58 protein-coding genes (2 of these 58 running past the window's edge) are annotated in these 56,203 nt (G+C 59.2%); 31 read left to right on the plus strand and 27 right to left on the minus strand.

Features of this window, described 5'->3' with window-relative positions; genetic code table 11:
• The 6 genes from DHN60_RS17660 to lpxK form a co-directional block, all read left to right on the plus strand.
• Positions 1–417, plus strand: a 417-nt coding sequence (locus DHN60_RS17660; protein ID WP_159089279.1) for an integrase core domain-containing protein, incomplete at its 5' end; no start/stop codon positions are given.
• Positions 418–977: 560 nt separating this feature from the next.
• Positions 978–2,327 (plus strand): TldD/PmbA family protein, encoded by a 1,350-nt coding sequence (locus DHN60_RS17665; RefSeq protein WP_108838650.1) that lies wholly within the window; start codon positions 978–980, stop codon positions 2,325–2,327.
• Positions 2,314–3,099: a 3'(2'),5'-bisphosphate nucleotidase CysQ gene (locus DHN60_RS17670; RefSeq protein ID WP_108838651.1), complete on the plus strand. Its 786-nt coding sequence runs from the start codon at positions 2,314–2,316 to the stop codon at positions 3,097–3,099. Before DHN60_RS17665 ends, DHN60_RS17670 begins: the two co-directional genes overlap by 14 nt.
• A gap of 66 nt (positions 3,100–3,165) precedes the next feature.
• Positions 3,166–3,408, plus strand: a complete 243-nt coding sequence (locus DHN60_RS17675; protein WP_108838652.1) for a DUF4170 domain-containing protein — start codon at positions 3,166–3,168, stop codon at positions 3,406–3,408.
• A gap of 8 nt (positions 3,409–3,416) precedes the next feature.
• Complete coding sequence (locus DHN60_RS17680; RefSeq protein WP_108838653.1) at positions 3,417–4,637, plus strand: 3-deoxy-D-manno-octulosonic acid transferase; 1,221 nt, start codon at positions 3,417–3,419, stop codon at positions 4,635–4,637.
• Entirely contained in the window at positions 4,637–5,629 is a 993-nt protein-coding gene (gene lpxK, locus DHN60_RS17685) for a tetraacyldisaccharide 4'-kinase (RefSeq protein WP_108838654.1), read from the plus strand. The genes DHN60_RS17680 and lpxK overlap by 1 nt, the downstream gene beginning before the upstream one ends.
• 41 nt (positions 5,630–5,670) lie before the next feature.
• On the opposite strand, the gene DHN60_RS17690 is transcribed toward lpxK, so the two are convergent.
• The 3 genes from DHN60_RS17690 to DHN60_RS17700 are packed head-to-tail and all read right to left on the minus strand — an operon-like array spanning position 5,671 to position 8,011.
• On the minus strand, positions 5,671–6,795 hold the full coding sequence (locus tag DHN60_RS17690) for a CaiB/BaiF CoA-transferase family protein (protein WP_108838655.1): 1,125 nt from the start codon (positions 6,793–6,795) through the stop codon (positions 5,671–5,673).
• On the minus strand, positions 6,795–7,493 hold the full coding sequence (locus DHN60_RS17695; protein WP_108838656.1) for a DsbA family protein: 699 nt from the start codon (positions 7,491–7,493) through the stop codon (positions 6,795–6,797). Before DHN60_RS17695 ends, DHN60_RS17690 begins: the two co-directional genes overlap by 1 nt.
• Positions 7,490–8,011, minus strand: a complete 522-nt coding sequence (locus DHN60_RS17700) for a DUF721 domain-containing protein (RefSeq protein WP_108838657.1) — start codon at positions 8,009–8,011, stop codon at positions 7,490–7,492. Before DHN60_RS17700 ends, DHN60_RS17695 begins: the two co-directional genes overlap by 4 nt.
• A gap of 84 nt (positions 8,012–8,095) precedes the next feature.
• Here DHN60_RS17700 and mutY point away from each other — a divergent pair, with 84 nt between their 5' ends.
• Together mutY and DHN60_RS17710 are read left to right on the plus strand one after the other, a co-directional pair.
• A complete protein-coding gene (mutY, locus tag DHN60_RS17705) occupies positions 8,096–9,133 on the plus strand; it encodes an A/G-specific adenine glycosylase (protein WP_108838658.1) in 1,038 nt (345 codons plus the stop codon).
• Between the two features lie 77 nt (positions 9,134–9,210).
• On the plus strand, positions 9,211–10,347 hold the full coding sequence (locus tag DHN60_RS17710) for an alkane 1-monooxygenase (protein ID WP_108838710.1): 1,137 nt from the start codon (positions 9,211–9,213) through the stop codon (positions 10,345–10,347).
• Positions 10,348–10,350: 3 nt separating this feature from the next.
• Here the strand turns inward: DHN60_RS17710 and DHN60_RS17715 are convergent, their stop codons facing one another.
• The 8 genes from DHN60_RS17715 to DHN60_RS17750 form a co-directional block, all read right to left on the minus strand.
• The gene (locus DHN60_RS17715; RefSeq protein ID WP_108838659.1) at positions 10,351–10,749 is read right to left on the minus strand and encodes a cytochrome c; all 399 of its coding nucleotides are present in this window, start codon (positions 10,747–10,749) and stop codon (positions 10,351–10,353) included.
• Between the two features lie 100 nt (positions 10,750–10,849).
• Positions 10,850–12,490: a GMC family oxidoreductase gene (locus DHN60_RS17720; protein WP_108838660.1), complete on the minus strand. Its 1,641-nt coding sequence runs from the start codon at positions 12,488–12,490 to the stop codon at positions 10,850–10,852.
• Positions 12,481–12,960, minus strand: coding sequence for a gluconate 2-dehydrogenase subunit 3 family protein (locus DHN60_RS17725; RefSeq protein WP_108838661.1), 480 nt, complete (start codon positions 12,958–12,960; stop codon positions 12,481–12,483). The genes DHN60_RS17720 and DHN60_RS17725 overlap by 10 nt, the downstream gene beginning before the upstream one ends.
• Before the next feature lie 61 nt (positions 12,961–13,021).
• Entirely contained in the window at positions 13,022–13,564 is a 543-nt protein-coding gene (locus DHN60_RS17730; RefSeq protein ID WP_108838662.1) for a hypothetical protein, read from the minus strand.
• A 224-nt stretch (positions 13,565–13,788) separates the two neighbouring features.
• On the minus strand, positions 13,789–15,141 hold the full coding sequence (locus DHN60_RS17735; protein WP_108838663.1) for an adenylate/guanylate cyclase domain-containing protein: 1,353 nt from the start codon (positions 15,139–15,141) through the stop codon (positions 13,789–13,791).
• 149 nt (positions 15,142–15,290) lie between these two features.
• Positions 15,291–16,391: a site-specific DNA-methyltransferase gene (locus DHN60_RS17740; protein ID WP_108838664.1), complete on the minus strand. Its 1,101-nt coding sequence runs from the start codon at positions 16,389–16,391 to the stop codon at positions 15,291–15,293.
• Positions 16,392–16,503: 112 nt separating this feature from the next.
• The gene (locus DHN60_RS17745) at positions 16,504–17,094 is read right to left on the minus strand and encodes a ribonuclease HII (protein ID WP_234423698.1); all 591 of its coding nucleotides are present in this window, start codon (positions 17,092–17,094) and stop codon (positions 16,504–16,506) included.
• Positions 17,095–17,309: 215 nt separating this feature from the next.
• The gene (locus tag DHN60_RS17750) at positions 17,310–17,807 is read right to left on the minus strand and encodes a hypothetical protein (protein ID WP_108838666.1); all 498 of its coding nucleotides are present in this window, start codon (positions 17,805–17,807) and stop codon (positions 17,310–17,312) included.
• A 162-nt stretch (positions 17,808–17,969) separates the two neighbouring features.
• Between DHN60_RS17750 and DHN60_RS17755 the strand changes: the two genes are divergently transcribed.
• From DHN60_RS17755 to DHN60_RS17765, 3 genes are all read left to right on the plus strand, one after another.
• Complete coding sequence (locus DHN60_RS17755) at positions 17,970–18,251, plus strand: hypothetical protein (RefSeq protein ID WP_108838667.1); 282 nt, start codon at positions 17,970–17,972, stop codon at positions 18,249–18,251.
• Between the two features lies 1 nt (position 18,252).
• Positions 18,253–18,927 carry a hypothetical protein gene (locus DHN60_RS17760; RefSeq protein WP_108838668.1) on the plus strand — a complete coding sequence of 225 codons (675 nt, stop codon included), beginning with the start codon at positions 18,253–18,255 and terminating at the stop codon, positions 18,925–18,927.
• A 130-nt stretch (positions 18,928–19,057) separates the two neighbouring features.
• Positions 19,058–19,843 (plus strand): HpcH/HpaI aldolase/citrate lyase family protein, encoded by a 786-nt coding sequence (locus DHN60_RS17765; protein WP_108838669.1) that lies wholly within the window; start codon positions 19,058–19,060, stop codon positions 19,841–19,843.
• Between the two features lie 23 nt (positions 19,844–19,866).
• On the opposite strand, the gene DHN60_RS17770 is transcribed toward DHN60_RS17765, so the two are convergent.
• On the minus strand, positions 19,867–20,997 hold the full coding sequence (locus tag DHN60_RS17770) for a DUF3095 domain-containing protein (RefSeq protein WP_108838670.1): 1,131 nt from the start codon (positions 20,995–20,997) through the stop codon (positions 19,867–19,869).
• A 109-nt stretch (positions 20,998–21,106) separates the two neighbouring features.
• Here DHN60_RS17770 and DHN60_RS17775 point away from each other — a divergent pair, with 109 nt between their 5' ends.
• The 3 genes from DHN60_RS17775 (at position 21,107) to DHN60_RS17785 (ending at position 25,104) form a co-directional block, all read left to right on the plus strand.
• The gene (locus DHN60_RS17775; protein ID WP_108838671.1) at positions 21,107–22,279 is read left to right on the plus strand and encodes an MFS transporter; all 1,173 of its coding nucleotides are present in this window, start codon (positions 21,107–21,109) and stop codon (positions 22,277–22,279) included.
• Positions 22,280–22,346: 67 nt separating this feature from the next.
• Positions 22,347–23,369 carry an aspartate-semialdehyde dehydrogenase gene (locus DHN60_RS17780; protein WP_108838672.1) on the plus strand — a complete coding sequence of 341 codons (1,023 nt, stop codon included), beginning with the start codon at positions 22,347–22,349 and terminating at the stop codon, positions 23,367–23,369.
• 115 nt (positions 23,370–23,484) lie between these two features.
• Positions 23,485–25,104: a DUF4139 domain-containing protein gene (locus tag DHN60_RS17785; protein ID WP_108838673.1), complete on the plus strand. Its 1,620-nt coding sequence runs from the start codon at positions 23,485–23,487 to the stop codon at positions 25,102–25,104.
• 707 nt (positions 25,105–25,811) lie between these two features.
• On the opposite strand, the gene DHN60_RS17795 is transcribed toward DHN60_RS17785, so the two are convergent.
• From DHN60_RS17795 to DHN60_RS17805, 3 genes are read right to left on the minus strand one after another with little or no spacing between them, the layout of a single operon-like run.
• Positions 25,812–26,123 carry a transcriptional regulator gene (locus DHN60_RS17795; RefSeq protein ID WP_108838675.1) on the minus strand — a complete coding sequence of 104 codons (312 nt, stop codon included), beginning with the start codon at positions 26,121–26,123 and terminating at the stop codon, positions 25,812–25,814.
• Positions 26,123–27,106 (minus strand): sodium-dependent bicarbonate transport family permease, encoded by a 984-nt coding sequence (locus tag DHN60_RS17800; protein WP_108838711.1) that lies wholly within the window; start codon positions 27,104–27,106, stop codon positions 26,123–26,125. Before DHN60_RS17800 ends, DHN60_RS17795 begins: the two co-directional genes overlap by 1 nt.
• 25 nt (positions 27,107–27,131) lie before the next feature.
• Entirely contained in the window at positions 27,132–27,782 is a 651-nt protein-coding gene (locus tag DHN60_RS17805; RefSeq protein ID WP_108838676.1) for a carbonic anhydrase, read from the minus strand.
• Positions 27,783–27,953: 171 nt separating this feature from the next.
• On the opposite strand from DHN60_RS17805, the gene DHN60_RS17810 reads away from it, so the two are divergent.
• The 3 genes from DHN60_RS17810 (at position 27,954) to DHN60_RS17820 (ending at position 30,570) form a co-directional block, all read left to right on the plus strand.
• Positions 27,954–28,334 carry a hypothetical protein gene (locus tag DHN60_RS17810; protein WP_108838712.1) on the plus strand — a complete coding sequence of 127 codons (381 nt, stop codon included), beginning with the start codon at positions 27,954–27,956 and terminating at the stop codon, positions 28,332–28,334.
• A 71-nt stretch (positions 28,335–28,405) separates the two neighbouring features.
• Positions 28,406–29,785, plus strand: coding sequence for a M17 family metallopeptidase (locus tag DHN60_RS17815; RefSeq protein WP_108838677.1), 1,380 nt, complete (start codon positions 28,406–28,408; stop codon positions 29,783–29,785).
• Complete coding sequence (locus tag DHN60_RS17820) at positions 29,782–30,570, plus strand: NlpC/P60 family protein (protein ID WP_159089280.1); 789 nt, start codon at positions 29,782–29,784, stop codon at positions 30,568–30,570. Before DHN60_RS17815 ends, DHN60_RS17820 begins: the two co-directional genes overlap by 4 nt.
• 33 nt (positions 30,571–30,603) lie before the next feature.
• On the opposite strand, the gene DHN60_RS17825 is transcribed toward DHN60_RS17820, so the two are convergent.
• Positions 30,604–30,951, minus strand: a complete 348-nt coding sequence (locus DHN60_RS17825; RefSeq protein WP_108838678.1) for a DUF2794 domain-containing protein — start codon at positions 30,949–30,951, stop codon at positions 30,604–30,606.
• A gap of 115 nt (positions 30,952–31,066) precedes the next feature.
• Between DHN60_RS17825 and paaI the strand changes: the two genes are divergently transcribed.
• Positions 31,067–31,501, plus strand: a complete 435-nt coding sequence (paaI, locus tag DHN60_RS17830; protein WP_108838714.1) for a hydroxyphenylacetyl-CoA thioesterase PaaI — start codon at positions 31,067–31,069, stop codon at positions 31,499–31,501.
• The gene (paaK, locus tag DHN60_RS17835) at positions 31,498–32,775 is read left to right on the plus strand and encodes a phenylacetate--CoA ligase PaaK (protein WP_108838679.1); all 1,278 of its coding nucleotides are present in this window, start codon (positions 31,498–31,500) and stop codon (positions 32,773–32,775) included. The genes paaI and paaK overlap by 4 nt, the downstream gene beginning before the upstream one ends.
• A 211-nt stretch (positions 32,776–32,986) precedes the next feature.
• Here the strand turns inward: paaK and DHN60_RS17840 are convergent, their stop codons facing one another.
• The 3 genes from DHN60_RS17840 to DHN60_RS17850 all read right to left on the minus strand — a co-directional run bounded on the left by DHN60_RS17840 (position 32,987) and on the right by DHN60_RS17850 (position 36,119).
• Positions 32,987–33,349, minus strand: a complete 363-nt coding sequence (locus tag DHN60_RS17840; RefSeq protein ID WP_108838680.1) for a hypothetical protein — start codon at positions 33,347–33,349, stop codon at positions 32,987–32,989.
• 396 nt (positions 33,350–33,745) lie between these two features.
• Entirely contained in the window at positions 33,746–35,404 is a 1,659-nt protein-coding gene (locus DHN60_RS17845) for a DNA polymerase Y family protein (RefSeq protein ID WP_108838681.1), read from the minus strand.
• A 64-nt stretch (positions 35,405–35,468) separates the two neighbouring features.
• Positions 35,469–36,119: a TetR/AcrR family transcriptional regulator gene (locus DHN60_RS17850; RefSeq protein ID WP_234423699.1), complete on the minus strand. Its 651-nt coding sequence runs from the start codon at positions 36,117–36,119 to the stop codon at positions 35,469–35,471.
• A gap of 107 nt (positions 36,120–36,226) precedes the next feature.
• Between DHN60_RS17850 and mbfA the strand changes: the two genes are divergently transcribed.
• The 7 genes from mbfA (at position 36,227) to DHN60_RS17885 (ending at position 41,956) form a co-directional block, all read left to right on the plus strand.
• Positions 36,227–37,201: an iron exporter MbfA gene (mbfA, locus tag DHN60_RS17855; protein ID WP_108838682.1), complete on the plus strand. Its 975-nt coding sequence runs from the start codon at positions 36,227–36,229 to the stop codon at positions 37,199–37,201.
• A 28-nt stretch (positions 37,202–37,229) separates the two neighbouring features.
• Positions 37,230–38,153 (plus strand): AEC family transporter, encoded by a 924-nt coding sequence (locus DHN60_RS17860; protein WP_108838683.1) that lies wholly within the window; start codon positions 37,230–37,232, stop codon positions 38,151–38,153.
• 96 nt (positions 38,154–38,249) lie between these two features.
• Positions 38,250–39,080: an S-formylglutathione hydrolase gene (gene fghA / locus DHN60_RS17865; RefSeq protein WP_108838684.1), complete on the plus strand. Its 831-nt coding sequence runs from the start codon at positions 38,250–38,252 to the stop codon at positions 39,078–39,080.
• Positions 39,077–39,526 carry a YaiI/YqxD family protein gene (locus tag DHN60_RS17870; protein ID WP_108838716.1) on the plus strand — a complete coding sequence of 150 codons (450 nt, stop codon included), beginning with the start codon at positions 39,077–39,079 and terminating at the stop codon, positions 39,524–39,526. The genes fghA and DHN60_RS17870 overlap by 4 nt, the downstream gene beginning before the upstream one ends.
• Positions 39,523–40,143, plus strand: coding sequence for an HAD family phosphatase (locus tag DHN60_RS17875; RefSeq protein ID WP_108838685.1), 621 nt, complete (start codon positions 39,523–39,525; stop codon positions 40,141–40,143). The genes DHN60_RS17870 and DHN60_RS17875 overlap by 4 nt, the downstream gene beginning before the upstream one ends.
• The gene (locus DHN60_RS17880; protein ID WP_108838686.1) at positions 40,140–41,045 is read left to right on the plus strand and encodes an ornithine cyclodeaminase family protein; all 906 of its coding nucleotides are present in this window, start codon (positions 40,140–40,142) and stop codon (positions 41,043–41,045) included. Before DHN60_RS17875 ends, DHN60_RS17880 begins: the two co-directional genes overlap by 4 nt.
• Positions 41,045–41,956, plus strand: a complete 912-nt coding sequence (locus DHN60_RS17885; protein WP_234423700.1) for an alpha/beta fold hydrolase — start codon at positions 41,045–41,047, stop codon at positions 41,954–41,956. The genes DHN60_RS17880 and DHN60_RS17885 overlap by 1 nt, the downstream gene beginning before the upstream one ends.
• On the opposite strand, the gene DHN60_RS17890 is transcribed toward DHN60_RS17885, so the two are convergent.
• Positions 41,953–43,194 (minus strand): MFS transporter, encoded by a 1,242-nt coding sequence (locus tag DHN60_RS17890; RefSeq protein ID WP_108838687.1) that lies wholly within the window; start codon positions 43,192–43,194, stop codon positions 41,953–41,955. The genes DHN60_RS17885 and DHN60_RS17890 overlap by 4 nt on opposite strands.
• A gap of 137 nt (positions 43,195–43,331) precedes the next feature.
• Between DHN60_RS17890 and zapE the strand changes: the two genes are divergently transcribed.
• Entirely contained in the window at positions 43,332–44,390 is a 1,059-nt protein-coding gene (zapE, locus tag DHN60_RS17895; RefSeq protein ID WP_108838718.1) for a cell division protein ZapE, read from the plus strand.
• Here the strand turns inward: zapE and DHN60_RS17900 are convergent.
• The 4 genes from DHN60_RS17900 to DHN60_RS17915 are packed head-to-tail and all read right to left on the minus strand — an operon-like array spanning position 44,387 to position 50,636.
• Positions 44,387–45,667: a folylpolyglutamate synthase/dihydrofolate synthase family protein gene (locus tag DHN60_RS17900; protein ID WP_108838688.1), complete on the minus strand. Its 1,281-nt coding sequence runs from the start codon at positions 45,665–45,667 to the stop codon at positions 44,387–44,389. The two genes, zapE and DHN60_RS17900, sit on opposite strands and share 4 nt — an antisense overlap.
• A complete protein-coding gene (accD, locus tag DHN60_RS17905; RefSeq protein WP_108838689.1) occupies positions 45,664–46,593 on the minus strand; it encodes an acetyl-CoA carboxylase, carboxyltransferase subunit beta in 930 nt (309 codons plus the stop codon). The genes DHN60_RS17900 and accD overlap by 4 nt, the downstream gene beginning before the upstream one ends.
• Positions 46,594–46,650: 57 nt before the next feature.
• Complete coding sequence (locus tag DHN60_RS17910) at positions 46,651–47,556, minus strand: CPBP family intramembrane glutamic endopeptidase (protein WP_108838690.1); 906 nt, start codon at positions 47,554–47,556, stop codon at positions 46,651–46,653.
• Positions 47,553–50,636: an ABC transporter transmembrane domain-containing protein gene (locus DHN60_RS17915; RefSeq protein WP_108838691.1), complete on the minus strand. Its 3,084-nt coding sequence runs from the start codon at positions 50,634–50,636 to the stop codon at positions 47,553–47,555. The genes DHN60_RS17910 and DHN60_RS17915 overlap by 4 nt, the downstream gene beginning before the upstream one ends.
• A gap of 168 nt (positions 50,637–50,804) precedes the next feature.
• On the opposite strand from DHN60_RS17915, the gene ilvD reads away from it, so the two are divergent.
• From ilvD to DHN60_RS17935, 4 genes are all read left to right on the plus strand, one after another.
• Complete coding sequence (gene ilvD, locus DHN60_RS17920; protein WP_108838692.1) at positions 50,805–52,568, plus strand: dihydroxy-acid dehydratase; 1,764 nt, start codon at positions 50,805–50,807, stop codon at positions 52,566–52,568.
• Complete coding sequence (locus DHN60_RS17925; protein WP_159089281.1) at positions 52,549–53,139, plus strand: hypothetical protein; 591 nt, start codon at positions 52,549–52,551, stop codon at positions 53,137–53,139. The genes ilvD and DHN60_RS17925 overlap by 20 nt, the downstream gene beginning before the upstream one ends.
• A gap of 87 nt (positions 53,140–53,226) precedes the next feature.
• Positions 53,227–54,000, plus strand: a complete 774-nt coding sequence (locus DHN60_RS17930; RefSeq protein WP_108838694.1) for a DUF6478 family protein — start codon at positions 53,227–53,229, stop codon at positions 53,998–54,000.
• A 13-nt stretch (positions 54,001–54,013) separates the two neighbouring features.
• Positions 54,014–54,385 carry a hypothetical protein gene (locus DHN60_RS17935; RefSeq protein ID WP_108838695.1) on the plus strand — a complete coding sequence of 124 codons (372 nt, stop codon included), beginning with the start codon at positions 54,014–54,016 and terminating at the stop codon, positions 54,383–54,385.
• Here DHN60_RS17935 and DHN60_RS17940 read toward each other — a convergent pair.
• Positions 54,382–54,573 (minus strand): DUF2783 domain-containing protein, encoded by a 192-nt coding sequence (locus DHN60_RS17940; protein ID WP_108838696.1) that lies wholly within the window; start codon positions 54,571–54,573, stop codon positions 54,382–54,384. The two genes, DHN60_RS17935 and DHN60_RS17940, sit on opposite strands and share 4 nt — an antisense overlap.
• Positions 54,570–56,203, minus strand: partial view of an FAD-dependent oxidoreductase gene (locus DHN60_RS17945; RefSeq protein WP_108838697.1) — the 3' portion only. Its footprint extends 1 nt past the window's final position; the window shows 1,634 of its 1,635 coding nt (coding positions 2–1,635); only part of the start codon is in view: it crosses the right edge, with 2 bases visible at positions 56,202–56,203; it ends in the stop codon at positions 54,570–54,572. Before DHN60_RS17945 ends, DHN60_RS17940 begins: the two co-directional genes overlap by 4 nt.
• Positions 56,201–56,203 carry the 3' portion of a nuclear transport factor 2 family protein gene (locus DHN60_RS17950; RefSeq protein ID WP_108838698.1) on the minus strand. It continues 423 nt past the right edge of the window, so 3 of the gene's 426 nt are visible here — the last part of the coding sequence; its start codon lies beyond the right edge, outside the window; its stop codon occupies positions 56,201–56,203. The genes DHN60_RS17945 and DHN60_RS17950 overlap by 4 nt, the downstream gene beginning before the upstream one ends.

Below are 56,203 nucleotides of genomic sequence, written 5' to 3' on the forward strand. Positions count from 1 at the left end.
GAGCACAGCCGGGAATGTTTGGCGATCCGGGTGAAACGGAAGCTGAACTCGACCGAAGTCATCGACGCGCTGACAGACTTGTTTATCCTGCGCGGTGTTCCAGCTTACATACGATCCGACAATGGCCCGGAGTTCATTGCTGAGGCGGTAAGGAACTGGATTGCCGCCGTCGGTGCAAAGACCGCTTACATTGAGCCGGGATCGCCTTGGGAGAACGGATACTGCGAAAGCTTCAATGCCCGTCTCCGCGAGGAGCTGCTCAACGGCGAGGTCTTTTACTCGCTACGCGAAGCCCAAATCATCATCGAAAAATGGAGAAAACACTACAACACCAAACGACCCCACAGTGCACTGGGCTATCGCCCACCGGCACTGGAAACCATCATCCCGATGGAAACCACGCCAATCATGCACTAACATTCAAACTGGACCACTCAGGTGGGGCTGATCAACTGGGTGTGTCCGATAGTGAAATTATCTTGAAGTGGGCTGCTCTAAGCAATGTCACTACGGGACACAGTGGAGATTTTTTGTCCCGAAATGACAATATCAGAAGGAAAGCTAATCGCATGCTTTGCCAATTCCATTGGCAACAATCGCTATTGCACAACCATTCGTGCCGGCCGGATACCGTTAGGCCATAAGCTTCCTAGCTCCCTCTTTCCGTCATCGCGCCTTTGAACAAAGTGAGGATCGGACAACCAGCACGCGCCAATCTGGCAGGCTGGTGGCCCGGTATCAGTCGCGGCCGAATTAGGCGGTTTCGTCCCCGACGTGTCCCACACGGCGACTTCGCCCGATCTTCGCCAAAACACCTCAGAGCCAAGCCCGATTTTCTCTCAGGCATGCTGGTCACGCTTGCCCCGCCTCGCTGCGATAGGCAGCGTATTCGTTGATACGGCCGCTTTGGGGTCGCACGCCCTTGCACCTGAGAGCGTGCAGCGCTACCTGAAAGCGCATCTCATCGGAGCAGCCCAATGACCCCGTCCGACCTGTCCAGCCTGACCGCCCGCTTGATCGAGGCCGCCAAATCGGCTGGCGCAGACGCTTCGGATGCCATCGCGATCCAAGGTACATCCTTGTCCGTAGATGTACGCGAAGGCGCTTTGGAACAGGCCGAGCGGTCCGAAGGGATTGATCTGGGGCTACGTGTGTTTGTCGGCCAGAAGCAGGCCAATGTGTCCTCGTCCGACACCTCGGATCGAATTGTGGAGGAAATGGCTGCGCGGGCAGTGGCCATGGCACAGGAAGCCCCGGATGATCCGCATGCGGGCCTTGCCGCGCCAGACCAACTGGCAAGCGATTGGGATATGGCGGCGCTTGAGCTTTACGATGACACCCCCGAACCCAGTGCCGCCGACCTTCAGCAAGACGCGCTTGAGGCCGAGGCCGCAGCGATGGCTGTTCAGGGCGTCGAGCAGGTACAACAGGCCACCGGTGCCTATGGCGCTCGCGATATCTGGCTCGCAGCCTCTAACGGGTTTTCGGGTGGTTACCGGCGCACCGACCGGGCGCTCAGCTGTGTGGCTATTGCCGGTACCGGTGCCGGGATGGAGCGGGACTATGACGGCGACTCCCGAATATTTCAGTCTGATTTGCGGGCAGCAGCCGATATTGGACAGAATGCTGGCACCCGCGCCGTTGAACGCGTGGGCGCGCGCAAACCTCCGACAGGCGCTTATCCGGTTCTGTTTGATGAACGCATCTCTTCGTCCCTGATCGGGCACTTGTTGGTCGCAGCAAACGGCAGCAGCGTTGCGCGCGGGGCTTCGTGGTTGCGCGATCTGCTGGGCCAACAGGTCCTGCCCGTTGGGCTGAACCTGATCGAAGACCCGCACCGACCACGTACCACAGGCACACGCCCCTTTGACGCCGAAGGCCTGCCCACCCGTCGCCGAGCCATCGTTGAGGATGGCGTGCTAACGGGGTGGACCCTTGATCTGGCCACCGGGCGCAAGCTGGGTATGCCCTCGACCGGGAACGCGGCGCGCGGGACGGCCTCGCCCCCTTCTCCGTCCACATGGAACGTAACGCTGGATTCCGGCACCGTCAGCCGCGCTGACCTGATCCGGGACATGGGCACCGGCTTGCTCGTGACCTCGATGATCGGATCCACCATCAACCCCAACACCGGAGACTATTCACGCGGCGCCGCTGGGATTTGGGTGGAAAACGGTGAACTCACCTATCCGGTGAACGAATGCACCATTGCAGGCAGCTTGCCAGACATGCTGCGAGCTATGGTTCCTGCCAACGACGCCCGCACGCACCTGAGCCGGGTTGTGCCATCACTGCTCGTGTCCGGAATGACCCTTGCCGGCAGCTGATCTGCCCTTATTGGTCGATGCCGCGCGCATGGCGGGGCGGGTCGCCACGTCCTTTGTCGGGCCATCTGCACGGCGCTGGGACAAACCCGGCGATGCAGGGCCAGTGACCGAGGCCGATCTGGCCGTAAACGATATGCTGATGTCGACCTTGCGCACTGCGCGGCCTGACTATGGCTGGCTATCGGAGGAGACCGAGGATTCCGATGCGCGCCTTGGTCAGGATACGGTGTTCATCATCGACCCCATCGACGGCACGCGCAATTTTGTCGAAGGCGGCCGGACGTGGGCGATCTCCATCGCGGTCGCCCATGCGGGTGAAGTGACTGCGGCAGCGATCTTTCTGCCGATGCATGACAAACTCTATGCCGCCGGGCTTGGGGCGGGCGCGACGCTGAACGGGGCACCCATTCGTGCAAGTAGCGCGCCGATGTCCCCCGACAGCACTGTGTTGGCCGCGCGCCCCAGCTTTGATGACAAGAACTGGATCGGTCCAACGCCGGACATGGAACGCCATTATCGTCCGTCGCTGGCCTATCGCCTGGCGCTGGTGGGAGAAGGGCGTTTTGACGGAATGCTGACGCTGCGCCCCACATGGGAATGGGACATCGCCGCAGGCGCGCTGATCGTCGCGCAGGCTGGCGGCAAGATCAGCGACCGCGAAGGGGTGCCACTGCTGTTCAACAACCAGCGCCCGACACTGAACGGAGTTGTAGCTGCAGGCGACGCCCTGCACGGGCCCCTTGTTGGCAGACTTGTACCGCAGTCCGCTTGACCCCTCGCACCAGATGCGCAAACTGTCGCCCATTGGCCCAGACCCCAGACATCAAAGGAAAACCCCATGACCCAGCGCTTGCATCTCGTCTTTGGTGGCGAATTGGTGGACCCCTCGAAAAACGTGTTCAAGGATGTGGACGCGCTGCACGTGGTCGGGATTTTCCCGGACTACGCATCGGCCTTTGACGCTTGGAAATCCGAGGCGCACCGTACGGTCGACAACGCTCACATGCGCTACTACATCGCGCATCTGCACCGCCTGCGGGACGAAGAAAATGCGGCCACTGCAACCGAAGAGCTGGGCTGAGGTCCGCAATGCGCGACTCCCTTGGGTTGGCAGCGTATCGGACATTGTCCGGGCGGCGCGCCGTCCCGGACTACGCTCCGGCACGTGACCGGCCCAGCGGAGAGGTCGTGTGGATCCACTCTTCCGAAGTGGGCAACACGCGCGCTATTGCAGACCTTGCGCTGCAATTGATCCGGGTGCGGCACGGCACCCATGTGGTTTTGACTCTGGCAGACAGTGACTTTGACCTCCCGGATGTCGAGGGCCTGCATGTTGTCGACCTGCCCGATGATCACCCGGCCACAGCGCGCGCCTTCATCGCGCATTGGCGGCCTGATGTGGTCATATGGGCTTGGGGTGACTTACAACCCAACTTGATTCTAGAGGCCGCCGACAACGGCGCGCACATGATGTTGATCGACGCAGCCAGCGACGGATTTGACGGAAGGCGCGACCGCTGGTTGCCCGAAGTGCCCAAGCGTCTTCTGGCCACGTTTGACCATGTGATTGCCCGCAATGAAGACGCGCGAGACCGATTGGTGCAAATGGGTCGCTCAAAACAGCGTATCGAACTGGGCAGCCCCTTGTATCCATCTGGTGAGATGCTGCCAGCCAATGACACCGACATCGCTGACGTCACCGACGCTCTTGCGGGTCGTCCCACATGGCTTTCTGCGCACACCGCGCGGGCAGAGGGGCGTATTCTTGTGGGAGCACACAGGCTGGCCGTTCGCACTTCTCACCGCCTTTTGTTGATCCTGCACGCCACCTCTACCGCTGACAGCGCCCATTTCATGGATCTGACCCGCACGGCAGACATGCGGGCCGTCTATTGGGGCGATGGGCAGTTGCCTGACGACAATTGTCAGGTGTTGGTGGTCGATGCGGACGACGAATTGGGGCTCTGGCTGCGTATTGCTCCGGTCACATTTCTGGGTGGCTCATTGAAACCCGAGCACAGCGTCTTTGACCCCTACATCGCCGCTGCTCACGGCTCTGCTTTAATATACGGACCAAACTTGGGGGCGCATTCCGACGCAATCGCCCGGCTGGTGAGGGCGCGTGCGGCGCGCATGGTCAGTGACAAAGCCGCCCTTGGGCGGGCAATCAGCCAGATCACTGCGCCGGATCAGGCCGCCTTGATGGCAATGGCCGGCTGGGACGTGGTCACCAAGGCCGCGATCAGCCTTGATCGTGTGATTGACCTGACCCAGTCTCATCTGGATGCCATTGACGGCGGGATTGCTTAATGCGTGCGCCTGACTTCTGGACCTCGCAAAAGGGTGCGCAGGACTGGCGCGCACGCTTGTTGTCACCGCTAGGCACGCTTTATGCACAAGCGACCGCTCGGCGTCTGGCCAAGGGCACCCGCTACGATCCTGGCATCCCGGTAATTTGCGTCGGCAACATCAATGCGGGTGGCACGGGCAAGACCCCGACAGTGATGGCGCTGATCGAGCGACTTCAAGGCGCGTTTCACACCCCGCATATCGTCAGCCGTGGCTATGGCGGATCACTGGAAGGCCCGGTCGAAGTTGACCCGGCCAAGCACAACGCGACCCAAGTGGGAGACGAACCACTGTTGCTGTCCGCATTCGCGCGCACCTGGGTCGCGCGCGACCGCGCAGCAGGGGCCAAGGCGGCAAAGGCGGCGGGTGCCAGTGTGATCGTTCTGGATGATGGGTTTCAAAACCCCGCGCTGTCATACGCATTGTCCATTGTCGTGGTCGATGCCCAAACTGGCTTTGGCAACGGGTTGTGTCTGCCTGCCGGGCCGCTCCGCGAACCCGCAGACTTGGGACTAAAGCGCGCCGACCTGTTAGTCTCGATTGGCCCGGACAAGGCGCAGACTCAGTTCGACGCCACGCCCCTGCCCGAGAACCTTCCCCACCTGCGCGCGCACCTTGCCCCCCTGCAAACCGGGATGGACTGGACAGATGCACCGATCATCGCCTTCGCCGGCATCGGGCGACCGCAAAAATTCTTTGATACTTTGCGCGATCTTGGGGCCAACTTGATCCGATCCGAGGCCTTGGGCGATCACCAACCCCTCTCTCAGGCCTTTCTCACACGTTTGGAAGCGGAGGCAAAACTGCGCGGCGCGCAACTGGTCACAACCGAAAAAGACGCTGTGCGCCTGCCGTCCTCATTCCGGGCCAAGGTGATCACGCTACCCGTGCGGCTACAGTTCGACGATGCCACGGCGCTCGATACAGCACTCGACGCCCTTAAAGCCACGTAATCTTATCTGCCTCAAAAAATCCCACCGGATGCAAAATATCGTCAGGCGTCGTCCTCACCCAGTTTCGGTGCGGGCCGGTCGAAGGAAAGTTCTGTGTCCGAAAACCGGATCGGCGTGCGGATGCCCGGCACTCCATCTGTCTCGATCTGCAAGCCGCGAGCCTGCACCTGAGGGTCGGCCATCACCTCGGCCATGTTGTTGATCGGCCCGGCGGGCACTCCGCGCGACTCGCAAGCAGCCAGAAGATCAGCACGGGTGCGCAACAGCGTGGCCGCAGTCAATCGCCGGGTCATCTCGTCCCGGTTCGCCACGCGGTCGGAATTGCGCAGAAATTCCGGTGCGCTCACCATCTCATCCAACCCCAGCAGTTCACACAAGCGCGCATACTGTCCGTCGTTCCCTGTCGCGATGATGATATGCCCGTCCGCACAATCAAAAACCTGATAGGGGGTTAGATTCACATGCGCATTGCCCATTCGCCCGGGGACGATGCCGCTGGTCAGGTAGTTCATCCCCTGATTTGACGTCATGGCCACCGCCACATCCAGCAAAGCCATGTCCACTTGCTGGCCCTTGCCCGTTTGGGCGCGCTCATGAAGGGCGGCCAGAATTCCGGTGGTGGCGTAGACACCGGTGAACAGGTCCGTAATTGCGACACCCGATTTCTGCGGCTGCCCTTCAGGATCACCCGTCACAGACATCAGACCCGACATGCCCTGCACGATGAAATCATAGCCTGCGCGTGGTGCGTAAGGGCCAGTTTGGCCAAAACCCGTGATCGAGCAGTAGATCAGGCCCGGAAACTGATCCTTGAGGCTTGGATAATCCAACCCGTATTTGGCCAGCCCGCCAACCTTGAAATTTTCGATCAGAATGTCGGCGCCGTCCAGCAACTCAAGCAAGCGCGCTTTGCCCGCAGGGTCCTTGAAATCGATGGTAACCGAGGCTTTGCCCCGATTGGTCGAATGAAAGTAGGCCGCCGACACATCGTCGCCGCGCGTCACAAAGGGTGGGCCCCACTGTCGCGTGTCATCGCCACGCGGGGCCTCAACCTTGATGACTTCGGCGCCCAGATCAGCAAGCGTCTGACCGGCCCAAGGACCCGCCAGCACACGCGCCAATTCAATCACGCGCAGCCCGGCGAGAGGGCCAGCCGAGGCAGACATCAGCTGCCAGCCGCTTCGTCGATCAGGCTCATCATTTCTGGATAGGCCATGTTATTGTAGGTCGTCCCGTCAATGACAAAGCTGGGTGTTGACTGGATGCCATCTTCTGCCGCGTTCTCCTGATACCACGCGACAAGCGTGCGCAGGTTGTCAGCGTCTGTCAGGCACGCTTCAAGAGTTTCACCATCAAGTCCGGCCAAACGCCCGATTTTGCGCAATTCATCCGCGATCATCGCAGGATCACCGCCACCGGCACGTGCCCACTCACTTTGTGTCGCATAGAGCATATCGGTGATGCCAAAGAACGCCTCTGGCGTGCCAGCGCAGCGCGCGATGGACGAGGCCCACAGACCAAAGCGGTCAAAGTAGACTTCGCGGTAGATGAAGTTGATCTTTCCGGTGTCGATGTAATCGGCCTTGAGCTGCTTGTAGTTGCCCGTATGGAACGTTGCGCAATGCGGGCAGGTATAGCTGGCGTATTCGATCACGGTGACGGGCGCGTCGGGGTTGCCCAGCTGCATTTCCACCACTGTTGAGGTATCGACATCAGCCTCAGCGGTCTGGGCGTTGGCCGCGCCCAACAGGCGCTCTGCCTGTGCTTGTTGCTGTGGCGTCTGACCACCACTGTTCATGGAGTCATACCAGAAATATCCGGCCAAACCGATGGCTATGGCCAGTCCGGCGATAATGCGATTCATGTGCGTGTTCCTTGTTTTTCTTTTGTGAGTATGTTGGCACCCAGCCGTTCAAGCGCGGCGCGCAGCCCATCATCTGTCACCGGGGCGACCACATGGCTGGCGGCCTTGTGCATTTCAGGCGCGGGATCGGGTGGTGTTGTGTCCTTGGGTTTGTGACCAAAGGCAACGCGCCCTTCGGCAAAACCGGAGGAAGCCGTTTGCGTGATCCGGATGCGGGCGATGGCGTTATAGCCATAAACCGCATTCACCTTTTCACGCAGTTGTTCTTTTTGCATCTCAAGCATCGGGGCCTGCGCACCGGTGGTCAGTAGCGTCAGCGTCGCCCCCATGCCACCGCGTCCATAGCTGACCTCAACCGGGCGAGATACCTCGGCCACATCTGCGCCCGCCACTTCGGCCCAATCGGTCAGCAAGCGGCTTTGCGCAAATCCCCGGCTTTCGCTCGCCGCACGGATTCGTCCCGTCAACAACGTTGACGTGCGTTTGAACCCTTTTGTACTGGCGCGGCGCGGGGCCATGGCTATGTTCCTTTTCACTTGGATGTGAACATAGGCGATCAGGACCTGTGCAACCAGACAAGAGCGCACATGGGGGCATAAATCTTGCGTGACCTGAGCGATGAACTTCTGGGCTGGTATGATGTGCACGCGCGCGCCATGCCGTGGCGCGTGCCGCCCGCTGACAAAAAGGCAGGTGTACGACCCGACCCTTACGCGGTGTGGATGTCGGAGATCATGCTGCAACAGACTACGGTTGCTGCGGTCTCTGCCTATTTCCACAGGTTCATGGCACGCTGGCCCACGGTTGGGGATCTGGCGGCCGCGCAAGACGCCGATGTCATGGGCGAATGGGCCGGCCTTGGATATTACGCCCGCGCGCGTAACCTTTTGAAATGCGCACGTGCCGTGGTGGCGGAACATAACGGCCAGTTCCCGGCCGATCACGCAGCCTTGCTCAAGCTGCCCGGCATTGGGCCCTACACTGCGGCGGCGATCTCCTCCATTGCCTTTGATCTGCGCCACACTGTCGTGGACGGCAACGTCGAACGGGTGATGGCACGGATGTTTGACGAACATACACCACTGCCTGCGGCCAAACCCATCCTGACAACCCATGCCGAGAACCTGACGCCCAACAAGCGCCCCGGCGATTACGCACAAGCGGTCATGGACCTTGGGGCCACGATCTGTTCACCCAAGTCGCCAGCCTGTGGCATCTGTCCGTGGCGCGACCCTTGCGCAGCACGAGCGGCGGGAACGGCTGCCGATCTGCCAAAGAAGACACCCAAAAAGGCTAAACCAGTGCGCCATGGCACCGTCTACCTTGCCCGGCGCAGCGATGGCGCGTGGTTGCTGGAGACTCGGCCCGAAAGCGGATTGCTTGGGGGGATGCTTGGTTGGCCGGGATCAGATTGGATTGATGCGAGCCTGCCGCGCCCTGCGAATGCGCCGCTTAGCGCTGACTGGGCTAAGGTGGACGGAGAGGTACGGCATACCTTCACACACTTCCACCTGATCCTCGATGTGATGGTGGCCACCGTAGAGGACGACACCCAAGGCGCATTCCTGCCCCGCGACAAATTTCGCCCCTCTGACCTGCCCACGGTGATGCGCAAAGCCTACGATCTGGCGCAGAAATGAGGCGTGGCGCTGGGTCAGACTTGGCAGATGCATGCGGCGGGTCGTATAAATCCGAGGCGCGCGAAGAAGGAACATCCATGACCCTGCCCCCCCAGACCGTGGCCAAACTGGCGAATGCCCTGCCCTTTGCCATGTCATTTCTTCTGATTCCGCTGGCCTATCTGGGGGCTGCGTACGGCGGCTGGCTGATCCTGCTTTTGCCGATCGCCACGTGGTACCTGTTTTCCGTCCTTGATCTGGCCGTCGGGCTAAACACTGACAACGCTGACCTGGACACGTCCGAAGAGGACATGTTCTGGTACCGCGCCATCACCCTTGTCTGGGCACCAGCGCAATTTGTGATGCTGTTTTCGTTAATCGCCTATGTGGCCCCGGCGACGCACCTGACGGGGCTGGAAAAGTTCGGCGTTTTCTTTGGCGTTGGCGTGATCAGCGGCACGGTGGGGATCAACTACAGCCACGAGCTAATGCACCAGAAAAACAAGATTGAACGCTGGCTGGCTGACTTCCTGCTGGCAATGGTGCTCTATTCTCATTTCCGGTCCGAACACCTTCTGGTGCATCACCGCTATGTTGGCACGCCGCGTGATCCGGTAACGGCGCGCATGAACGAGAGCTTTTACCGCTTTTATCCGCGCGTTCTGCACCAGTGTTTCTGGTCGGCATGGGGCGCGGAAAAGGCGATGTTGGCGCGCAAAGACCTGCCTGCGACAGACTTTTCCAACCCGTTTTGGAAGTACGGCGCGCTGCAACTGGCCTTTGTGCTGTTGGCCTTTGTGCTTGGGGGCTGGGTCGGTGTTGTCCTTTTCGCGGTGCAGGCGGGCGTGGCCATCTGGCAGCTGGAACTGGTCAACTACATCGAACATTACGGGCTGACGCGTAAACATCTGGGCGATGGGAAATACGAACACACTCAACCCCGCCATTCATGGAATTCAGCGCAAAAGGCATCGAACTGGCTGCTGATCAACCTGCAACGCCACTCCGATCATCACTACAAGCCAGATCGCCGCTTTCCCGTCTTGCAAAACTATACCGAGGCCGACGCCCCGCAATTGCCCTATGGCTATTCAGTGATGACCATCGCGGCGATGATGCCACGCATCTGGCGCCGTGTGATGAACCCACGCGTGCACAAATGGCGGGGCATGTACTACCCCGAAATCACCGACTGGAAAGCCTATAACAAGGCAACCAACCCGCTGCCGCGCTAGACGCTATTCCTGCAGCGTCCTTAAGTAGGCGAGCAGATCCACGACCGGTGAACTTGTCATGATCGGTTGGCCCGTTTCGGCCTTGAGCGGTACGCTGTCGATATCAAAGAACGACCCATAAACCGGCATCATTGATCCATGACTGACCAACGGGTCCCGCCCATCGATGCGCATCACAATGCGAGCAACCGGAAACACCCCCCCATTCTGAGCGGTCAGCTGGCTCAGGTCAGTGGGCTGGACCAGTAGCGCAGGCGCCATGGGACCGTCGCCATAGGCATCCAGACCATGACAGACCGCGCAGTGGGTCTCAAAAACCTGTTTTCCGTTTTTGGCATCTTCGGACCATGCCGCACCGCACAACGCGGATATCGCGGCTACGCACGTGATCAAGAGTTTCATCAACGGTCTCCTCATCTGATTGATACCCTCATAATACCCCGATTGAATCAGGGCTGACCTGATCCGGATCAATTTCACGCAGAAAAACTGTGCAGTGGTTTCAGGCGATCAGTCGATCCGCGAGGCGGACGGCTAGCGCCTGAATGGTCATCGCCGGGGCCTCTCCTCCGCCGCTGCTGGGAAAGACACTGGCGTCAGCAATATATAGATTTTCGACGTCATGCGCGCGTCCGAACGCATCCACCACGGATGTCGTCGGATCATCGCCCATGCGGCAGGTGCCAAAGGCGTGGGTGGCGGTAAAGCTGTCCCATGAACCGTATTCTTCGCGAACTTCCTCAACACCCGCCGCTGCCAACAGGGCACGGCACTGACCGGCCATGAAGCGTAACAGTGCAAGTGAATGGTCGCTCAAAACTGAATTGATCTGGGCGACGGGCACGCCCGCATCGTCCACCTGCTTAGGATCAAGTGCGACAAAGCTGCGGGCATCCGGGATCGTCTCACCCGTTCCAGAGACCGAGATGGCGGAGCCGAAATCGCGCCACATCTGCGCCTTGAACGCCGCCCCATAGCCATCCACCACGCGGCTGGCATAAGCGACGGGTCCCATCAGTCCTACCTCTTGGGTCGAGGCCGTAAAGCGGCACCCCCCTGCAACGCCCGGCACCGAACCGGGACTGTTGTAGGTCCATGATACGGCGTCCGCTGGCAATCCTTTGTGCGAATTCCTAAGCCCTGCGCGCAGCCCCGCACTGGTCCATCCCAGCGTCTCCATGAAATTACGACCGACCTGCCCCGAACTGTTCGCTAGGTCACTTGCCAGAAGCAGGCGCGGGGTTTGTACGGCTCCGGCGGCTAGGATCAGGATTGGTGTGTCCAGTTCGAAAGGCGCCCCGCCCCGCACCCCAGTCACAGAGCGTATGCGCCCGCCCGCTCCGGCGATCAGCCGCGTCACCTGTGCATCAGTCCAGATGGTCAGAAGGCCCGTTGCCTCAGCTTTGCGGATGAAGGTGACATCCGCCGATCCCTTGTCTCCCAGCGGGCAGCCGCGCGAACAGTTGCCGCAATAGTTGCAGTTGGGCCGCCCATCCTTGGGCTCGGACAAGGCCGCGCGGGTGTTGGGTTCCCAGATCACGCCCAATTGCTCGCCCGCCTCTACCAATGCGCGCGCAGAGGTGCTGAGCGGGTGGGCCGGTTGCAAATGCGCATCCGAGGGCCAGCGCGGGCTTGGGGATGGGGCACCTGCCACGCCGATCTCGGCCTCGCATGTCACATAGAGCGGTTCGAGATCATCAAAGCTAAGCGGCCAGTCCGCCCCAACCCCTTGATCCGATGCGAGGTGGAAAGAGGATGGATTCAGTCTGTGCGCTTCGCCAACATAATGCAGCGTGCTGCCACCAACACCCTGAACATGCGAATAGCCTGCGGCACTTGGCACCCGCACCGGGTTGTTAAAAAGCCGGCCCGATACCGTGTTCCATGTGGCCAGGTCCACGTCTTCCGGATCCAGCGTGCCCAGATCGCCGTAGGATACGGCACCCTGTGAATTGGGCTTTGTCGGAAACCCGCGTCGTTCCCAATCTGCATTTGTCAGGGGATAGTCGACAGACGGATCAAATCGCGGTCCAGCCTCAAGGATGAGAACGCGCAGCCCGTGGCCGCACAACCGCCATGCCGCCGCGGCGCCCCCCGCGCCTGCACCGATAATTACAGCATCATATTTCCCATCTACTGCCATGGCGGGGGATATCCGGCAGGTTGGGGGGCGGTGTTCAGGCCAAAGGCACGCGCCACTTCAGGTTTGGAGTAATAGAATTCGACCCCCGTCAGACGCACGAGTAGAAAAAAGCGGCCCGGCAGCGTATCGCGATCCGCCGTGCTCATCCATTCCACGACGCGCTCTTGGTCGGACAGGGACAGCGTGTGGAAAGGCCCGCGACCTGTCTTGTTCAACCACTGTGTTCCGACGGCGAGAAACTGACCGAACTGCGGGGACTCGCTGGCAAAATCGACAAGATCGCCCGCCACATTTAGCGCGCTGGCCGCAGGTGTCAGATCATCTGCGGGCAAGAGTACGTCAAGGTAGGCGCTTAGGGTTTGTTCATCTATCTGGTAAGATGCCCCGGACACCTGCTGTGCTAGCGCATGACCGGAAAGACTAGCCGCAAGCGCACTCAACAAAACGCGCCTGCGAGAGATCGACAGCATTTCACACCCTTTGATGTCTGCGGTCAGAGGCGACGTCGCCTATTGCCAGCAGTCTTCGACCTTAATCGAAAATAGGAGAGTCAATAACATCCCCAACGATTGGGTCATCACTTGCAGCCGGTACGGTTTCTTCATCGAGTGACAGCTTACCGATCGAGTGAAGGGTCAGATAACCCTCATAGGTCTGATCAAAGAAGATATCCGCTCCTACCGCAACGAATTCTCCGTTTACGCCAGCGACTGCAAAGGGCTGATCAATCTTGAAACTGTAGCCAAAGCCAAGTTCCGCTTGCGCATCATCGTCGCCAATTAGGCCGGTCAATTTGATCTTGTCGAATGAGAACCCGTCAGTGAATCCAAAATGCGCCGACAGTTTCGCTCCTGTGACGTCTTCATCCACGTCAATATCGCCATAGGCCACGCCCAGAATGCCTTCGACACCCTGTCCCCGCGACCCAAACGTCCAGGACAAACCGGCAAACAGCGTTGTGTCGCTTTTTCCGACAAGGGTCGTTGTGGGTGGGGCTGCGAGACTACCGGCCAAAGTTGCTGTTGGAACAGCCAACATCAAAGCGATGGCGGCCAAAATACGACTAAGAAACATAGCTCTTTCCCTTTTATCTTTATCAAAAAATATGAGGCGTAATACGCGCTCAAGGATCGTTCTGTACCCTTATGAAGTAGCTGATAAACAAGGAGAAGTCACTTGGTTCCTCGCAGAGTTAACTCAAGTTGCACTATACTTGTCACAAATTTGTGCGCTCAAAGAGCACCGGAGGGCGGCGCTTCGAGAATCCGACGCTGTTCGCTCGGGCAAAGCCCTCGGCGTCATGGCTGCACCCAGATTGGCACCGGCTGCGCCACGCCACGCACGCTCTGATCCGGACCACGCTGCCAGTCCGCTTCGCCGCCCGCAGCAGTCACGATCGCATCACTGGCGACCACCTGCACATTCAGTGCGCGTGTCAGCCCCTCTAACCGGCTGGCAAGGTTCACCGTGTCACCAAGCACCGCAAACTCAAGCCGGTTTGCCCCGATATCCCCCAAAACCACCTGCCCGTAGTGCAGGCCAAAGCGGGCATCGATACCGGGCAGGCCTGCCTTTTGACGGTCCGCATTCAGAGCCTGCATCCGCCGTACCATGGCCCGAACACAAGCCAGCGCCCTTTCCGCATCATCCGGTTTGGGCAAGGGGGTGCCAAAGCTGGCCATCAATCCGTCGCCCAGATACTTGTCCAGCGTTCCACCATGCGCGAACACTTCGCTCTCCATCTCTCGGTGAAAGATGCGCAAGGTGTCGATGACTTCCTGCGGCGAACGGCCATCGGCATAGGTCGTGAACCCGACAATATCGACAAACAGGATGGCCGCATCATGGGTGCGCACCTTGCCCAACGGTTCATCCTTTTGGGACAGTTCATCCACGACCGTCGGTGAAAAATAGCGCGACAGGTTCGCGCGTTCCCGTGCCATCTCGGCACTGTCGAGCACGAGGTTCTGATAGCGGCGCACGGTCACGGCAAGGATGCAGGCAACGATGAAGAAGACGACAACTTCCTGAATGCGAAGATCCCAATGAACAAGGTTGGGATCCAATTGCACGGCAAGATCAGGATATTGGGGGAACATCATTGCGGCGCCCTCGCTCGCTTGCGGATCATGCCGACCAAACCACCAGATACAGGTTGCCCCCAGCAACCACAGTGCCAGCGACCAGTTTCCAATCGCAATAATTGTGCGCCATGAATAGGTCAGCACGCCAGCGGCAAGGATGATGTAGAAATACTGGAAAACATCAAACTGGTAGATCAGCGCTGTTGGTACCTCGCGGTCCAGCAAAGGGTTTGGAACAAGCAACGCCAAAGTCATGACCAACAGGTCCAAAAATAGCAGTACAAGTTCCGCGCCAGACTGACCCACTTGCCCGACGTAGCGCTGGGCCAATCCGATCAACGCCAAGCAAAACAAAAGCCCATGATACCAGATCACATCCCAATTGGGGTTCAGGAAAACCAACAAGACAGCCGTCGCGCCTAACGCAACCAAGCGCGCCTTGACGGCCAGTTCCATGCCTTCGCGCTTGTTGCGTTCCAGTGCCTCCTGCGCGTGACGGTGTATGGGGCGCGATTGCACGTCCGATCCACGCGCATCCACCAAGTTTGCAGTCTTGCCTTGATCCATCTTCGTGCGCCTCGCGACTGTGATCCCACCAATGTAATACGCATTAACAAAAAAGCCCCGCCAAAAGAGGCGGGGCAAGGTGAAGTGCCTATTGTCAGCCCTTTGACAAGGCCGCAGGCACCCGGCGGTGTTCAATTAGTTTTGAGGCTTCAGTCGTGCATTTCAGCCCTGATCTGTTGGCGCAGCACGTCAATGGGGACAACTTTGCCCTCGCGCTTAAAGCACCAGTAGGTCCAGCCATTGCAGCTGGGTGCGCCTTCCAGATGGGCCCCCACCTGATGGATCGACCCTTTGATATCGTCGCCGATCAACGTGCCGTCGGCACGGACCTTGGCCTTATGGCGCTTGTTCATGGAATACAGCTCTTCGCCCGGGCGCAGCATGCCGCGTTCGACCAATTGGCCAAAAGGCACGCGAGGCTCGGCCCGTTTGGAGGCAGAGACGCTCAGCGCCTCACGATCAAACTTGCGGACTTTTGCGATGCGTTTCTCGGCCACCTTGCGATAGGCCACTTCCCGCTCGATTCCGATGAATTCGCGGCCAAGCATCTTGGCGACAGCGCCCGTGGTGCCCGTGCCAAAGAACGGGTCCAACACGACATCGCCCGGATTGGTTGATCCAATCAGCACACGGTGCAACAGGCTTTCGGGTTTTTGGGTCGGATGGGCCTTGTCGCCCTGATCATCCTTGAGACGCTCATGCCCCGTGCAGATCGGCAGCACCCAGTCGCTGCGCATCTGAATGCCCTCATTCAGGGCTTTCAGAGCTTCATAGTTGAAGGTGTATTTGCTGGCTTCGGACTTACCCGCCCAAATCATCGTCTCGTGCGCATTGGTAAAGCGTTTGCCCCGGAAATTCGGCATCGGGTTTGACTTGCGCCAGACCACATCGTTCAAAATCCAGAACCCCTCGTCCTGAAGCGATGCCCCGACACGGAAGATATTGTGATAGCTTCCAATAACCCAGATCGCCCCATTCGGCTTGAGAAGACGTCGGGCGGCTTTCAGCCATGCAGTTGTGAACTCATCATAAGCCCGGAACGAATTGAATTGGTCCCAGTGATCATCCACAGCGTCGACTTTGGAGTTGTCAGGGCGATGAAGATCGCCTTTTAGCTGCAAATTATATGGCGGATCGGCAAAGATCAGATCAACAGAACCCTCAGGCAAACTGTTCATCACATCAATGCAGTCGCCCGCAATAATTTGGTTCAAGGGAAGCGCCTCGGCGCTCTTTACATGTTTCGTCATCTATCTGCCTCTGTCCCCGGTGCTTTTGCACTCGTTGGTTGATGGCAGGATGAGTCATTGGCGATTCGCGGTCAATTTCTTTTTTGAATCAAAGCCTTAAGAAATATACTTGTCACAACATATTGTGGACAGGCTTGAACGTTCGTCTATGACATGCGGTCACCCCAAGATTTTGCAGCGCCAACCTGTGGCTTTTTGATGGGTAGCCCATGTTCGTCTCCCACCCATAGCCCGGATGCTGTTGCGCCAAATCCACCATGATCCTGTCGCGACATATTTTGGCCACAATTGAGGCCGCTGCGACGGAGAGACTTCGCGCATCACCGCGCACAATCGGCGTCGCCGGTAGATTCAGATCGCGGGGCAACATGGTACCATCGACCAACACGTGATCCGGCGGCACCCGCAGACCACCCACCGCACGCACCATCGCCAGATGTGCGGCGCGCAAAATGTTCAGCTCTTCAATCTCGCGCACCGACGCATGGGCCACTGAGACATCCGCCGAGGCGATAATCTCGCCCCAAAGCGCCTCGCGCTTTTTCAGCGACAGCTTCTTGGAATCGTCCAAACCGTCCGGAATGCGCGCCACATCCAATACAACCGCCGCAGCCGTCACCGGCCCGGCCAGCGGTCCGCGGCCAACTTCATCAACGCCGGCCACCCGACCCCCAATCCGCGTCTCAAATGCAAAGTCGGGCACCACACCACCTTCTCTGTTTCAGAACATCCCTGCTCGGTGCGCAAAAACGCACTTTCTGGAAGAAAGTGCAAACATCACGTACCGCCGTTAGGGGCGCTCCTACTTTTTTTTTGTCCGCCGCTTGGCGAAACGAAAAAAGGCCGGTGCCCGAACACCGACCTTTCAGTTTGGCTGCCCCTCGGTAACTGGGGAAAAGGGGCCGCCGGAGCCCGCTCTTAACGACGGGCCAATTGGTACCCCTGTTTGTTCAGGCATCGCGCGCTGTAGGCATAGCCCGCCCCATTGCGCGTCCGAACCCGGCGACCACACTGATTGGGCAGAGAATTTGTGAACTGATAATTGCGGTTCAGACAACGTTGGCCAAAGGCCTGAATGTCGCGCCCATTTTGCGTCTCAACATTGAACAGACAGCGCTGAGGCAGCAGCTTGCGATTCACCTGACGCGGCAAGGGGCGGGTTTGGATATGCCCGCGATGCGGCTGAACGTGACGTGGCTGGACTTTGGGCTTTGGAGCGTACGCCTTCTGCCGTGCCTTTTTGTCGTCTTTGCGCTTGTTGATCGCTGTGCCGACAACGGCCAACCCAAGGATTACAGCCAGCGCTGCTGCCAAATCATCATTTCCCGCGCGGGCCGGAACCGCAGAAAACCCGGTGATGGCAATGGCGATGGCAGCGATTGTCCCAATAAATTGGCGATGGATACGAAGTGTCATGATGGCCGTCCTTTTTGTTGTGCAAACCAGGATTTTGGTGATGCACCGAACTTGGGGGCCACCTCTTCAGACAGGCAATAACGGTGCCAAGTTATCCAATATCAACGGCTCCAGCCCCCTGATGTTATTGAATATCCGGTGCAATAAGCGCAGTTTGGCGCCATGAAACAGATCACGCTCTCTTTCGCCCTGATCCTCGGACTGGCGGGCGCGGCGCAGGCGCAATGCTATGCCGATTACAAGGCCAAGCAGGACAACCCGCTCCGGCTGCACTACGGTGTGGCGCAAGTCTCCGGCGCATGCAGCGCCGGAAACGCCGCTCAGCAAATCAGGCCCCGCCTTGCGGCACAAGGATGGACCCTGCTGCAAATCCAATCCGTTTTCGGCCCCGAAGGGCTAGATCAAAGGAAAGCCAGTGCAGGACAATTCTACCTCCGCTTCTGATATGCGGCGCACCGGTGGTCGACTGGTCACTTTCGGCATCGTCGGGATCGTCGCACTCCTGATAGTCGCCGCCTTGCTTTTGTTTCTGGCCCTGCCGGATGCGGGCGCATTTGATGCGCGCGTCGAACAGATATTTATCGAAAACGAAGACCTGACCAGCCCAGCAGAAATCAAACTGCTGGAAATCCTCGCACAGTCGGGCACTGCGTTCTCAGACACCCTCGCCAGCTACCGCGTGGTGATCTTCGTTCTGCTCGTCTTCGCCACCGCTATGATGATCGCCGCTTTGATCTTTCTTGTCCTACTGGTTGGCTTCAACAGGCGTATGGCGCAGATTGAACGGGTCGGAATTCAGGTCAACTCGCTCCTGATCAGCCGCGAAGAAAACACGGTCTACCTCAACAACCTCGGGTTCAAACTGACAGACGCGGCGATGGAAACCATGTCTGTTCTGGCTGAGGCACGCATGGACGACGATGTTATGTCCGGCTCGGAAATCGAAGGGGTGATCTCTGGGCGCAGCCCCGCAGACTGTGACGAGGCTGCCGGGGCCACCCGGATCAAACGGCTGCGCGACACATTGGGCAACCAAATCGTGAGCGAACTGCTGGTCAAGAACATCGCGCGGCGCGGCTACATGCTGGCTGTCGAAAAAGATGTGATCAAAGTCCTCTAGTTTTCTTCTCAGCATAGATACCGTGGCGCAGGGCCCAAAACATCTCGCGGCGCTCATGCGCGTCATTTCGACGGTGGCCATCCGGACGTAACCAAGTCTAGGGTGCGCCAAAGCAAAAAGGAGTCGCCACATGCCCGCCCCCCACAACCCGTTCAAAGCCGCCCTCAAGGCAGGCGAAACCACCATCGGCTGCTGGCTCTCTTTGGGCGATCCGCTTTCTACTGAAATCGCTGGTACCGCCGGTTTCGAATGGCTGCTGATCGACAGCGAACACACACCTTACGACATCACCCGCATCCGCCTGCAACTGATGGCGCTACAGGCATCCGACAGCCACGCCGCCGTGCGTGTTCCCACTGGCGAGACGTGGATCCTCAAACAGGTTCTTGATGCAGGCGCACAGACCGTTCTGGTGCCCATGGTGGAAACCGCAGAACAGGCGGCGCAACTTGTGCATGACGTGCGCTACCCGCCCACCGGAGGACGTGGGGTGGGTTATTCCGGGGCGCGCTGCTCACGTTTTGGGGCAATCACCGACTACGGACCAACGGCAGATGACCAGATCTGCCTGCTCATTCAGGTCGAAAACCGGGCCGGAATCGCAAACCTCGACGAAATCCTTGCGGTTGACGGGATCGACGGCGTGTTCATCGGTCCCGCAGACCTGTCGGCCGACATGGGTCACATGGGCCAGCTGACCCACCCCGAAGTGCAAGCCACAATCAAAGATGCGTTTGAGCGGATTGAGGCCGCAGGCAAAGCCCCCGGTGTGCTGACCACCACACCCGAATTTACGCAGGACTGCCTGGATTGGGGCGCGCGCTTCGTCGCCACCGGACTTGATCTGCTGATCCTTGCAAATTCCCTGCGCACTCTGGCCGCGACATGGGTGCCCAAAGGGTCCAAAGGCGGATAATCGAGGGCCGAAGGTCAAGCGCCTTATGCTCCGGCCTTGATGCCCAGCGCCGCCTGCGTGTAACCGCCGGATGCCCCGTCAATGAAGTGCACGTGCGTGTCGTCCATGATGGACGGCACAATGCAGGTCATCATCGCTTCACTTTGGATATGCATCCCGTAGCTTACGATGCCAGAAACTTGCGCGGCCTCAAGCAACGCTTTCAACCGCACGACCGTCTCAGCGTCACAATCCAGCGTCATCTTCAGCCCATCGTCGAACTTGCGGTAGTCGGCGTTGGCCCCAACGGTGCGTTGATAATGTGCCGGATCAAAACCACCCAACTTGATCTTGGTCTTCAGCACCAGCCACGCAATCGCAGTTTCGATCAAGATTTGCCGTTTGCGTTTGGCTAGCGGCATCGACCCGCGACTGGCATGGGCCTCCAGCGTTGCACCGGGCGGAGGCCAGCCAGTCCCCGGCCCCTGTGGGGGCGACGGGTGCCCGTCGCGCTCCAGGTGGCTGACAGCCTCCAGCACCGACCGTGTCACTTCGGCAAAGTCTTCATCCGTCACTCCCGGACGAGGTTGAACAAGCAGGGACAGGATCGCACCGTTTCGCGCCTCCATATGGCTCCAGCGGCAACTCAAGCCCGTCAGATCGGGCTGAGTGCCGGGGGACGCAGCGGGGACCGTCTCAACCCCTGCTTTCATCTGGCTCTCGGCCCACACCACACCGCCGCCTGAAAACATCGCGTAATCCACACCATCCGACACCTGATAACGTGCAACCGCCACTTCATGCCCGGCTGCGCGGATGTCTTTGACGTTAAACAGACCAACCCGCAGGCCCATATCGAACTCCTCGCGCGCCCAGACCTGCACCGCCGCCAGCGCCGCGCGCGCTTCATCCGCAAACTCCGCAGGATGGGCAAAGGCGGCCCCGTCCCCGCCAAACACAAAGGGAAAGGCGCGGCCTCCCGCGCCATTCATCTGGGCCGAGATCACAGCCGCCCCGATCATGTTCACGACCTTGTACTTTCCGTCCGCAATGGCGGCCGTGGAGCCGGTGATGTCGGAGGTCCCCACAACCCAGTCATCCGGAAGTGGCGTATAGTGAGCAGGCAGCGCCATGTCCGAAAAGGCGCTTCTCCGTTCCAAATCGTCATAAAACATCAAGCACCCCCAAAATACTGAGCAGAACCTAGCACAGCCAGTCCGCGCAACAATCACACTTGCGCGTGCATGTCCGCCATGTCACGCAGCCAACAGGGATGGAGGACCCATGCAGACCGGATTGTTTATGCTGGCTTTGGCCTATGTGCTAAGCCAGTTCTTTCGTGCGTTTCTGGCAGTGTTGACCGCGCCGCTTGAGGCTGATCTAGGCATTGGAGCGGACGTATTGGCCACGGCGTCAGGGCTGTGGTTTCTCTCCTTTGCATGCATGCAAATCCCAGTTGGCTGGGCGCTTGACACAGTGGGTCCACGCCGCACTGCGGGATGGCTTTTGCTGATCGGTGGCGGCGGAGGGGCGGCACTTTTCGCTGTGGCTCAGGGGCCGCTTTACATCCACGGAGCGATGCTGTTGATCGGTTTGGGGTGCTCGCCGGTGCTCATGGCCAGCTTCTATATCTTTGCCCGCAGCTTTCCCCCGGCCCGCTTTGCCACACTGGCGGCGCTGATGATCGGGGTTGGCACCGTCGGCAATCTGATCTCGTCCTACCCGATGGCATTGGCCGCAGACACGATAGGCTGGCGGGCTTCGTTGTGGGTGCTTGCGGCGGCGTGCACGGGCGTTGCCCTTGGGATCCTTGCCAGCGTGCAGGACCCCGAGCAACCCGAGGGTGACGCGCGCGGATCGCTGCTGGACCTGCTCAAAATGCCTGCACTGTGGCTGATGTTGCCCATCATGTTTGTGAACTATGCGCCAATCGGGGCGATACGCGGCCTCTGGATCGGGCCTTACCTTACTGACGTCTTTGCGCTTAGCGTTGCGCAAGTCGGCATCGGCACACTTGCGATGAGCCTTGCGATGATCGCCGGCACACTGACCTACGGCCCACTCGATCGCCTCCTTGGCACCCGCAAATGGGTGGCATTCGGCGGCAATGCGATCACCGCGTTGCTGCTGGTTGCCCTGATCACGGTCAGCGCACGCGACCCTTGGCTGTCGGTCGCCCTGATGGCCGCCATCGGCTTTTTCGGGGCCAGCTTTCCAGTCATCATCGCCCATGCCCGCGCCCTGTTTCCACCACACCTCACCGGGCGGGGTGTGACGCTGATGAACCTCTTTGGCATTGGCGGTGTGGGACTGGTGCAGTTCGCCTCGGGGCGCATCCACACCGCATGGTCAGGCGGCACACCCGAAGCGCCTTACGTCGCGATCTTTGCATTCATTGCGATGGCGTTAGCGGCGGGCCTGCTCTTCTATGTCTGGAGCCGCGACACGCGCGACTGAGACGCCCCTTTCCCCCAGCATCCTTTGGGTATAAAGGCCACGCACCTACCCGAAAAAGGAGACTATTATGGGGTATCGTGTCGTCGTCGCGGGCGCCACCGGTAACGTGGGCCGCGAAATGTTGAACATCCTTGGGGAACGCGGGTTCCCTGTGGACGAGCTTGCCGTGCTGGCCAGCCGTCGCAGCCTCGGCACGGAAGTGTCGTTCGGGGATAAGACGCTGAAGACGAAGGACCTTGATACGTTTGACTTCACGGGCTGGGACATGGCGCTGTTCGCCGTCGGTTCGGAAGCGACCAAGAAATACGCCCCCATCGCGGCCAAAGCCGGATGCGTTGTGATCGATAACTCTTCGCTTTACCGCTATGACCCCGACATCCCGCTGATCGTGCCCGAGGTGAACCCGGACGCCATCGAGGGCTATGCAAACAAAAACATCATCGCCAACCCCAACTGCTCCACCGCGCAGATGGTTGTGGCCCTGAAACCCTTGCACGACCGCGCCACGATCAAACGCGTCGTGGTCAGCACCTACCAATCCGTATCTGGTGCCGGCAAGGAAGGCGCGGACGAGTTGTGGGATCAGACCAAGTCGATCTACAACCCCGTCACCGACGTGCCGCCCAAGAAATTCCAAAAGCAGATCGCCTTCAACGTGATCCCGCAGATCGACGTGTTCATGGAAGACGGCACGACCAAGGAAGAGTGGAAGATGGTTGTGGAGACGAAAAAGATCGTCGATCCATCCATCAAGGTCACGGCCACCTGCGTGCGGGTGCCGGTGTTTGTCGGCCACTCCGAGGCGGTCAATGTCGAGTTCGAAGAGTTTCTGGACGAAGACGAAGCCCGCGATATCCTGCGTGAAGCGCCGGGAATAATGGTGATCGATAAGCGTGAGGACGGTGGCTATGTCTCTCCGGTCGAGTGCGTCGGTGATTACGCAACATTCATCAGCCGCATCCGGCAGGATTCGACAATCGAAAACGGCCTGAACTTCTGGTGCGTGTCCGACAACCTGCGCAAAGGCGCGGCTCTGAACGCAGTGCAGATCGCGGAATTGCTGGGCAACCGTGTGCTGAAAAAGGGCTGAGGCCCGCGCGGAGGAAACCTCCGCCTCACAAGAAACGGGGAACAAGGGGCCAATTGGCCCCTTTTCTTTTAGGCTGTCGGGTGCACACTGGACCTATATCAAAAAAGGTCTCCCCATGCGCGCTCTCGCCCTATTTGCCCTGTTCCTGCCTCTGCCCAGCCTTGCCGACACAATCATGCTGACGGCGCCGCCCGTCGCTGTGACCGCCTATTCTCAAGGGGCAATTGTGACCCGCACCGTGACGTTCGATATGCCTGCAGGCCAACACGATTTGCGCATTGCGGACATGGACAGCAACCTCGACCCCAGCGTGATCGACATCACGCTCATCGGCGCGACACTGACGTCGCGCAGTTGGGACGAGGATGGCAGCGGCCCTTACCGCGCACCGCGCACGCCCGAATGGCTGGCCGCACGCGACGCGTTTGAGGCCGCGACAGAGGCACTTGCCCAGCGCGATGACACCATTGCCGTTGCGCTGGCCAAAGCGCAGGCCGCCGAGGACCAGATTAAATTCCTGAACGGGATCACCCTGCCCAGCGACGCAGTCACAGACGTGGACACCCTGCGCACCATCGGGCAGTTGATCGCAAGCGATGGCACCGCCGCACGGTCAGCCATGCGTGCAGCCGAGGCCGAGGCCCGCGCCTTGCGTCAGGGTCGCGATGATCTGGCCTTTGCAGTACAAACGGCGGCCGCAGCATTTGAGGCCGTGACTCCGCCCAATACAGACCCCGCGAGCCTGACCCTCAGCGTCACAGCGGCACAGCCGGGTCCGGCTACGCTCACGATGCGTTATCCCACGTTTGAGGCCGAGTGGGCACCGGTCTACACCCTCCATCTTGATGATGACGACACATTGCGCGTCGCGCGCGCGGTGGTTGTCGCGCAATATTCGGCTGAGGATTGGGTGGGCGTCGATCTGACCCTGTCCACCGTTTCGCCGTTTGCGGGCTCCGAACCCGGGACCCTTTGGCCTCTCCTCCGCCGGATCGAGAAAGAGCAGCAGACTGAAGTCGCAAAAACACTGATGCGGTCTTCTGCTGCTGCGGATTTCGCGTCACCACCCATGGAATCGCCCGTCGTCCTCGAAGAATCATTCGCAACGGCTGATTTTTCCTTGATTGGGGTCACCTACGCGCTGCCCGGTAAGGTCACCGTGCGCACCGGCGAAGATGTGGTGCGCATCGCGCTGGACACGATCACCTTTGACGCCACTTTGTCCGCACGCGCGATACCAGTGCGCAACGACACGGCATTCCGTCTTGTGGAATTCGACAACACTTCACCCGAAATCCTGCTGCCCGGACAAGCTGTCCTTTACGTCGATGACCAGTTGATCGGTGAGACAGCGCTGCAAACCCTCCCCCCAAATGCCGAGGCTGACATCTTCTTTGGCCCCATCGAAGGGCTGCGCCTGACCCGTGTTGTTCTGGATCGCAACGAAGGTGATCGCGGGATCATCAACCGTTCCAACGAAGAAACGGAGGCCGTGCGGATCGATATCGAGAACCTCACAAACCGCGCATGGGATATTACCGTGCAAGACGCCGTGCCGTACTCCGAGCAAGAAGACCTCGTGATTGACTGGACTGCCACGCCTGCCCCGGATGTCAGCGCAGTAGATGACCGGCGCGGCATTCTGGAATGGCAGATCGCCTTACCCGCTGGCGAAACCGAGACGATTTCTCTGGAAACCAACCTGCGTTGGCCCGAGGGCATGGTTCTGCGCTAAGGTTTTCCGACCGGATCGAGTTACCAACGCCAGTGCAGAGAGTGGCCAAATCCGTTCAATCGGCGCTATTTTGGCAGCTACAGACAGTTTTATCCAAGTCGTGTGGCCAGCTAGTGGCTTAATTTAAATACAAAAATCTAAGTCTCGACCCACCTAGGAAAATGACCCGACACCGTTGCAACGAACTGGTAACTTCTGAACTTCATACCCGACCACATCAACCGATCGGGGGATCGGGCGATGACCGCCAGCCGGGGGGCTGGCCGGATTTTATGAGGTGAATGGGATGTTGAGTTGGATAAGGACGCGGGTCTGTGGACCTGCGCAGAGCCAGCTTATGGACACCGCTTTGGAGAAGCCAAAGCTGTCACGGCAAGAACTGACCGATCTATTTGCAAAAGAGTTGGGGCGGCCAATGCTGTCAAAGCAAATCCATCTGGCGTGCAATAAGCCGCGCCACTTTGGGGCAAATCGATCTTTTCAGGTCTTCATGGCGCAGTGGTTTGGCCTGCACGCGCATCAGCGTGGTGGCTCAGCTCCTACGCAAGCGTATCGCACTGCCCTTTACGAGCGTCGTTTGTAAATTGGCACAAGACACCAAGTGTGTGAGTGGAAATGGGTGACGGGGTGGCTGGCCAAGAAAGGCACGCCGCCCCTTTCCCGTTTTCACAGGGCGAGAGAGACACCAAGGGCGTTTGTAACTGCCTCTAAAACCGCTCTGCCCGAAGAACTTCGCAGTCTCCAATCGTGACGATACCGATATGCCGTTCAACCACAGCGAAGGCCGCTTCCAGCAGCGCATCAATTCTGTCCGGACGCACCACGCAGATCACCTGCACCATGCCTGCACCGCGCGTGACCTGGCCTTCGCGGCTCCATTCTCCGGAACTGCCCGATCCGCCCAGAACTGGCAGAACAGACCACCCGGTTACCCCGGCCTGTGACATCGCATCCGTGAGGCGCGATTGCATGACCTGTTCAATGATGATGGCCACGCGTTTGGCTTTGTGGGTCTCCATCAGGGCGATCCTCCGGTAAGGGCGCTGGCGATGGCCACATAAATGGGGATGCCCAGCGTCAGGTTAAACGGAAAGGTAACCCCAAGGGACAGGGTCAGGTAGATTGACGGGTTAGCCTCGGGCAAGGCGACACGCATGGCCGCAGGTACCGCGATGTAACTCGCACTCGCTGACAGAACCATAAACAGCGCCACACCGCCCGTACTGACGCCCAACAGCAAACCGGCGGCCAGCCCGCAGGTCGCTCCTACCACCGGCATCACGACGCCAAAGGCCAGCACGCCGGGGGTCAGCACGCCCGAACTGCTGCGCAATCCGCGCCCCGCAACCAGACCCATATCCAGCAGGAAAAGGCACAACACACCTTGGAACGGAGAGACGATAAACGCCTCGATTTTGGTCATCCCATCCACGCCTGTGATCCAACCAATGAAAAAGCTGCCCACCAGCAATACGATCGAGCCATTGAGCATGATCTCGCGCAGCAACTCATCGTCCATCCGGCGCGAATCCCCACCTCGTGAAATCAGCCAAAGGGCCGACAGAATAGCAGGGGCCTCCATCGCTGCGGCCACGGCAACCATATATCCCTCGGACGAAAGTCCGCTGGCTTCAAGCACCGAAGTCGCCGCCACAAAGGTCACAATAGAGATCGAGCCATAGTGCGCCGCGACCGCCGCCGCATCCAACCGGGACAAGTTGCCCATCACCTGCAGCAGAGCAAACGCAACAAGTGGCAAGGCGGCAGACAAAACGATGCCTGCCAACAGTGACAAAGCCAGCGTACCGTCGATCCCGTGATCTGCGACACTCACTCCGCCTTTGAATCCGATGGCAAACAGCAGGTAGATCGACATGCCCTTGGCCACAGCCTCCGGGATGTTCAGATCAGACCGGGCAAGAGCTGCGGCCACGCCCAAGGCAAAGCTGAGAATGATGGGCGAGAGCAGATTCGTCGCCGCAAGGCTCAGGATTTGATCCATCATGTGTTCCTAAATGGGTGCGTTCTCACACCGGCTGAAAATCGAGCGTTTTTCCGACGAACTGGCTCATGCTGCCTTCGGCAATATCCGTCCACAGCCCATGCAGACTGAGGGATCCGTCATTCACACGGGATTCGACAAAGGGAAAGGTCATCAGGTTTTCTATTGAGGTGACGACGGCGAGCTGTTCCAGCCGCTGCGCCTTGTCTTCCTCTTCCCCAATTCCTGCGACCTGATCGTATTTGGGGCGCAGGATGTCCATCCAACGGCCGACAAAGCTGGTCTTTTCTTCCAGCTCCGGCGCACGGCCTTCGCACATATCGATGCACCCTTGCACACCGCCGCAGCGGGAGTGGCCAAGCACAACAATATGGGCGACCTGCAGCACAGTGACCGCATATTCTACCGCCGCAGAGGTGCCATGGTGATCCCCGTCCGGCTCGAACGGAGGAACAAGGTTGGCGATGTTACGATGGATGAAGAATTCACCCTGATCCGCCCCAAAGATCGAGGTCACATGCACCCGGCTGTCACAGCAGGAAATGACCATCGCACGTGGCCGCTGCCCTTCATTCGCAAGACGGCGATACCATGCACTGTTTTCGGCATAGGTGGTCGCCTTCCAGCCCTGATAGCGTTGCAATAGAAAGGTCGGAAGAGGTTTGATCCTGTGCATGGCGCTGTTCTGCCTGTCCGCTGTTTGGTCCTAAGGGCCGTGGTTACCCGGAATTGTCAGCAAATTCGAGGGAAAAGACAGCAGGCGCATAACGATTTGGGAAGGTCTGATGTGCGAACAGTACAGCGACCGTGGGGGTCCACCAAACCAGGTGAGTAAAGGGTGAGTAAAGTGACGAATATTACCCAGCTTCGGCTGTCTGAAAACGTGAAGGTCGATCACGACCGTCTCGACGCGCTCTATTCCGAAATGGAACAAGCCGCTGCCGAGGACATGGTGTGCCGCGCGATGGAAGAGCTGGCACTGCGCATGGCACAGTGCGATCGGTTCTATCGCGCTTCCGACTTTGACGGGTTATGCAAGGCCAGCCGGTCTTTGATCGCGATTGCAGACCAGATCGGCATGACCGTCATGGCGCGAGTGGCCCGCGACGTGTCCGATTGCGCGAAATCTCAAAACCCGGTGCCGCTTGCGGCCACGCTCGCCCGCCTCATGCGCACGGGCGAGGAATCGCTAACCGCCATCTGGGATCTGCAAGACGTCACCATCTGATCACCTCACTCTTGCGGCGACGGGCAAAGCAGGTAGGGTCGCATCGCGTGTCCATAAACAGGGGACTGACGATGACGCTTGCCTTTGCCGCACATGATCCCGACGCCATCCCGGTCTACCTTTTGGCCGAAGAGGACGTGGCGTCCTGGCTGGAGACTCAGGACAGCGCAACACAGGCATGGGCCAAGGCACACGCATTTACAGGTGCGATCGGTCAGGCTCTGACCATTCCCGGCGACGCCGGGATCGCGATGGCCGTTGTGGGCTATGGCAATGCCGACCGACGGCGCAGAGCGCGTTTTCATCTGGCCGCCGGAGCAGCGCGGCTCCCCGCTGGAACTTATGCGCTGCACAGCACCCTCGATGTCCCCGACCTTGAGGTCGAAGCGCTTGGCTGGCTTCTCGCCGGGTACCGCTATGACCGGTACAAGGCGCAGTCAGCCATGGGCGCACAGTTGGTCGCACCTCCGGGCATCGATACTGCCCGCGTCGAGGCGATGGCGCAGGGCGAGGCGCTGACGCGGACGCTTATCAACACACCGGCCTCAGATATGGGCCCGCCCGACCTTGAAACGGCGGCGCGGACCCTCGCAGACCAGTTCGGTGCCGACATTGACGTGACCACCGGCGATGATCTGCTGACGGCCAACTTTCCGATGATCCACACGGTGGGTCGCGCCGCCGACCGCGCACCCCGCCTGATCGATATGCGCTGGGGCACGCGCGGCCCGCAACTGACCCTCGTTGGTAAAGGCGTGTGCTTTGACACCGGCGGGCTCAACCTCAAACCCGGCGCTTCGATGGGTTTGATGAAAAAGGATATGGGCGGGTCAGCCGCCGTTTTAGGCCTCGCGCATATGATTATGGCGACCGGGTTACCGATCCGGCTGCGGGTACTGATCCCAGCCGTCGAAAACAGTGTCTCTGGCAACGCTTTCCGCCCACAGGATATCCTGACCTCGCGCAAAGGGCTGACCGTCGAAATCAACAACACTGACGCCGAAGGGCGGCTGGTGCTGGCCGACGCCCTTGCCCTCGCGGACGAAGACAAACCAGACCTGATTATCTCTATGGCCACGCTCACCGGCGCAGCACGAGTTGCGGTTGGGCCTGATCTGGCGCCTTACTTTGCCGATGACGCACACCTTGTGACTTCGCTCGAAGAGGCGGCACAAACTCAGGCAGACCCGGTATGGCGCCTGCCCTTTCATGCCCCATACGAGACGATGATCGAACCGGGTATTGCGGACCTCGACAACGCACCCAAGGGCGGATTTGCGGGCACAATTACCGCAGCGCTATTCCTACGCCGCTTTGTGGAAAAATCGCCATACATGCATTTTGATATCTACGGCTGGCAACCGGGGGACGCGCCAGCACGGGCCAAAGGCGGGGTGGGGCAAGCCACCCGCGCGCTGCTTGCCGCTCTGCCTCGCGCGCTTGGGCTGTGAGCGATCCGCGCCTGACACCCAATCCCGACTACCTCGGCGTCGATCGCCCGGGGCGGATCGTCTGGCCTCATGTGGATCTGTGCCGCTCCCCGTCAGGCGCGCGCGACCGCCAATTGCTGGCCGGGGCGGACGTCACAGTAATGGGTGAAGACGACACACACGCTTATGTCCGGGCCGCCTTTGATGGCTACATTGGCTTTGTCCCTGCCCGCAGCGTCGGCGGCCCCCAGACAGCAACACATATTGTGGCGCGGCCAGCCGCACATGCCTACAGACAAGCATCGATCAAAGCCCCCGAAACCGCCAGCCTCAGCTTCGGGGCACGGCTTACTGCGCGGCGAGAGAGCGAAGACTTTGTCGAGACCGAACTGGGTCACGTACCTATAGCGGCGTTGACGCCCCTGCCTGCCCCAAATGGCAACCCAATCGACATAGCCCGGTTGTTCCTCGGCACGCCCTACCTTTGGGGCGGCAATACTCGTGCAGGCATCGACTGCTCCGGACTGATCCAGATCGCGTTGTCCAGCGCAGGCCAACCCTGCCCCGGCGACAGCGATATGCAGGAAACGGACGTCGGACAGACTTTGCCCGATGGCAGCGACTACGCCCCCGGCGACCTTCTGTTCTGGAAAGGACACGTCGCGCTGGTAACCAGCCCAACCACGATGATCCACGCAAACGCGCACCACATGTCCGTCGTCGAAGAAGACATCACCGCCGCCCTAGCCCGCATCGCAGCAACGAACACCGGCGCTGTCACCAGCCACAAACGGCTCGAAATTTGAAAACGCAGGCCTGTGCGCCTGCAGACGTTCAGATCACTCGACGGCGCGGATCAGCTTGCGCTCCAGCACCCGCAACACGGTCTTGAGATCATGGCCTCGACGCAGGATCTGGCCATCTATGCCGATCACCGCATACATGCCTTGCCGGCCCCGAAGCTTGGGGCGCTTCTCGATCCGGTAGAGCGGGTTTTCGGCCGTGTGACGAAACACAGAGAACACCGCGACTTCGCGCAAACAGGAAATACCGTAGTCGCGCCACTCACCCGCCGCAACCATGCGCCCGTAGAGCGACAGGATCACAGACAACTCTGTGCGGTGAAAGGCAACCTGAGGATTGGGCAACAGGGGCGAATTGGATGGTGGAGGCGTGTGCAACGTCATTGTCCCAACAGTTGCGCGATGCCTGCCCAATTTCAAGGCCCGCGTACGAGCAATGGTTGATGCGGCCTCAATTCCGCGCAACAGTGCGCGAAATGAATACAAAAATGAGCCACTCATGACGCCCGAACAAAGGGCCCGCACCTGCGCCGACCTAATGTGGTCCGCTGATCGTGCCAGTCAGGCGCTGGGTATGGCGATCACCGCGATTGGTCCGGGCACTGCGACACTGACCATGGCTGTACGCGATGACATGCTCAACGGGCACGGAATCTGTCACGGCGGCATGATCTTTACTCTTGCCGACAGTGCATTCGCATTTGCCTGTAACACCCACAATCAACGAACCGTCGCACAATCCAACCAAATCACCTACCTCGCTCCGGGGCGGGCAGGCGACACACTGACCGCACAGGCGACCGAAGTGTCGCGGATCGGGCGCTCCGGCACCTATGACGTGGTCGTACAAGACAGCGACGGTCAGGATATCGCCCTGTTCCGCGGACTTTCCCGCACTATTCAAGGCCAGCATTTCGACGAGGATGCATCATGAAAGATCTCACACCGCCGCGCGACACACTCGACCCTATCGAGATCGCCAGCAGGGACGAAATCGCAGCTTTGCAGCTGGAACGGATGAGCTGGTCTCTGAACCACGCCTATGCAAACGTGCCCCACTACAAGCGAGCCTTCGATGCCGCAGGCGTGCATCCGGACGACCTCGCATCGCTCAGTGATCTGGCCAAATTCCCGTTCACCGTCAAACAAGACCTGCGTGACAGCTACCCCTTTGGCATGTTCGCCGTGCCGCGCGATCAGGTCGCGCGCATCCACGCCTCGTCCGGAACAACGGGCCAACCGACAGTGGTGGGCTACACAGAAAATGACCTCAAAAACTGGGGCAGCGTCGTCGGGCGCTCCTTACGCGCGGCTGGTCTCGCTCCGGGCGACCTGCTGCACAACGCATATGGCTATGGGTTGTTCACAGGGGGCTTGGGCATCCACCTTGGGGCCGACGCTCTGGGGCTGACAACCGTGCCCATCTCCGGCGGCATGACCCCGCGCCAGGTCCGGCTAATACAAGATTTTGAACCTAAAGGGATCACGGTCACCCCGTCTTATGCCCTTTCGGTCCTTGATGAATTCAACGCCCAAGGGATCGACCCGCGGGCCACCTCCCTTCAGGTCGGCATATTCGGCGCCGAACCCTGGACCAACGCCATGCGGCAAGAGATCGAAGACGCCTTCGATATGCACGCCGTCGACATCTATGGGCTAAGCGAAGTCATGGGCCCCGGCGTTTCGATGGAGTGCGTCGAAACCAAGGACGGTCTGCACATCTGGGAGGACCACTTTTTCCCCGAAATCATTGACCCTGAAACTGGCATCCCGGTCGCGGACGGCGAACTGGGTGAGTTGGTCTTCACCTCGCTCACCAAAGAGGCATTTCCCATCATCCGCTACCGCACCCGCGATCTGACGCGGCTGTTGCCGGGTACCGCGCGGTCCATGCGACGCATGGAGAAAGTGACCGGGCGCAGCGACGACATGATCATCCTGCGCGGCGTCAACGTCTTCCCCACGCAAATCGAAGAGGCGATCATGGCCACACCCGGCCTCGCCCCACATTTCCAGATCGAACTTTCCAAACCCGACCGTATGGATGTGATGGAGGTGGTCTGCGAAGGGCCGGATGCACAGGCCGGTGCAGCGCTTGCCCAAAAGATCAAGGAAACCGTTGGGATCAGTGTTTTGGTAAAAGTCGGCGCCCCCGGCTCCGTTGCGCGATCACAGGGCAAAGCTGTTCGGATTGTGGACAAGCGGTAAGCCCATCTTTTTAATGACAGTTGCCGGGGTGCAATGCGCTTGGGCGGGCAACTGTGCTTTGATATGCGTTACTGTCTGTATGATCGCAGCGAAGTTCAGTTTTGAGCCCAAAGCGCCGGATGCTGCAGTGCGCACCAATTTCGCATACCTATGTTTTGCTGTTATTTCTTAACGACCCAATTCCCGCTAAAACTACGAGATCCGCTTGCAATCAGAGCCAAAAAACGGCAACGGCCACGAGGAACATGACCGTCATGATCGGGCCCCAAAGTCTACGTTCTTCTTTTGAGGGTGTAATCCAGTTCAGCACCATACTCAAAGCGTTCACCGAGAGAGCAATCCATATCGCCCAAGACGGCCAACCCGGCCAGCCACCGTCGGCAGATAGCACTGCTAGCGCCATACCAACCAAGACAAAAATGGAAGCAGCCGCAACCAACCGACCTGATGTTGGAAGTGACCCTTCGGTCTGACCGCCCTGTGTGAGCCTGCCCCACGGAGCACCGAAGATCAGAGCAATCTGAAAACAAATCACTCCCAGGACCATCACGCAATAAGCAAGTGGCAAGCTCATTTGGCCCCCTCCAAACACGCGCAAAATCAAATGGTAAATTAGGGACCTGAGGGAAATTAAGCAAGTCTTCGCGGTTGTGAAAGTGCGCTCAGCACAGACCTGAGAACCTTGCACATGAACGGCGGCAAGGTCCGCAAACCAGTCCTTGCCGAGCCGATCTTTGGGACTTTGTTCGAGCGACAAAAGTGAGGTCAGGATTATCCAGCAAGCCGCCCTTCACCTTTACTTAACGCTTCCAACCGCGCGCCCTGTTAACTAGGCAAACAGTGCACAGCTGGTGTACAGGCTGTGCACGTGTTGTGCACCCCCATTTGGCCATAAAAAGCTGACGTTAACGCTTGCTTCGCGGCTCTTGCCGCTCAGCGTCCAGTCGCCGTTGCGCGTACGCTTCTCAGATCACGCAAAAGAGCCCTGACAAAACCAGCCCGGCGACATCGCCCCGCCGTGCCCGTAAAACAGCCACAGCCGCTGACCGCACTCCGTATCCGTCACCCAGTAGTCCCGTGTACCACTGCGCCAGTTCGGATCGTCCAGCCACCATTCCGGCGCCAGCCGTTCTGGGCCCAGCGCGCGCAGCCGGGTCAGGTCCTGACCACGCCAGCGGAAGGTCTGCGGCATGTGGGGGGTGGCAGGGGCGTGTACTGGCTCAGGCTGCCAGAGCAGCAATGGGCGCGGATTGCTTGGTGCCGGCCATGCGCCCTCATGCGGTTTGGACCACGCGGCCGCCAGTATTTTATGTGCTTTTTCAGGGATATGACTGTCCGCCGGATGCACTCGGCGGATCGCCTCCAACCCCACACGCGCGCCCAGTCGGCCGATCAGATCATCCAGCGCGTCAGCCTTGTTCAACCGCGCCTGCACCGCCTCACCCGCCTGAAGATGACCCACCACAGCAGCGTCATGCAGCGGTTCGACCTGCACGGCCACAAGGCGCAGCATGTCGATACCAAAGCCTGCGTCGATCTCATCCAGCTTCAGCTCTAACAGCGGACGGATGCGCGCAGGATCAAAGCTGGAGCGGGCCAGACCGATCTCGATCACCTCGACCCCGTGGTCGCTGCGATAGGCCTGCAACGCCACACGCCGCACGCCTTTCCCCTTGTCTTCCAATACCTTGCACAGACGCGGCAGCAACCGGTCAATCCCTGCCATCACGTCCTCAGCCAGCCCAATAGGGTCTGGCAAGGTCATCCTCACTGCAAAATGGTCAGGGGCCTTCGCGGGCGACACAGGCTCGGGCGCGCTGCCCATCGCCTGATCCAGACGCATCACAAGGCCCCGCCCAAACCGGCGCGCGAGCCCCGCGCGTGGCTGACCCAGAAGGTCCCCCACCCGACGCAGGCCAAGGCGGCCCAGCTGTGCCGTCACCTCAGGCTCAAGGCGCAGGGCGGCAATGGGCAGGGGGCTAAGCGCGCCATAGGTCTGGCCCGGCGCGGCAATGCGTTGGGTGTTGCCGGTGCGGGTGCGAATGGCCGGGGCCGCACCCCCTTTGGTCCAGTGCCGCCGCTTGCCTGCGCGCGACCGGGTGGCCCGCGCCTCTTGGTCAATGGCATCGCCTGTGCGGTCCGACCCCGCCGCACGGCCCGCATAGCGGGCCAGGGCCCATGCCGCCCCCCGCGTGTCCGCCAGACCCATCAGCACGCTTAACCCCAGATCAGTGCAATCGTCCTCAACCACCTGCATCAACTGCGCCTCACCCCCAAACAGATGCGCACAGCCCGTCAGATCCACAACCAGCGCGTCGCCCTCCTCGGGCGCAACCCAAGGGGAAAACTTGCCCGCCCAGCGCTGCAAGGCCTCCAAAAACCGGGTCTCACCCACCACACTGCGTGGATGCGTGAGCAGACCGGGGCACATCGCATGAGCATCCCGCACAGGTTGGCCGACCTGCAAACCGCTGCTTTGCGCAACACCGTTCAAGGCGGTGATAACTTGCGCATTCTGCTGCTCTTGCACCACTGCCAGCGGCTGATCACCCAGCACCGGTTGGCGCCGGATCAGACGTTCGGCCCCCAGACGCGGGAACCACAGGGAAAGGATGCGACGGTCGGACATAAATTAATGTTCATATTTTGTTCTCGACCTGAATACGATGAGTCGGACGTCCGAGTCGAGCGGATCAGGTGCCGTAGCGCGCCATAAACGTCTCCACCGCGCCATCAACCACCCGGTCAATGTCGGCAGGCGTCACATGGTCGATCACCCCAAACATCAGGCGCGGCCAGATATCAGCCTTGCACAGCTCGCCAAATTGGTCCGACGCAAGGGTCAGGTCGTCCATGTGCAACTCGCCCCGCGCCATGGCTTCGGCAAAATACTCGGTCATCACCGCGCGCATCCGCGCCGGTCCCGACTGGTAAAAAGCGCGCCCGATCTCGGGAAACCGATCCGATTCCGCCACGCAGATGCGAAACACCTGCTGACCGAACTTCGAGGTGATAAAGCGCACAAAATGCCGACCAGTCTGAGCCAGCACCGCGCGCGGCTTGGCCGTCATGTCTAAATTATCAATAGCAGACTGACTTTGCCGGGCACATTCCTGATTGGCCACCTCCATGAACAACAACCGTTTATCCGGGAAGTAGCTGTAAAGGGTCGCCTTGCTGACCCCGGCCTCACGCGCGATGTCGTCTACACTCGCGCCCTCAAACCCGTCCGCCATGAAAATAATACGCGCACCTTCAAGGACCTGATCAAACTTGCGGCCCTTCCGGACCATCGGTGTCGCGTCATTCATAGAGATTCCCGTGTCATAGACTGTCAGTAACATAAACTGTTCCGTTTAGTTTCGACAGAAAAAAACCGAGAAAACCCTGTTGCAAGTTCGGCCAGACACGCCATCATAGTTTGGAACGGTTCTAAACTAACGGCAGACACATGCGATTTACCACCTACCGCAAACGGTTCGACGACCTTAGTGAACAAGAGATTCTGGCGCTCGCCATTTCCTCGGAAGAAGACGATGCGCGCATCTATCGTGGTTATGGCGAACACCTGCGCGCCGATTTTCCGGGCAGCGCTGCCATCTTTGACGATATGGCTGCCGAAGAAGATACGCACCGCAAGCGCCTGATCGAGTTGCACCGCGCCCGCTTTGGTGAGGTGATCCCATTGATCCGGCGCGAGCATGTGTCGGGGTATTATGCCCGCCGCCCTACTTGGCTGGTTGAAAACCTCAGCCTGGATCGCATCCGCTCCGAAGCCGAAGCGATGGAGCGTGATGCCGCGAGGTTCTACACCGCCGCGGCCGGGCGCACATCTGATGCAGCCACGCGCAAACTGCTCGGTGATCTGGCCGCCGCCGAAGCTGGGCACGAGCGCAAAGCCAATGCGCTGGAAGGCAAGCATCTTGATGACGGAACCCGTGAAACAGAAGACGATAAGGACCGCCGCCAATTCATCCTGACTTACGTCCAGCCCGGTCTTGCGGGCCTTATGGACGGTTCCGTCTCTACCCTCGCACCCATCTTTGCAGTCGCTTTCGCCACGCAGGACACATGGACCACGTTCCTTGTCGGGTTGGCCGCGTCTGTGGGTGCAGGGATTTCCATGGGATTTACCGAAGCCGCCTCGGACGACGGTCAACTTTCGGGGCGCGGTTCGCCCATCAAGCGGGGCTTTGCGTCCGGGATCATGACCACCGTGGGCGGATTGGGGCACGCCCTACCCTACCTAATAACTGATTTCTGGACAGCCACGGTCACCGCCATCGCCGTGGTGTTTGTCGAGCTTTGGGCCATCGCGTGGATTCAGAACAAATATATGGACACGCCTTTTTGGCGGGCAACTTTGCAGGTCGTTGTAGGCGGTGCGCTGGTTTTTGCAGCCGGGGTGCTGATCGGCAGTGGTTAGCAGGCGCAGGTCGCGCTAAGGGTGGCGCATGCTGGCGATCCTTTTCAAAACCCTGCCCTTTTTCGCCCTGATCGCTTTGGGTTACTGGGCAGGCCGCACTCGGTTTTTCACCGAAGAGGCGACGGCCTATCTCACCAAATTCGTGTTCTACTTTGCGCTGTCAGCCATGATATTCCGGTTCTCGGCCAATCTGGAACTGGCCGAGGTTTGGGACGGCAAGCTGGTTGCGGCATACCTGTGTGGCACGCTTGCTGTCTACTTGATCGCCACAGCCGTCGCGCGCATCCGTGGCCTTGATCTGCAAACAGGGGCAATAGAGGCCCAGTGCGCTGTGATCGGCAACGCAGGCTTTCTCGGCCTGCCGATGCTCGCGCTGCTGTTCGGCCCACAGGCCATCGGCCCGGTCATGCTGGTGCTGGCAACCGACCTTATCGTGTTCTCCAGCCTGATCGTAATCCTGATAACCATTGGGCGGGACGGGCGGATGTCACTGTCGATCCTTAGGACCATTGGCATAGGCCTGATCAAAAACCCGATGATCGTAGCGATGACGCTGGGCCTGACTTGTGCGGGGTTGGATATTCCGATCCCAGCCCCGATGAACGATTTCCTTGGAATCCTGGGGGGAGCTGCAACGCCCGGCGCGCTCTTTGCCATCGGCGCGTCTCTGGCCTCCAAATCAACCGAGCGGATAGAGATCGCAGCGTGGCTTAGCTTCTGCAAGCTGGTGCTGCACCCGCTCGCGGTGACCATCTACGCCCTCTACATTTTTGATGTTGAACCCTTTGGTGCTGCCATGATCATTGTCTGTGCGGCCATGCCGGTAGCAGGCAACATCTACATGCTGGCGCAGCACTATGGCGTTGCGCCGCAGCGGGTGTCAGCGGCCATTCTGGTTTCAACCGCCCTCAGCGTCGGCAGTCTCACCGCAGTCATTGCCTGGATCAGCTGAAATTCTTCTGACGAAAAATACCACCGCCGGAGGCATCCGAAACTTGCCGCACGCGCGCCCGCCCGGTAGCGATGAACAAACGAAAGGAACACGGCCATGAAAACCCAGTCCGAAAATGCATGCTTTGGTGGCGCCCAAGGGGTGTACACCCATGCCTCCACATCCTGCGCCTGCGATATGACCTTTGGCCTCTTCCTGCCCGCCGAAGCCGCCGAGGCCCCCGTGCCGCTCTTGTGGTTTCTGTCCGGGCTGACCTGCACCCACGAAAACGCGATGACCAAAGCGGGCGCACAGGCTTGGGCAGCAGAACATGGGATTGCACTGGTCTTTCCGGACACCTCCCCGCGCGGTGACGATGTAGCGGACGATGATGGCTACGATCTGGGCAAGGGGGCTGGTTTCTACGTCAACGCCACCCAAGACCCATGGGCCGCGCATTATCGCATGTGGGACTATGTGACTGAAGAATTGCCCACTTTGCTTGAACGCAATTTCGCCCTCGACATGGACCGTCAAGGCATCACCGGCCACTCAATGGGTGGGCACGGCGCACTGACGATGGCCATGTCTTTGCCCGAGCGGTTCAAGTCTGTCTCAGCTTTTGCACCGATCGCCAACCCCTGTGCTAGCGACTGGGGGCGCAAGCAATTGACTGCCTATCTGGGCAATGACGAGGCAGCATGGTCGCCCCACGATGCAACTCTACTGATGCGTGCCAATGGCTTTGACGGGCCAATGCTGATTGACACGGGCACCAACGACCAGTTCCTCGACCTGTTGAAACCCGAAGCACTTGCCGAAGCCGCCGCAGCGCGCCGCCAGCAGATGACGTTCCGGATGCAGCCCGGTTATGATCACTCTTACTTCTTCATCTCGACCTTCATGGAAGATCACGTGGCCTTTCATGCAGAGAACCTGTGGGCGTGACCACACTCTACATTGATGCGGATGCCTGCCCTGTAAAGGCAGAAGCAGAGCGGGTCGCAACGCGGCACAAAGTGGCGATGAAGGTGGTGAGCAATGGCGGCCTGCGCCCCTCGCAAAACCCGCTGGTCGAAAACGTGATCGTCGATGCGGGCCCGGACGTGGCCGACATGTGGATTGCCGAACGTGCGGGCCCCGGAGACGTTGTGATCACCGGAGACATCCCGCTGGCTGCCAAGTGCGTCGAAGCGGGCGCGCGGGTCCTCAAACACAATGGTGAGGCGTTGACAGCGGCCAACATCGGCAACGTTCTGGCCACCCGCGATCTCATGGCAGATCTGCGCGCCGCTGACCCCTTTCGGCAGGGTGGCGGCAAAGGGTTTACCAAAGCAGACAGATCGCGTTTTCTTGACGCACTGGAACGAGAACTGAGGGCGGCACAGCGATGAGTATCAAGGCAGTGGTTTTCGACATCGGCAACGTGCTGATCGAATGGCAGCCCGAGCGGTTTTACGACAGCGTGATCGGAGAGGCGCGGAGACGCGAAATGTTCGAGTCCGTGGATTTGCATGCCATGAATGACAAGGTCGACCTCGGCCACCACTTTACCGATACTATCTATGCCGCTGCCGAAGAATACCCCGACTGGCGTGCCGAAATCCGTATGTGGCACGACCGTTGGATCGAGATGGCCAGCCCGGTGATCGACCACTCTGTCCGCCTGATGGGCGCGTTACAGGCCAAGGGTACACCGGTCTTTTCCCTCACAAACTTCGGCATCCAAAGCTACGATTTCGCGGCGACACACTACCCGTTCATGCGCCAGTTTGATCGTGATTTTATTTCCGGCCATATGGCCGTCATCAAGCCGGATGCACAGATTTACCAAATGCTTGAGGACGCAAGCGGTTTAAGCGGGGCCGACCTGATTTTTACCGACGACCGGGAGGACAATATCGAAGCGGCCAAAGCAAGGGGCTGGAACACTCATCTGTTTGAAGGGCCACAAGGCTGGGCTGACCGGCTGGTTGCCGAAGGGCTCCTGCACAAGGACGAGGCCGCATGAACCCACCCGTCATCCCCTTTGATCAGGGCGACACTCTGCTCGACTGGCTTGGCCTGACGGATGCACTGGCCGCAGGCCACTCACTGCCAAAGGCAGAGATTGGCGACACGTTCCTATACCGCAACCCTGATACCCTGCTAAGCCGCGCCGCGTGGATTGACGGGCTGGGCATGGCCGTCAAAACGGCAACTATTTTTCCCCAGAATACAGAAAAGCCGACCATAAACGGCGGCGTTTCCCTATACTCTGACAGTGACGGTACGCTTGACGCGATCATCGACTTCCACCTCGTCACCAAGTGGAAAACCGCCGGAGACAGCCTGCTTGCGGCCCTGCACCTCGCCCCGGCAAAGCCGCAGCGCATTCTGATCGTGGGCGCAGGCACTGTGGCAGCATCGGTGCACGCAGCCTTTGGCGCAGGTTTTCCCGACGCTGCTTTTGGCCTGTGGAACCGTTCACCGCAGCGTGCCGCTGAGTTTTCGAAGGCGCACCCTGATGTCACGGTCGAACCCGACCTAGAAACCGCCGTGCGCAACGCTGACATCGTCATCGGGTGCACCATGGCTACCACTCCGTGGCTGTGCGGCGACTGGCTGCGCCCGGGTCAGCACGTCAATTTGATCGGTGCCTACCGCCCAGATATGCGCGAAGTGGACGACACCACTCTGCTTCAGTCCCGCGTCTATGTGGACAGCTTTGACACCACCGTCGGACATATTGGCGAGGTGAAGATCCCGCTTGAGACAGGCACGATTGCCCGCGAACATCTTCTTGCAGACTACTACGATCTGCCGTCTTTCAAACCCGCAACAGACGACATCACCCTATTCAAAAACGGAGGCGGCGCGCATCTGGACTTGATGACCAGCCGCTATATTCTGGACCGGTGGAGGGCACGCTGATGTGGGCATTGATCATCTTTCTCAGCATTTTGGCGATCCCGTTTACTGTTGAGTGGACACGCAGCCCTCTGTCAAAAACGCAGCGCCAGGAGGCACCCGGCAAGTTCGCACTCTTGTCCCAGGGCACCACACACTACTACTGGCTCGGCCCAGAGCGGGGGCCAGTTGCCGTGTGCATTCACGGGCTCAGCACCTCGTCCTATGTCTGGCGCGGGGTGGCCAAGGGGCTGGCGTTGATGGGCTTTCGGGTGCTGGTCTATGACCATTTTGGCCGGGGATTTTCAGATACGGTGCGGGGTTTACAGGACGGTCCATTCTTCGTCCGACAGCTGACCGATCTTTTGGAACATGAGAAGGTGGACGAACCACTGACGGTGCTGGGCTACTCCATGGGCGGAGCGGTCGCGACGCACTTTGCGGCCACCTACCCAAGCCGGATCAAACAACTGATCCTGCTGGCGCCGGCGGGCATGCAAAATATCAATTCCCTCAAAATGCGCGTCGTACTCAACGTGCCGTTCATCGGCGATTGGCTATTTCTGCTGGGTTACCCGCGGATTCTGCGCAAAGGCCTTGATGCAGAGGTCGATCTGCCCAGCAGTGTCGAAGGGATCAACGATTTACAACGCGCCGAGACGGACAGGCGGGGCTACTTCCCTGCCATGTTATCTTCTCTGCGCGGCGTTTTGCGTCGCGTCGCCAAAGACCAGCACAAAGCGATTGCAAAGGCCGGAATCCCGGTACTTTGCGTTTGGGCCAAAGAAGACGACGTCATCGTATTGGCCGGGAAGGACAAGCTGGCCAAATGGAACCCCAAAGCAAAACAGGTGGTGGTGCCGGGGGCGGGTCACGGGATCACATACACACATACTGGTCAGGTGATCGAAGCCATCCGCGCCTCACTGGACTAAGCGGGCGCGGCTTGTCCTAACGGGCGTTCGCGGATGGGCAGATGCACAATCGCACTGAACGCCCCAACCGCAACGCCGACCCACCAGACCTGCGTGTAGGTGCCATAAAGGTCGTAAAGACGCCCACCCAGCCAGACCCCAAGGAATGACCCCAACTGGTGGGAAAAGAACACGATGCCATAAAGCGTACCCATGTAACGCACCCCGTAAATCTGCGCGACAAGACCAGAGGTAAGCGGGATTGTCGCCAGCCACAGCGAACCCATTGCCACCGAAAACAGGATCACCGTTTCCGGCGTGATGGGGAACAGGATGAACAGCGAGGCCACTATTGTACGCCCGGCGTAAATCCCAGCAAGCAAGTACTTCTTTGAATACCGTTTGCCCGCCCAACCCGCGGCCAGCGTCCCGCAAATATTGGCAAGACCGATCAGCGAAATAGCAACCGCGCCGAGGGCGGACGTGGTCGAAACGCCCATGCTATCAAGCATACCACCAGGCATGATTGGTCCGCATAACTCAGTTACGAAGGCTGGAAAGTGCGCCGTGATAAACGCCACCTGATACCCACAAGAGAAAAAGCCGATGAAGATCAGAAAATACGACGGGTCGCGAAACGCCTTCATCAGAATTTCGCCCATGGTTTCTTCTACCGCTGCCTTCGAAGCCGGGACAGGCACCCGCATCATCGGCAAGGTCAAAAGAGTGGCCATGATGGCCGCCGCAAAGATCATAAAGACGCTGGGCCACGCCATCATCCCCAACAACCATTCCGCCACGGGCGGGCCAAAAATCTGACCGCCCGACCCGGCAGCAGCAGCGATGGCAAGGCTCATCGATCGATTTTCATCGCTTGACGCACGGCCGACTACCGCCAGTATGACGCCAAAGCCTGTTCCCGCGATCCCAAAGCCTACGAGCCAAGCATAAATCTGGTGTTCAAGCGGCGTCACTGAATAGGCCGACAGGACAAGACCCACCGCATAGAGCACTGCCCCAATAATGATCGCTTTGCGGTCCCCGATCTTTTCTGCAATCGCGCCAAAGATCGGCTGGCCGACCCCCCAAGCGAGATTCTGGATCGCAATGGCCGTCGAAAACTCTGCCCGCGCCCAGCCAAACTGGTCCGCGATTGGGATCTGGAACACGCCAAATGATGCGCGCACCGCAAAACTCACGACAACGATGACACAGCCGACAATCAGGACCGGAGTGAAAAGAGGTGTGCGGCTTTGCATAGGCGTGTCTCCGAAGCGTCAGAGCAGAGTTAACGTATCGATCCACACCGTCAAATCAGGAAATATTGCCTCGGCATCACATTCTCTGAACTGTGCTGGCTTTTCAGGCGGGCGATGGCACGCTACCACAGGCGGCAATGACCGATTTGATGACAGAATATCAGGCCCTTGTGGCGGCAGGCGCGCTGAAACGGGACGACGCGCAAGAGGCAGTGTTGCCCGAGTTTGAACGCATCCGCGCGGCCTTGGCTGAACCCGTCAAGCGCGGGTTCTTCCGCAAGGCACCTGAGCCACCAAAGGGGCTTTACCTCTGGGGCGGCGTTGGGCGCGGAAAATCCATGCTGATGGATTTCTTTGTGAGCCATGTGGAGGTCCCGGCCCGCCGGGTCCATTTCCACGCGTTCATGCAGGAAATTCACGCCGCCATGCACGAAGCCCGCAAGACAGGTGTCGATGACGCCATTGCGCCAGTGGCTGCGGACGTGGCCGCCTCGGTACGTTTGCTTGCCTTTGACGAAATGCAGATCAGTGACATCACCGATGCAATGATCGTGGGGCGACTGTTTGAGGCGTTGTTTGCAGCCGGGGTTGTGGTTGTCACGACGTCAAACCGCATTCCCGATGACCTTTACAAGGACGGGTTGAACCGACAACTTTTTGTGCCGTTCATCGACTTGCTCAAGGAAAAGATGGTGGTGTGGGAACTGGCCTCGCCCACTGACTACCGGCAGGATCGGCTGACCGGCAGTCCGACATACTTCACGCCACTGGGAACTGCAGCACATCGCGAGATGGATGACATCTGGAACGATTTGGCCGGGGGCGATGACCATGTGCTGGATATCACGGTGACGGGCCGCATCGTCACGATCCCGCGTTTCCGCAATGGCGTAGGGCGTGCCAGCTTTTATGATCTGTGTGCCAAGCCGTTGGGGCCGGGCGATTTTCTGGCCATCGCGGAGGCCTGCAAAGTGCTGATGATCGACGACATCCCCACCTTGTCACGTAGCAACTTCAACGAAGCCAAACGGTTTGTGACGTTGATTGACGCCCTTTACGAGGCGCAAGTACGCCTGATTTGTTCGGCCGCCGCGGTGCCTGAAATGCTGTATCTGGAAGGCGAAGGCACATTTGAATTCGAACGCACCGCCTCGCGTTTGCGCGAAATGCAGAGCGAAGGATGGGCGACAGCCTAGCCGTTTTCGCGCAAAACCGCCCCGGCAAGGTAAAGCGAGCCACAGATCAAAACCCGCGCATGAGGGGTGTGGGCAAGGATCTCATCCAACGCAGCGCCTACATTTTCAGCCTCTGACGCGTTCAGCCCAACATCCTGCGCCGCCTTTGCGGTTTCAGAAGCCGGAAGAGTCGCCGCCTCGCCCGGTATTGACAGTGCGGTCAAGCTGTCAGCCACCTCTGCCAAAGGGGCCAGATACCCGCGTGCGTCTTTGGTGTTAAGCATCCCACAGATCATATGCGTCGGTCGCGCGGGCAGACTGCGCAACACAGACGCCAGAGCGTGTCCTGCCGCCGGATTGTGTCCCCCGTCCAACCAAAGTTCAGCGCCCGAAACCGCCGCCGTCTCGGCGAGAGGACCGCTGCGCAGACGTTGCATCCGGGCCGGCCAGGACGCTTGAGTAACAGCAGCAAGGCACGCCGCCTCGTCACACCCCAAATGCCGGAGTGCCGCGAGCGCCATACCTGCGTTCTGGATCTGATGATCGCCGGGCAGCACAGGGCGGGGCAGATCGAGCAGCCCAACTTCATCCTGATAAATCATCCCATCACGTTCAGGGCTGGCATGCCAGTGTTGGCCGTAGGCGAGAACCGGTGCACCCAGCCGCGCAGAGCGCGCCTCAATCACCTCCAGCCCAGCCTCATCCTGCGGACCAACGATGCAGGGCACACGGCGCTTGATGATGCCTGCCTTTTCCCCGGCAATGGCCTCGATCGTGTTTCCAAGAAACGCCTCGTGATCCATAGACACCGGAGTGATGATGGTCAGCGCTGGAGTGTCGAGCACGTTGGTCGCATCCAACCGCCCGCCAAGGCCAACCTCAAGCAACGTATAATCCGCAGGGGTCCGGGCAAAAGCGAGGATCGCAGCGCAGGTCGTGATCTCGAAATAGGTGATATCGTCGCCGCCGTTTGCGGCGTAGCATTCATCCAGCAGCGCCGTCAGATCGGGTTCTGAGATTAGAGTTCCTGCCAGCCTGATCCGTTCATGAAAGCGGGCCAGATGGGGCGATGTGTAGGCGTGTACGCGCTTGCCTGCGGCCTCAAGCCCAGCGCGGATCATAGCCTGTGTCGATCCCTTGCCGTTGGTGCCTGCGATGTGGATCACCGGAGGCAGGTCGTTCTGCGGATTGCCAAGGGCCGCCAGCAATCGCCAGACGCGATCCAAAGTCAGATCAATGATCTTGGGGTGCAACGCCATCATCCGGGCAAGGATCGCGTCGGATGTGGGCGTGCTCATTTTTTCGGTGCGGTGTCGTCGGCCTCAGCCGGTGACGCTGGCGGTACTGGTGCGGGCAAATCGCCCATCACAGCAGGTGGCTGGTTCATCAACATACGGGTGATGGTGATCAACTCAGCCCGCATTTCGGTGCGCTTGGTCACCCGGTCCAGCATCCCGTGGTCCAGCAGATACTCGGCGCGTTGGAAACCTTCGGGCAGCTTTTCGCGGATGGTCTGTTCGATCACGCGCGGCCCGGCAAAGCAGATGAGTGCGTTTGGTTCCGCGATATGCACGTCACCGAGCATCGCATAAGAGGCCGTCACACCGCCCGTTGTCGGGTGCGTCAGCACGACGATATAGGGCAGTCCCGCCTCTTTCAGCATCTGGACCGCGACAGTGCTGCGCGGCATTTGCATGAGGCTCAGGATTCCCTCCTGCATCCGCGCTCCGCCAGCGGCAGAAAACAGGATCAGCGGGCGGCGGAGTTTTACCGCCTCTTGGGCAGCAGCGATAATCGCGTTGCCCACATACATGCCCATAGACCCGCCCATAAAGGAAAAGTCCTGCGCGGCGGCAATGATCGGGGTGCGTCCAATTTCGCCTGCGGCGACCAGCATCGCCTCTGACTCTCCGGTCGATTTTTGGGCCGTGCGCATACGGTCAGGATATTTTTTCTGGTCCCGGAACTGCAGCGGGTCCGCGATCGGTGTGGGGACCGCGACTTCGGAAAAGATACCGCCATCGAACAGGGCCCCAAAGCGATCCCGCGGCGTGATCGCCATATGATGGTTGCAGTTGGTGCAGACGTTCAGATTGTCGCTGAGTTCGCGGTGAAACAGCATCGTGCCGCACTCATCGCACTTGGTCCACAGATTGTCCGGTGTCTCGCGGCGCGAAAAGATCGAGTTGATCCGGGGCCGGACGTAGTTGCTGATCCAGTTCATGAGGTCTTCCTGCTGCGACGTTAGGTTTCAGATAATCCGGGGCGGGCTCAAATGCAATCAGGCCCTGATTGCCAGACGGGCGACAAGCCAGCTTACAAACATAATGCCGAAGTCTACAGGCAGCCAAGCGGCCATTTGCGCCTCGTCCGCCAGACCAAAGGGGAGGACGAACAGCGCAAGGCCAGACATCTCATCCGGAACACTGGTGATCACCATGGCAGAGAGGTTGTTTACAAAGTGCACAGCGATGGCTGGGCCCAAAGTGCCGGAACGAGCAGTGAGGTCAGCCATCAGGATGCCGAAGAGGGTTGCCCATGCCACAATAGTCCAGGCATTGCTGCCAGCGCTGTCGGGTAGGTAGTGGGCCATCCCAAACAGAGTGGCCGGCACGATCATCCAAATGAACGGAGATCGAAAACGCACGGCCAGTTGCTGCTGAATGTAGCCGCGAAAGAACACTTCTTCGGCGCCCGACTGGATCAAAACGGCCACAACAGCAACCGGCAGCAACAATAACCAGCGGCCCACCGCCATATTGCGCTCAAGCGGTCCGCCCATGTCATAAGGCGGCAAAACCCAAATGGCGGCCATCAGGATCAACATTGCGGTGGCAACCACAATGAACTGGCGCAAGGCCAGCCTTGGTTCCCCGATCAGTGTCAGGGGCCGACGTTTGTGCACCATGATGACGACAAGGGCCGCCGACACACCCAGCAATCCCAACTGAAACAACAAGACGAACATGCCGGTCGCCGTCTGCCCCGTCTGGCCATTCTCCATGATGGCATCCACGGCACCGGGTTCCATAACTTGAAACAGAGTGCCAAACAGCACTTGCGTCAGGGCAAGAAACAGACCTGCGGCCAGCACCAGCCCAAAGCAAAAGCGCCACAGCTGCGCCGCCCCTTGAGCCGGAGCGATAAAGCGGGCGTGGGGGTAATAATCAAAGGTCCACACACTCATGTGTCGGTTTTCTCTAACGGAGGCGGAGGTGGGCCTTCTCCCTGCGGGATCGCGATATTGGCCTGACGGAGCAGTTCCGCAGCACCGGTCAGATAGCCGGACACAGTGCGCAACAGGCTGAACAAAACGGTTGTGTCGCTTTCCACCACGGACCGGAATTCAGATGCGCCAATGCGCAGGAATAGGGCATCAGACGTCGCCGTCAGGTTCAGGTTCCGGACTTCATCCGACAAGATCGCAAGGTCACCAATCAACCGACCGGGTTCGATCGTGGTAACAGGGCGTTCGCCTTCGCTGATGTCATAGCTCAGAACCGCAGACCCCGAGATACACAAATAGGCGGCGTCAGGCTTTTCGTTCATGGAAAAGATGCGCTGCCCTTTCTTTGCCTCGTACCACTGAGCCGCGAATGCCAGCAGACGCTGGTTCCGGTTGCTCAGCCCCTCAAACAATTCGGTTCGGGCAATAACCCGCAACTTGCGATTCAAGTCGTCGCTGTCATCTTCTTCCAGGTTTTGCACACCATCAATACGCCCATCCTTGATCTCGACAAACAGGTCATAGGCGTCCGGGTTTTCGAACTTTTCTTCCAGAAAGATCAACGTGGCATCTGGCAACAAACCGCGAAGCGCCGTGCGGGTCTTGCGCCGTTCTTCGGCGCTGTGTGAGGCAAGCGCCCGGTCAAGCACAAGGATATCAGGCCGTTTGATCCCGGCACGCGAAAATGCAACGCGCTCGTGGAAGATGGTGGGCAGTTTTGTTCCACCCAGTCCTGTAGGAATATCAAACGCTGTTTCTGCAACCAACCGGCGCAGCCCGGCATCCCTTATCAGATCGGCCACCACATCTTCGATCAGCTCGCCCTTCAGGCCTGCGACCATAGAGATCCGACCGTAGAGGGCGTTCTCTAACAGCGTCAGGCGCGGCAAATAGTTCTCCGGAGCAATCGGAACAAAGAAGTCACTCGTTTGCGTCCGCAAGGCCACGCCACTGGCTTTGCGGATTTCAACGATTTCTTTTTTGAAACTGTCAGGAAAGGCTGGGCCGATCTGTTCAGCGGTGAAGGCAAAAGGTACAGTCAGCAACAGCGCAAATTCGTCATCTGTCAGCGCAATATCCCCGCGTTCGCGGCGACGCTGTGCGATATCGACGAGACGTTCGTACATGCTTTCATCGATATTGAGGGCCGTAAACAGCGGATGGTTCGTCCCGTCCATGCCAAAGGTCTGGTGCAGCGTCTCAATGAGGGTTTGGGAAATGGCGATTCCCTGTTCGGCCAGACCCTGTTCAAAGATCAGGTTGATGAACACCGCATTGGCCGCCAGCCCTTCCTGACTGATTTCACGCTTGGGTGAAGCAAAAAGCAGGTTGCCACCGAGCGGAACGGCCGGATTAAAGCTGTCTGGGTCAAATCGGTAGACTTCGTCAATCAGACCCTTTTCCTGCAGGCACTTCTCAACCACCGGACGTATTTCGACCATGGCTTTGGCCAGCTCGGGATGCATATCAGGGTCAATCCGACCGGTCAGCATCCGCCGGAACATGAAATCATCGACGCCCATCGCCTGGATCAGCTCAAACCACCACTGGCGAATGTCATCCCCATCAGTAAGACCCGCCAAGGCAGGGTCCACCCAATCGACATCCACTCGATCTTGGCTGTTGCCAGATCGGATGGCCTCGTTCTGGATCCTGTCACGCTTGTTGGACTCCCAATCGACGGTGCGCGGGCTGGTCATCAAGGGCATCAACAGGTTTGAGCCAAGTGTACCGTCAAAGAGATAGGGGCGCGAATGCGCATAACCGATGCGCGCCGCGATCACAGACTGATGCAGTTCTGACAGGTCATACCCCGCCATCTCAACTGTCCCACGCGCAGGCATAACCTCCCGCGTCAACAGTTCGGCCAACGCGGTCCGCTCCGTCTGGTTGCGGGCCTGAATGGCGACCCGTGCGCCTTTGGGGATTGTCAGGTTGATGTTTTCGAGGATCGGGTTGTTGTCCACCGTGCGAACGGTCACATCCTTCAGTTCGATATCACCGCGCAGATGTGGCACCTCATCCGGCTCGCCCTCAAACAGATCCTCATCAATCATACCGTTGGGACCAAACCGCTCGGTTACGACCTCCCACCGCACAGCCATATCCTGCGTCTGGTTGTAATAGGTCAGCAGTTCCTTCCACGGGCTCGACAAGTCCTTGTAAGCCGCAAGAGCGGCAACAAGCGCACCGACAGTGATTTCACCTTGGATAACCAGATACCCGCCGACCAAATAGAAAAAGAACGGGGTCAGTTGCGTGATGAAGTTGTTGAGGAACTTCATAAAGAACTTTTGCTGGTAGATCTTGAAGCGGATCCCAAACAACCGCCCCAAACGGTCCGTAAACTGCGCCAGCCGGTACCGCAGCCCACCATTGGTGCGCAGATCAGTAATGCCTGCCGCACTCTCCCCGATTTCAGAGGAAAAGGCGCGCATTTCTTTGATCCGCGCCTTGTTCAGCAGGTTGATGCGCCGTTGCAGCATCGGGATGAGCCACGCCTGCAACGGTATCAGCGCGATCCCGGCAATGCCAAACCAGACAGACTGGATAAACAGAAAGATCAGGATGATCAGCATTTGTCCGGCCTGAAACACCGGCTGGGCCACCATGTCACCCATCAGGCCGCCCATCGGTTCAGCCTCGGACGTGACCATGCTCACCAACTCGCCCTGGCTGGTCGAACGGAAATAGGTGCGCGGAAAGCGTAACATCCGACTGATCAATTGGAACCGGAAACGGCGCAAAAGCCGTTCGGCCGTGACGCCCTTCATCGTGTTCAGCCGCATTTTGAGGAGGCCATGCGCGATCACAGCGGCCAGATAACCGAAACACAGCGTCAACAGGAATTGGATCTGGCTGAGCTCAAAGCCAAAGACTTGTACCGCATCAGACGTCGCCCCGATGGCATCGTTAATCACGCGTTTAGGAAGTTCCAGCGTCGCATAAAGGAATGGAAACGTGACAACGGTCAGCGCCAGCAACATCAACTGGTCTCTTTTGGAGTGCTTCCAGATGAAAGCGAAAAGGCTGGAATCCATGCAATCGTCCCGATCGGCTGTGCCCGGTGGTCTGGCAGATACCTCCCCCTGCCTGAACCGTTCGGTTTACCTAGTGGCACCCTGTCCGCAATGCAACCGCGCCAGACGCTTGCAGGTACCCCGACCAATGGCTATTCCGGTGCAAATGTTCTTCGAGGGAGAGACCCGATGCTAGACGGCAAATTCGACAAATCCAAATTGCCCAGCCGCCATGTAACCGAAGGACCCGCGCGCGCGCCGCACCGGTCCTACTACTATGCAATGGGTATGACCGAGGAGGAAATCCACCAACCCCTCGTCGGCGTGGCCACCTGCTGGAACGAAGCAGCGCCCTGCAACATCGCGCTGAACCGTCAGGCGCAATCGGTCAAGGTCGGGGTCAAGGGTGCGGCAGGTACACCGCGCGAATTCACCACCATCACGGTCACGGACGGCATCGCGATGGGGCACGAAGGGATGCGTTCGTCTCTGGCCTCCCGCGAGGCGATTGCCGACACTGTCGAATTGACCATGCGCGGGCATTGCTATGACGCGATTGTGGGTCTTGCGGGTTGTGACAAATCCCTGCCGGGTATGATGATGGCGATGATCCGTCTGAACGTGCCATCCGTGTTCCTTTATGGTGGGTCGATCCTGCCAGGCCGTGTTGCTGAAAACGCTCCAGTGCCTGCCGAATACCTCGACCGCGACCTGACGGTTCAGGACATGTTCGAGGCCGTGGGCCACCAGCAGAACGGCACCATGAGCGAGGCCGAGTTGGACGTGCTTGAGCGCGTCGCCTGCCCCTCTGCCGGGGCGTGCGGTGGCCAATTCACCGCCAACACCATGGCGTGCGTGTCAGAGGCCATCGGCCTTGCCTTGCCCAACTCCTCTGGCGCACCCGCGCCGTATGAGTCCCGTGATGAATACGCCAAAGCGTCCGGCGCAGCGGTCATGAACCTGATCGAAAAGAACATCCGCGCCCGCGATATCTGTACCCGCGAAGCGTTCGAGAACGCGGCTCGCATCGTCGCCTGCACCGGCGGATCCACCAATGCGGGCCTGCACTTGCCTGCCATGGCGCACGAGGCGGGCATCGACTTCTTCCTCGAAGACGTGTGCGAGATTTTCCGCGACACGCCGTACTTCGTCGACCTGAAGCCAGGTGGTCAGTACGTTGCCAAGGACCTTTACGAAGTTGGCGGCGTGCCCGTAGTGATGAAGGAACTGCGCAAAGCCGGTCTGATCCACGACGATTGCATGACCGCCACGGGCTATTCCATCGGCGAAGAGCTGGACAAGAACAGCCTCGAGGCCGACGGTAAGGTGATCTATCCCGTGGAAACCCCGATCACCAAGACTGGTGGCGTTGTTGGTCTGAAGGGCAATGTCGCCCCCGAAGGCGCTATCGTGAAAGTCGCCGGGATCGAGCCACAGCACCAGATTTTCACCGGCCCCGCGCGCATCTTTGAATGCGAACAGGACGCGTTTGAGTCCGTACAGAACCGCACCTATGAAGAAGGCGACGTGTTCGTCATCCGCAACGAAGGACCATCCGGTGGTCCCGGCATGCGCGAGATGCTGGCGACAACCGCCGCCCTGTCCGGGCAAGGCATGGGCAAGAAGGTGGCGCTGATCACCGACGGCCGTTTTTCCGGCGCGACGCGTGGTTTCTGCGTTGGGCATGTTGGCCCAGAGGCGGCACACGGTGGTCCAATCGCGCTGTTGAAAGACGGCGATGTCATCACCATCAACGCCATCGAAGGGTCGATCAATGTCGACTTGACCGACGAAGAGCTGGAAGAGCGTAAGGCTGCCTGGAGCGGTCCGCGCGAGACCCTGTACGGCTCCGGAGCTCTGTGGAAATATGCCAAGCTGGTCGGCCCGACATATCTGGGGGCGGTGACGCACCCCGGGGCCAAGGCCGAGCGCCATGATTACATGGAACTCTAAGGCCTTTCTGGCCGGAGCCACCTGTGTGGCTCTGGCAGGATGCGATGAACTGGCCGGGTTCGGTGGAGCGCAAAACAACGGATTGCCCTACGCCTCACTGGCAGGTGGGTCCGTCAGCCTTGTCCCGCCCGTCGGCTACTGCGTCGACAAACGCAGCGTGCGCGCGCGCTTTGCCGTGATGGCACGCTGCGACACTCTGGGTGGTGACGCGTCGTTTGGCGCACCCCTTGCCGTCATCACAGCGGCCACTGTGGATCAGGGGGCGGGTGCGAGCGCAAGTTCAGGCAGCGAAACTGTCCTGTCGCGCCGTACATCAGGAACGCTAACTTTACTGCAAGTCAGCGGCAGCCCTCCCAGTCCCGAGATGCGCGACGTGTATTGGCGTGCTGTGGGGCCGGTTGGCAATCAGGTTATCGGCCTCGCCATTTATGAGGGCGAAAACGGAGAGCCTCTGGGTGAAAGCGCTCCAAGCCTACTCACCGAGACGATGCAGCGGACTCGTGCGCGAACCGCCGCAGTGGCGAGCGCAGCGAAAGACAATTCTGCAACGACGCTGGTAAAACCCGAGTGAGGCGCACAATTGCCCGGTTCATTTCAACGAAACCTTTGGCATAGATAAAAGGCGCGCAACAGAAGCGGCCAGAACGGCGTTTGGTACATGGCAGGCAAAACGATACGGTACATCGAAAAGCTGTCGCACAAGGGTGCGATGCGCCGTTGGGCGCGTGCCGCGCGCAATGCCAAGACGGCGGAACTGGGCGAGTTGCGCGGCCTGCGTGCCTCGGCCCGCCTGCTCCGCAGTCATCTTGATCGTCTGATCCATACCGCCGACGAACGACTGGCTTTACCCGCCATCGGCTCCACTAATTTTGCACGCCCACACAACTCTGACTGGGCATGGCGCCCGGAATTGTGGCGCGGTTCGCTGCACAATGCGGGCGCATCTTCGGTACAGTCCAAGACCATGATGGGCAGAGAGGTCACTCTGTTTCACGACTGCAATTTGAGCGAATTAACCCTGCGCCAAATCCGCAACCAGCGCGAACGCGATCTCGCTCCTTATGGTCTGCGCATGGATGTCTTTAAATTCGACGGCTCATTCCTGTCGCTTGTGATCGACCTGCCGCAAGACGCAGTTCAAGGTCTGACAAAGACGCACCTTCTTGGCATGAACACGATTGTCGAGATGGAGTATCCCCTTGAAATCTTTGGGCGTCTCAACATCCGTCATGGTCCCAACACCGAACAGATCGTGCGGGAATTGCCACTGAACGAACAAGACGTGACAGTCGAATTCGACCTCGCCTACTCCAAGCTGAACGAAAAGAGAGTGGAAAAGGCGTGGATCGACCTGATCTTTGAAGGGCCGGAGATGAACCAGATTACTCTGCGGGATCTGACTTTCTCGCGCCGCCCGCGCGCCGCATTGTGAGGAAGGGAGCAGTATGAGCACTCTGACACTGACACCGACCAGAATGCGGCAGGGCATTTGGGAAGGGATGGTTAAACAGTCCGGCAGCGGCGTGCCGCAGATACGTGTCACGCACCTCGATATTACCGTGCCAGATGTAGAGGTGAAGGAAGCCGAGACCGAAGGCTATTGGCAGGTGCAGGTCCCCGTGCCCGCGGCGGCGATTTCGGATGGCGTACAGGTCTTTGTCATCGCGGATGCCACGGACGATACAACCTTGGGCCAGTTCACACTGATCGCAGGTGAAGCATTGGCGGAAGATCTGCGGGCAGAGGTTGAATTGCTGCGCGCCGAGTTGGACATGCTAAAACGCGCGTTTCGCCGTCACTGCACAGAAACGTCCTAGGACCGCTTGGCTGCGGCCAATGCAGCGCGCAGCACGTCCCGGTCTCCGATGTGATTGGCAAGGACAAGGATCAGGCGCGCATTTAGCGCGTCGCTGGCCTCTTTCGTTAGCCCTTGGTGAGCATCCAGCAACTCGTCATAAAACCCGTCTGGGTCTGGGATGTTTGGGTCTAGGTTTAACTGGGTCATGTAATGCCCTTTCCCAAAGCGATGCGCATGGCGTCTGATATGTCCTGCACAGTGGCTGACGGCCAACGCGCGACCACGTGTTGATCTGGGCGCAGCAGGTAAATGGCCTGCGCATTGCTGCCCAAGTACCTGTCTTTCAACATTCCCTTTGGATCATCCGCCATGGACAGGGTCACATGATGCACTGGCACTCCGTCGACTTTATCCACATTCGGGGCGTCAGTGCAGATGCTAAGGACAGTGAAGGCGCCCGCCAGCCGCTCTAGCAAAAATCCATCCGCCAGCTCTGCATCCACGCATGGCGCACTCACCCGGGTTCGATCGGGACCTGCGAGGTTATCTGGCCCGTTCAACACCTGCCCGTCATAGATACAAGGTACCGACAACCGCCCAGAGTTCACGAGCGGCCGTGCAAAGGCATGATCCGAGGCCAGTTCCAGCACTGCATTGCGGAAAATGCCGCTTATCTCGCTTTTGGGTGTCAGGAAGTCAGTCGCACGGGTGGAATTTAGGATATTTTCATCCGCCGCAAAGGATCGTTCAGTCGAATAGCTGTCGAGCAAGGCATCAGGCGCAAGGCCGCGCAACACAAGATCCAGTTTCCAAGCAAGGTTCTCGGCATCCTGAATGCCAGAGTTCGCACCTCGCGCACCAAACGGAGACACCTGATGGGCGCTGTCTCCGGCAAACAGAACGTGCCCATGACGAAACGTCTCCATCCGCCGACATTGGAACGTGTAGATTGATGTCCATTCCAATTCGTACTCTGCCCCTTCACCCAACATCGCATCCACGCGGGCGCGTATGCGATCCGGGTCCAGCTCGGCGGCGCGGTCAATGTCCCAGCCCAGTTGGAAATCGATGCGCCAGATGTCGTCAGGCTGCTTGTGCAACAGTGCGGATTGACCGGAGTTCTTGAACGGAGGCTCAAACCAAAACCAGCGTTCGGTCGGGAAATCGGCCGTCATGTGAACATCAGCGATCAGGAAATTATCCTCGAACACACGGCCATCAAAGCTGAGGCCCATCATGTCGCGGATTGGCGAGCGTGCGCCATCACAAGCGATCAGCCAGTCTGCCTCGATCTGGTAGGGGCCGTCGGGCGTATCGATGTCAAGCAAGACGTGATCGTTTTTTGTCGTCATCCCGCTTAACGCATTGCGGCCACGAATTTCGATTGGCGCACCTTCAGCCTGGGACGCGCGAATTTCTTCAACGAGGAACTTTTCAAAATAGGGTTGCTGAAGGTTGATGAACGCCGGGTTTTTGTGCCCGTCTTCAGGTTGCAGGTTGAATTCAAACACTTTTTCAGGGCCGTGGAATACCTTGCCGATATTCCAGACAACTCCTTTTTCACGCATCCGCCGGCCTGCCCCCAAACGGTCAGCAATCTCGAGCGTGCGTTTGGCAAAGCAGATCGCGCGGCTCCCCTGCCCAACGCCCTCATGATCGTCGAGGACCAGTACCGGCGTGCCTTTGCGACCCAAATCAAGTGCTGTGGCCATACCGATAGGACCACCCCCGACGATGACGACTGGGTGGCGTTGCGGAGGTTGTGATTGTGCGGGAACGCGCGCGTATGGGTAGAGGCGAAAAGCGAGGGCATATCGATCGCGGCAGGGGGCATTCA

The sequence above is a fragment of the Tateyamaria sp. Alg231-49 genome, assembly GCF_900143535.1.
In the GTDB taxonomy this organism is placed as follows: domain Bacteria; phylum Pseudomonadota; class Alphaproteobacteria; order Rhodobacterales; family Rhodobacteraceae; genus Tateyamaria.

Bases quoted from the DNA above. Each gene is read 5' to 3' on its own strand.
- DHN60_RS17665 (WP_108838650.1), top strand. From the start codon at position 978: ATGACCCCGTCCGACCTGTCCAGCCTGACCGCCCGCTTGATCGAGGCC.
- DHN60_RS17675 (WP_108838652.1), top strand. From the start codon at position 3,166: ATGACCCAGCGCTTGCATCTCGTCTTTGGTGGCGAATTGGTGGACCCC.
- DHN60_RS17680 (WP_108838653.1), top strand. From the start codon at position 3,417: ATGCGCGACTCCCTTGGGTTGGCAGCGTATCGGACATTGTCCGGGCGG.
- lpxK (WP_108838654.1), top strand. From the start codon at position 4,637: ATGCGTGCGCCTGACTTCTGGACCTCGCAAAAGGGTGCGCAGGACTGG.
- DHN60_RS17690 (WP_108838655.1), bottom strand. From the start codon at position 6,795: ATGTCTGCCTCGGCTGGCCCTCTCGCCGGGCTGCGCGTGATTGAATTG.
- DHN60_RS17695 (WP_108838656.1), bottom strand. From the start codon at position 7,493: ATGAATCGCATTATCGCCGGACTGGCCATAGCCATCGGTTTGGCCGGA.
- DHN60_RS17700 (WP_108838657.1), bottom strand. From the start codon at position 8,011: ATGGCCCCGCGCCGCGCCAGTACAAAAGGGTTCAAACGCACGTCAACG.
- DHN60_RS17710 (WP_108838710.1), top strand. From the start codon at position 9,211: ATGACCCTGCCCCCCCAGACCGTGGCCAAACTGGCGAATGCCCTGCCC.
- DHN60_RS17715 (WP_108838659.1), bottom strand. From the start codon at position 10,749: ATGAAACTCTTGATCACGTGCGTAGCCGCGATATCCGCGTTGTGCGGT.
- DHN60_RS17720 (WP_108838660.1), bottom strand. From the start codon at position 12,490: ATGGCAGTAGATGGGAAATATGATGCTGTAATTATCGGTGCAGGCGCG.
- DHN60_RS17725 (WP_108838661.1), bottom strand. From the start codon at position 12,960: ATGCTGTCGATCTCTCGCAGGCGCGTTTTGTTGAGTGCGCTTGCGGCT.
- DHN60_RS17730 (WP_108838662.1), bottom strand. From the start codon at position 13,564: ATGTTTCTTAGTCGTATTTTGGCCGCCATCGCTTTGATGTTGGCTGTT.
- DHN60_RS17735 (WP_108838663.1), bottom strand. From the start codon at position 15,141: ATGGATCAAGGCAAGACTGCAAACTTGGTGGATGCGCGTGGATCGGAC.
- DHN60_RS17740 (WP_108838664.1), bottom strand. From the start codon at position 16,391: ATGACGAAACATGTAAAGAGCGCCGAGGCGCTTCCCTTGAACCAAATT.
- DHN60_RS17750 (WP_108838666.1), bottom strand. From the start codon at position 17,807: ATGACACTTCGTATCCATCGCCAATTTATTGGGACAATCGCTGCCATC.
- DHN60_RS17755 (WP_108838667.1), top strand. From the start codon at position 17,970: ATGAAACAGATCACGCTCTCTTTCGCCCTGATCCTCGGACTGGCGGGC.
- DHN60_RS17760 (WP_108838668.1), top strand. From the start codon at position 18,253: ATGCGGCGCACCGGTGGTCGACTGGTCACTTTCGGCATCGTCGGGATC.
- DHN60_RS17765 (WP_108838669.1), top strand. From the start codon at position 19,058: ATGCCCGCCCCCCACAACCCGTTCAAAGCCGCCCTCAAGGCAGGCGAA.
- DHN60_RS17770 (WP_108838670.1), bottom strand. From the start codon at position 20,997: ATGTTTTATGACGATTTGGAACGGAGAAGCGCCTTTTCGGACATGGCG.
- DHN60_RS17775 (WP_108838671.1), top strand. From the start codon at position 21,107: ATGCAGACCGGATTGTTTATGCTGGCTTTGGCCTATGTGCTAAGCCAG.
- DHN60_RS17780 (WP_108838672.1), top strand. From the start codon at position 22,347: ATGGGGTATCGTGTCGTCGTCGCGGGCGCCACCGGTAACGTGGGCCGC.
- DHN60_RS17785 (WP_108838673.1), top strand. From the start codon at position 23,485: ATGCGCGCTCTCGCCCTATTTGCCCTGTTCCTGCCTCTGCCCAGCCTT.
- DHN60_RS17795 (WP_108838675.1), bottom strand. From the start codon at position 26,123: ATGGAGACCCACAAAGCCAAACGCGTGGCCATCATCATTGAACAGGTC.
- DHN60_RS17800 (WP_108838711.1), bottom strand. From the start codon at position 27,106: ATGGATCAAATCCTGAGCCTTGCGGCGACGAATCTGCTCTCGCCCATC.
- DHN60_RS17805 (WP_108838676.1), bottom strand. From the start codon at position 27,782: ATGCACAGGATCAAACCTCTTCCGACCTTTCTATTGCAACGCTATCAG.
- DHN60_RS17815 (WP_108838677.1), top strand. From the start codon at position 28,406: ATGACGCTTGCCTTTGCCGCACATGATCCCGACGCCATCCCGGTCTAC.
- DHN60_RS17825 (WP_108838678.1), bottom strand. From the start codon at position 30,951: ATGACGTTGCACACGCCTCCACCATCCAATTCGCCCCTGTTGCCCAAT.
- paaI (WP_108838714.1), top strand. From the start codon at position 31,067: ATGACGCCCGAACAAAGGGCCCGCACCTGCGCCGACCTAATGTGGTCC.
- paaK (WP_108838679.1), top strand. From the start codon at position 31,498: ATGAAAGATCTCACACCGCCGCGCGACACACTCGACCCTATCGAGATC.
- DHN60_RS17840 (WP_108838680.1), bottom strand. From the start codon at position 33,349: ATGAGCTTGCCACTTGCTTATTGCGTGATGGTCCTGGGAGTGATTTGT.
- DHN60_RS17845 (WP_108838681.1), bottom strand. From the start codon at position 35,404: ATGTCCGACCGTCGCATCCTTTCCCTGTGGTTCCCGCGTCTGGGGGCC.
- DHN60_RS17850 (WP_234423699.1), bottom strand. From the start codon at position 36,119: ATGTTACTGACAGTCTATGACACGGGAATCTCTATGAATGACGCGACA.
- mbfA (WP_108838682.1), top strand. From the start codon at position 36,227: ATGCGATTTACCACCTACCGCAAACGGTTCGACGACCTTAGTGAACAA.
- DHN60_RS17860 (WP_108838683.1), top strand. From the start codon at position 37,230: ATGCTGGCGATCCTTTTCAAAACCCTGCCCTTTTTCGCCCTGATCGCT.
- fghA (WP_108838684.1), top strand. From the start codon at position 38,250: ATGAAAACCCAGTCCGAAAATGCATGCTTTGGTGGCGCCCAAGGGGTG.
- DHN60_RS17875 (WP_108838685.1), top strand. From the start codon at position 39,523: ATGAGTATCAAGGCAGTGGTTTTCGACATCGGCAACGTGCTGATCGAA.
- DHN60_RS17880 (WP_108838686.1), top strand. From the start codon at position 40,140: ATGAACCCACCCGTCATCCCCTTTGATCAGGGCGACACTCTGCTCGAC.
- DHN60_RS17885 (WP_234423700.1), top strand. From the start codon at position 41,045: ATGTGGGCATTGATCATCTTTCTCAGCATTTTGGCGATCCCGTTTACT.
- DHN60_RS17890 (WP_108838687.1), bottom strand. From the start codon at position 43,194: ATGCAAAGCCGCACACCTCTTTTCACTCCGGTCCTGATTGTCGGCTGT.
- zapE (WP_108838718.1), top strand. From the start codon at position 43,332: ATGACCGATTTGATGACAGAATATCAGGCCCTTGTGGCGGCAGGCGCG.
- DHN60_RS17900 (WP_108838688.1), bottom strand. From the start codon at position 45,667: ATGAGCACGCCCACATCCGACGCGATCCTTGCCCGGATGATGGCGTTG.
- accD (WP_108838689.1), bottom strand. From the start codon at position 46,593: ATGAACTGGATCAGCAACTACGTCCGGCCCCGGATCAACTCGATCTTT.
- DHN60_RS17910 (WP_108838690.1), bottom strand. From the start codon at position 47,556: ATGAGTGTGTGGACCTTTGATTATTACCCCCACGCCCGCTTTATCGCT.
- DHN60_RS17915 (WP_108838691.1), bottom strand. From the start codon at position 50,636: ATGGATTCCAGCCTTTTCGCTTTCATCTGGAAGCACTCCAAAAGAGAC.
- ilvD (WP_108838692.1), top strand. From the start codon at position 50,805: ATGCTAGACGGCAAATTCGACAAATCCAAATTGCCCAGCCGCCATGTA.
- DHN60_RS17925 (WP_159089281.1), top strand. From the start codon at position 52,549: ATGATTACATGGAACTCTAAGGCCTTTCTGGCCGGAGCCACCTGTGTG.
- DHN60_RS17930 (WP_108838694.1), top strand. From the start codon at position 53,227: ATGGCAGGCAAAACGATACGGTACATCGAAAAGCTGTCGCACAAGGGT.
- DHN60_RS17935 (WP_108838695.1), top strand. From the start codon at position 54,014: ATGAGCACTCTGACACTGACACCGACCAGAATGCGGCAGGGCATTTGG.
- DHN60_RS17940 (WP_108838696.1), bottom strand. From the start codon at position 54,573: ATGACCCAGTTAAACCTAGACCCAAACATCCCAGACCCAGACGGGTTT.